Here is a 57,671-nt window from a genome sequence, read left to right as displayed (position 1 = left end):
ACGCACTACGTGTACACGGCATCTCATAAGTTGACCCGTTTGAGGCAGCTCTTGCTGAAATGGAGAATAGGCTTGGTGTTTCCTTCTCTGATTACTTGGTTTTTTCAAGAGGATCCTGAAGAAACAAATAAGGTCGAAGAACGGAACATGAACCGTGAGACTTTTAAAATTCTCACGAATATAAGCTATAATCGACAATTAATTAGCCATAACCTTATGAATTGTGGCTTATTGATTTGTCAGGAGTGAAATTAACCTATGAATATGGCAAAGATGTATTCAATGTTTATGTCTACCATATCGCCAATTCACTTCTGTAACTTCGATTAATGAGGCTGGATCTTACATATAAATGAGTCGAATCTCTTTGACCCGATCCCCATCTTTTTATCCGAATATCCCCATGCTCAGATAACGCTCTCCGGTATCCGGGGCAATACAGAGTACCCGTTTGCCTGCTCCCAAACGCCGAGCTTCCTGAATGGCCGTCCATATTGTAGCTCCGCTGGAGGGCCCGACGAGAATCCCTTCCTGAGCAGCAATTGCTCGTGTCACAGCAATCGCATCCTCATCGGAAACCTGGATGATTTCGTCATACACCTCCGTATTCAGCACGGTAGGAACAAAGCCCGGACTCGTTCCCACCAGCTTATGTGGACCGGGCTTTCCCCCGGACAGTACGGGCGAACCCTTAGGCTCGACCACAACAATCCGCAGATCCGGCAAATGCTGGCGCAGCACTTCACCTGTTCCCGTAATGGTCCCACCCGTTCCCGAAGAAGCGACGAACACATCCAACTTTCCTTCCGTCTGCTCTAAAATTTCAAGTGCTGTGGTTGTACGGTGGATATCGGGGTTGGCCTCATTTTCAAACTGATGTGGGATAAAACTCCCTTCAATTTCTGTCCCCAGTTCAAGAGCTTTGCGAATCGCTCCTGGCATCCGTTCTTCCGCTGGTGTCAGTACGACCTCAGCCCCGTAGGCTTTTAAAATATTGATCCGTTCCTTCGTCATATTCGAAGGCATCACCAAAATTGCGCGGTAACCTCGGGCTGCCGCATTCATCGCAAGACCAATTCCCGTGTTGCCACTGGTCGGTTCAATAATGGTGCCTCCGGGCTTTAGATGCCCCGCCTTTTCCGCCTCGGCAATTAGATTGCCCGCAGCCCGATCTTTAACACTACCGCTTGGATTAAAATACTCCAGCTTCACATATACTTCCGCATCCTGCGGTCCTGTAAGCCGTTGCAGCCGCACACAAGGCGTATCCCCGATTAAGTCCGTAATCCTATGTACCACTTTAAGTGTCATCGTTATATCCTCCCCGGATTATTCCTTACAACGTCATTCCCTATCTTCATATCATACTACCAAAATAACATAATTGGCTCCTTCCAACCTGTCGCTTTTGTAAATTACACAAACCTTATCAACTTAGTATGTAAAATTCTTGCAAAATGGGTCGCCAGATGTCGGCTGGAATGATATACTCGCATTACTATTTTTTCAGGAGGATACAAGAAGCTTATGAGTACTCAAGAAAATATGACAGCTAATCGCTTTCCCCCCTCCTTGCTATGGTTAACCCTTGGTGCCTTCGCCATCGGCATGACCGAATTCGTCATTATGGGACTTCTGCCCAATGTAGCCCATGATCTTCATGTTACGATTCCGCAAGCCGGGCAATTAATCACCAGTTACGCGCTTGGTGTAGCCATTGGCGCACCTGTGCTTACTGTATTAACCCATAAGGTTCCACAAAAGAAGCTACTGTGTCTGCTGATGTCCATATTCATTCTAGGGAATCTTTTTTCCGTCATTGCTCCTAACTACGAGCTTCTGATTGCGGCCCGTATGGCTACTGCGTTATCGCACGGAACCTTCCTGGGTGCCGGTTCCCTGATCGCTGCCCGGCTGGTCCGTCCTGATAAGCGGGCAGGGGCCATCTCTATGGTGCTAACCGGATTGACGGTAGCGAACATTATTGGCGTGCCCTTCGGCACCTTTATCGGACAGCAGCTCGGCTGGCGCGCTTCCTTTGGAGCCATTGTTGTGATCGGCTTGATTTCTCTCTTCGGTATTATTCGTTACATTCCGGTGATTCAGCAGGACAAGCCTTCCAGTCTCAAACAAGAAGTCAAAAGCTTATTTAATCCAAAAGTGCTGCTGATGCTGCTGACAGGTGCAGTTGGCTGTGGTAGCTTGTTCACTGTCTTTACGTACATTACGCCCATGCTTACGGATATTAGTGGCTTTGCCGAACACAGCATTACCTGGATTCTCGTCCTGTTCGGCCTAGGCGTCACGATTGGCAACATTGTTGGCGGCAAGCTCGCAGATTGGAAGCTGCTTCCGTCCTTGGTTGCAAACTATGCTGTACTGGCCATTATTCTGGCCATTCTGACGTTTACGCTTCAAAACAAGGTACTGGCCGTGATCACTGTCTTTATCTGGGGGATTGCCGCATTCGGCATCATGCCGGGGATTCAGGTTCGTATCATGAATCTGGCCTATGAGGCTCCTTTGCTAGCCTCTACCTCCAGCCATTCCGCATTGAATCTAGGCAACGCAGGCGGTGCTTTTATCGGAGGAGTCGTGATTAACCAAATGGGGCTACCCGCCATTCCATGGGTTGCATCACTCATTACTGCCGGCGGTCTGCTACTGATGCTGGTCAGCTACATGATGGATCGCAAGACCGCTCATACTGAAGCGATAGCAGAGATACAGTCATAAGAAAAAGGACTTTCGTTCATTAGAGCGAAAGTCCCTTTTTTATGGTCTACATCCACGCATCCTGCCTCGTCGTTCAGCTTAACCAATCATCAAAAAAGTCTCGGTATCCCTGCTTCATCACCTGACTCGAAAACTGTTCCATGGCGTATGCCTGATTCTCCGCAGAAACCCGGCGAGGTGAAGCCGCAGCCATATTGACCAGCTCGAACCAGTTTTTCTCATTTCCTGAAAAAGAATGCGTAGAGCTGATGTGCCCATAGCAAGGGTGCTCGGGTTTCACCACGATCTTCCCCATCGCGAGCGCTTCGGTCAGCGGCATTGCGAACGTATCGAATTTGGAGCAGCTCCAATACACCTTCGCCGTGTTCATCAGTGCAAACACCTCGTCTTGCGTCAATGCAAATTGAAGTTTTACATTGTCCGGGATGTCGTACTTCTTCATGCTCTCCTTGTAGCGTTCACCACCAAACACCATATAGACATCCTTGTCAGGATTATGCCGCGCATACTCCAGCACCAGATCTGGACGCCGATTTTCTTCATCTCTACCAATCCACATCACCCGGTTCTCCACCACTTGTGAGGGATCAAAATGCTTTTCCACCAGCCGCTCATTAAATCCGATCGGGATGACTGTCACATCGGTTACGCCAAACTTCGAGGCCATCTCCTGCTTGAGAAAGGCAGTCTGTACGATAGCCTTGTCCACAATCTGATAAAAAGGCTTCATCATCTCATAGCCTGTCAGTGCCGGATCTGGAAAACTATGTGGAAAGAGTACGCTGTTTTTAAAAAACATGTTCAAATAAGTAAAGCCAGATACCGTATAAATAACGTGCTCAATCTGCTGCTCATGCAGTTGATCCAGTACGATGTCATAATTGACCAGGTCACTCTTTTCATGCTCATAGCCTGGAAGCCAGTCATGGCTACTTACGTGGCGCTCCGGCGATACAAATACGATATCTACCCCCAGTTCCAATCCGATCTGCTTCAGACGTTCTGCAAAAATACGAGGCCCTTGCGCTTCAGCAAATTGTATTTTTCTCATGACCAAACCGACTTTTTTCATGGATTTATTTCCCTACCTTCTTTGGCTGACTATATAGAATCTGTGCCTTAAGCCACTACTTGCATGGTTGGACTTGTACCCAATCCATCATCGCTGTACATTGGTTTAAACAAGCTAACGTTGCATCCAATTGGGACTCTAATTGCTCTTTTGACCATTTGCCGCTATTTCTATGCAGTTCCGTTCCAATCCTTTGCAAATCATTTGTGATTAATAATAGCATCCAGAGCGAAAATACCACAGCAAACATACCATACTCCTGTATAAATGCCGTTCGATCACCCTTTATCCCCAACAGCTCCAGCTGTTCCAGATAGGTGTCCAGCATACGAATACGCAATTCAGACGTCATACGTCGAGGGAACAACGGATGCGACATGTCGATTAGGTGATATACATCCCACAGCGGTGTGTTTAGATGAGCATGCTCCCAATCCAGCACCCTTAGCCTCTCCCCACTCAACGCATAGTTACCCGGATGAAGATCACCATGAGACAGTACAAGCTGGTGTGAAAAAGATAGATGCTCCAGCTGTGCATAAATACGCTGCATCTGCTGCTTCGAAAAACCGAGTGAGCTGCAAAGCTCTAACATATCTGGCTTGCGTGTGTGCAGCTCGGAAACCATCTCCTGGATGAGCGGCTTCGGTCCACGCAATGGCATCCCGGCAAAACGACCCGGCGGCAAAGCATGCCACCTTGCGACAAGTCCAACAGCTTGCAATAGGGTTTCATCTGCATGTAGATGATGTAACGGACCAAGATCCTCAAACACCATCCATTCTCCTCCGCCATCTGCGTCTGTATCGGAACAAGCTAGCAATTGGGGATAGATGGGTGATAATGCTGGAAGCACATGCTCATACACCCATCTCTCCCGTCCCTTCTGATCATCATTGGTCAGGGGTTTAAATATATAACTTTCAGAGGAGGACACGTAAAAACGTTCCACATGTCGGCCATTCGTACCTGTATATAAAATTTCACGACTGTGCACCAGCGTATCATTTAAAGTACCGTCATGATTCACATATTGATGAAATAGATTCATAGCCACCCAACTTTTTTGTATAAAATGTAATAGCACGATCATAACATAGTCCTCGTTCTGAACGAAGCCCAGATCATCTTAGGGTTAACTTAACATACCAAAAAAGGGGCATGTCCTATCAGATCATACGACCTGTTGGACAGCCCCTTTCCTATCCGTACTCCTATCCTACGCTAACGATTAGTATTTAGTATTGCCGGACTCGCTCGTATTGCCAGATTTAAAACCTTTGAACAATTGTTTTACATTATGATAACGAGTATTCGTAATTTTAGCTTTGCTGTTAGGACCGTCCGATCTCAGGATCGAATCCTTGACGTTGGAAATATCCGAGTTATCCAAAGTCATATTCACTCTAAACGTAGAGCCCCCAAGTTGGCGAACCAGCTTACCGATATCATCGGCTCTAAAGTTTTTAATGTTAATCGTGCCTTCGGCATTGATTTGGAATACTTTATCATATGCATGGAACGCTCCACCACCTGTAATGTTCACCGTGCCTGGTTCTTTAAGCGTCAATGCATCTTCACCGACATCCTCCCACGTTACGTTGGAAATGGTGCCATTGCCATATACATGCACACCATCCGCAGCAGGCGCAGCGATGATCACATTTTTCAGCGTTGCATTATTTTCTAGCTTAAAGATAGGCTTTTGAGCCTCTTTCTGGCTTCCATCTCCCAAGGTATCGGGGTCAGCCACTACGGTCTTGCCTTTACCATCGTATACTTCTCCAGCTTTAACAAGTATGGTCTTGTGAACGACCTCTGGAGCTGCATGGGCAGAGTAATTGCCGACAAATAACGCGATTAACATACCGGATAAAGCGATACTCATGCCCTTTTTCAATACTTTAGCTGTGTTTGTTTTCATTTCAATTCATCCCTCTCCTAGATCGTTTTTTATTCTTATCTCCAATTCTTCGTTGACTAGAGCGCAAGCGCGTAGACCGTATCACCACCTTCGTACAATGAACCCATTGACCGATACATGTCCGTAAAGTGATATTTAACTATTTGCATATGTATACTTGGTTTTTGGTTCAAAGTAGCTTCATTTTTATAAATTAAATCAATCACAAATTGTAAATAGAGCGATTACATTTACAATTTGCATAACTCTATTATATTCCTACTTCCAATAATTTCAATACGTTTTTCGGCAAAATATGTCCTTTTTTTCAATTAAGTACACAATATTGCCTCTTTTATACTTGTACAAGTTTGTTTTTCTTCCATTTACGCATTAAATAACACTTGAATACCTCATCTCGTTTACATGCTGTTTATCACTCCATTGGTAATCAGAGTCTCTTTTATCGTATACCTCATTGCTGATGTGCTCTATACTATTGAATGACACGGTTGATGAACGTATAATGTATTTAGTGCTTTGAAGCGTTACATCTCAACATTACTGGTGAGAAAAGAGTGGTTATGTGCAAAACAATAGTGAGATTCCATTAAAAGAACAAAATATTGTGCTCATCGGCTTTATGGGCGTGGGCAAAACAACGATCGGTTCCCATCTAGCGCGCAAGCTGTATCGCGATTTCGTGGATATTGATCAGGAGATTGAACAAGAGTACAACATGCCTACAACAGAAATTTTCAAAACTTACGGAGAGAAGCGTTTCCGTGAGATTGAAAAAGAGCATATTTTGAAGTTGTGCAGCAATACGCGTCTTAAAATCATTTCTGTTGGCGGTGGCGCGTTTCTACAGGAAGAGGTGAAGCAGGCTTGTTTGGCTTCCTCCATTGTGTTCTTCTTGGATTTAAATTGGGATTCCTGGAAAGATCGGCTCAAGATGCTGATTGACACCCGCCCTAATCTGCAAAACAAGACGTTAGAGGAAATTGAAGATCTTTTCCGTTCCAGACAGGACATTTACGCGGTGAATCACTCCAAGATCGATACCGATCAGTTGGATGCGGAAGAAGTCGCAGACTATATTATTCAAACACTGAATCTGGGTTGGGAATTGTATGAACCTACTCGGGGATTGAATTAAGCATTACAAAAAGGAGGACCCCAGCATGCTTATCGCATGGGGTCCTCCTTTTGTGTTCACTATGAATTCCTTGCTCGCTAGTGGGTAGTAATTGCATCTTTTAAGAGTGGCTATGCAGCACCTGCAATATTTCTCTCAGTTCAGTGACAGGAATCTGTCCCGGTGCAGAAGCCTTCTTGGCAGCACCAAAAGTCAACGCTGAACCAAATAGCTCTCCGGTCAGACGGCTCACGACACCTTTTCCCGCCATCGACATCGTGATAATCGGCCGATCCGCATACTCTTCTGCCATGGTGCGTGTGGCGTCCAACAAGGTTAGGACATCGGCCGTATTGGTTGGCATCACCGCTATTTTAGGCAGATCGCCGCCCAATTCCTGTGCCTTACGCAACCGGGACACAATTTCCTCCTTCGGCGGTGTCTTTTGAAAATCATGGTTAGAAATAATCACATACACGTTATGCTTATGTGCCGCTTCTATCAGCATCTTCACATCAGCTTCCTCATTAAAAAGCTCTACATCAATCATATCTACTTGTCCCGTTTCGGCTATTGTACGATTCAATTCTACATAGCTTGCCGCACTGATTTCCTTTTCTCCACCTTCTCGGGCGCTACGGAACGTAAATACGAGTGGAATATTGGCTAAAATAGACCGAATCTCATGTAAGGCAGCCTTTACCTTTTCCAGCTCCTCCACATGCTCGAAAAAATCGACTCTCCACTCTACGATATCCAGGTCGAGTGTTCGTAAATGGGCAGCCTCTTCCTTCAACTGCTCCAACGTTTCTCCCACCATGGGAACACATATTTTAGGCGCTCCTTCACCGATCCGTACATCATTTATCTTTACGATTTTTCCCATATCTATCTCACTCCCCAATTACAGTTTCAAGTCGAACATTCACAATAATTCATAGTATAACGCATTCTGAATAAGCATGCAGATGATTAGGTTCAGTCGCTAGTTATTTCGTATCCAGTACAATTTGAGGAGACAATTCTCGTTTTGCAGGAAAAACGGCACTGTAACGAAAGTTAACAAATACCGCCAGTGCGATTCCAAGTACATTCACGATAATAGCCAGCATAAACACACTGGAAATCTGAGAATGCTTCAAAAGAAAGCCTGTAAACACGGGAATGAGCGTATAGGACAGCGAAGTTGCGGTATAAATAAACCCGGTAATCTGTCCTTTTCGTTGACTAAAAAATTCACTCATTACGGTTAACGTCAGCTGAAGTACACCCGATATGGAAAACCCGATGACACTCGCACAGATAATGGCGGCAGCCCCAGATTTGAAAAGAAGAAGCGCTCCAAAAGCCAACAAGGAAATGCAAGGATAAATAAGGATGATATGAACAGGTTTAACCCATTTTCTCAATACAATGACCAATACAAACACGGAAACCAGCGAACCCATATTGTAATAAACTAATAGCCTCAGAGACTCTGATTCCGTCATGCCGATAAACTGTTGCCCAAAAGTAGGCAGCCATAACTGCACAATATACAGCAAGGTAGGTCCTGTAAATCCAAGCAAGATAAGACACACACCTTCCTGCCAAAACCGCGGTTTACTCGGATCATTTGCCTTTAAATTCCCCGTCTGCTTGGCGCTAGATACAGAAGTACCGCCACTTTGCCCCTTGGCGGGCTGTACGCGCATGTCTGGAAACTTCATTCTGAACAAGTAGATCGCATTCAATGCAAATATCAGTGCTGGTATAAAGAAAGAGAACCCGTAAAAAATATCGTGATTCATAAAAAAGATAATCATTAGCGGTAAAAATGCCGCCCCAATGGATATAAAACCTCTCACCAACACTGTAGCCGAACCAGAGGATTGGGGAAAAGCCTCGATCAGAGCTGGATAAGTACCTGAATCAAGAAAAGAATTCGCTACACCTGCCAGCACAGCCAGTACCATCGCCATCTCAAAGGTGGGACTCAGCGGTATACCGACCAAGAATACGGTCATCAGCAGCCCTGCGGCCACAATAAACGGTTTGCGACCATAGCGGTCGGAGAGCACTCCGGATATATACAGCGTAAACATTCTGCCAAACCCCATCGCGGAAACCAAGAGACTGATGCCTGCCTGATCTGTATGCAAATGCTCTGTTAAAAAGGACATGTGTGACGCCAGCATAATATTAAACATGCCGAACAAAAGATAGTTCACATAAAGACCTGTCGCCACTGGAATAGAAGAACGTTTCATCATGAATTCACCTGCTTTTGTAAGTAAGTCTTGTAGTATCAAAACGTGAATCATTTCACATTGCTTGTGTCGATGATGAAGTATAGAACACAATTTAAAATTTATCAAGTTTAAAAATTGCGAGACTCCGGCTTAGACACGCTGATGCGTTTTCAGATAAAACTCCTTGCCATAACTTAGGGCAAAGTTCCGAAACTCTACTACTGCCGGGGATAAGTATCTATTTTTAATGCTGGCTAGGTAGATAAAACGCTCGTATTCTGGATTTACAATAGGCAATGTTTTGACGTTAAAATAATCTAACGATGAAATGCGGGGCATAACTCCGATCCCGTAATTGATAGACACCAGTCCTGCCATTGCCGTATCTTCTTCAATCTCGCAAATAATCTGTGGCGTAACGCCTGCCTTGGCGAACAAATTTTCAATAATGGGCCGAACCCCACTCTTTTTGTTGAAGAAGATCACCGGGTAATCCGCTGTATCCTTAAGATCAATTTGATCCAGAGAAGCCAGCGGATGATCAGGGGAAACAATGACCACCAGTTCCTGCTGAGCCAGCGGAATAAACTCCACTTCTGGTTCATTTTCCATGTGAGAGCAGAACGCCACGTCATAGTGTTCCTGCTTCAGACCTTGAATAATATCGTTCGTATTCCCTTGGTGAAACGAAAAGGAAATGTCTTTATGGGCATCTTGAGCTGAAAAAGCTTGGATTATCGCTGGAATGAAGTGTGAACCTAACGTGTAAATGAACGCCAAATCTATATTCCCATGGCTTGGACTCACTAATTCCCGTAAGTTATGCTCCCCCTTTTCCAATTCATCCATCGCGTGCTCCACATATTTCAGAAAAAATCGCCCGTATTTGTTTAGTCGAATATTTCTCCCCTGCTTTTCAAACAGATGAACACCCAAATCCTTTTCTAATTCTGAAATCGCATGACTTAAACTGGGTTGAGTGATACATAGCCGCGCAGCTGCCTGGGTAAAATGCTCCATCTCTGCAAGTACACGAAAATATTGTAAGTGCTTCAGATTCATAAGAATGTACGCTCCCTCTTTAATTCATATTTTAAATTATAGATTCAAACTATGAAAAACGATAAAAATATGCATTGGATTTATAATAACACCCCTTATATAATTAAAACATAGACATTATGTGAATATTTTCACTTGTTTGTGGGCGTACTTTAATAGACCTGGACGATGCCTATCTAGGCCATTGATCTAAAATTTAAGTTGGGAGTTACACTTATGAAAAATCCTTATATCAGAATGGCAACAGGGCTTTATATCAACTATTTTCTTCTGGGTATGATTAATGTTATTCTCTCGTCGAATATGAGCTTTCTGACCGTGCAATTGAACACGGATAAAGCAGCCATCGGCTATCTGGTGTCAGCGATTGGAATCGGTAAACTGCTCGCTCTCGGAGTAGCCGGAAAAATGTCAGATAAATACGGAAGGAAACCACTCATTGTTATTGCATCATTTGCTTATTTAATCTTCCTAATCGGTATTCCGCTTGCACCTAACTACACGTTGGCATTCGTGTTTGCCATTATCGCAGGGCTCTGCAACTCTATGATGGATGCGGGGACTTATCCCGCACTCATTGAAGGGTTCGGAAAAAAAGCCGGGTCTGCAACCGTCCTGGTCAAAGCATCCATCTCGATCGGTGCCATTGTTATTCCGTTCATGATTGCATTTTTTATTAACCACGATATGTTCTATGGATATTCCTTCTTTATTCCTGCGGGAATTTATCTGCTGAACGGGATCTTCTTGTCGATGACCGGTTTCCCCAACCACAAAGCAGAGGAACAAAAGGCTCTAACCGAGACTGGTCAATCAACGGATTCGTTCCACAGCGAGCCCAAGTTTTGGCAAGAAGGTTTGTCTCTGATTATTATCGGTTTTACTTCCACTGTATTGTTCATGATCGTGCAGCTATGGCTTCCTACCTTTGGACAAGAGGCTCTGGGCATGGACAAAGCCAGCGCCATTAAGCTGCTTAGCTACTACAGTATAGGTTCACTAGTTTCCGTTATTTTGTTGGCTGTGGTACTTGGTAGATTCATTAAGCCCATTACCGTCATGATTGTGTACCCGCTTATTGCCCTGCTTTCTTTGCTGGCTTTAATTGTATGGCACAATCCTGTCGCTACTTTGATCAGTTCATTCTTAATCGGCTTGTCCACCGCAGGCATATTCCAAATTGCCCTCACGATTATGACGGAATTTTTCCGCAAGAACAAAGGAACTACGACTTCTCTCGTGAACATAGCAGCCAGCCTATCGTTCATCCTGATGCCTTTGGCTACCGGGAGCATGTCCAAAAGTCTGGGAATTACCTCGGTATTCATTCTGGATATTGCGATTGCCGTAGTCAGCATTTTGCTGGCCGTGTTTGTTGCTTATCGATATAAAAAAGTGTTTCATTAAACTACACAGATCACTTGGAGGCTTATTATGAAAAATGCTGGACGTATTGACGGAAGAACACAATTAATCGGACTGCTTGCTACACCGATCGGACATTCTTTGTCCCCGGCTATGCATAATCTTGCGTTTGAAAAACTGGGGCTGAACAACGCATATATGGCCTTTGAAGTAGGCAATGAACAACTCGAAGAAGTAGTACGGGGAATGCGCGCTCTAAACATACGCGGCTACAACGTGTCCATGCCTAACAAAACAGCGATCTTACAGTACCTTGACGAGCTGGACGACAGCGCTAAATTTACAGGTGCTGTCAATACCGTCGTGAATACGGATGGTAAGCTGAAGGGCTACAGTACAGATGGATCTGGTTATGTTCGTAACTTGCAGGAGCACGGCATTGATCTGAAAGGTAAGAAAATGACACTCGTCGGCTCAGGCGGTGCTGCAACGCCAATTGCTATTGAAGCCGCTCGAGCTGGTCTTGCTGAAATTTCGATTTTTGCTCGTAATGACCAATTCTTTGCCCGGGCGGAAGAGAATGTTCGTATTATTAATGAAGAGATGAAACATGCCCAGGTCAAGGCGAATATCTATGCATTAGAGAATCAAGAGAAGCTGCGTGAAGAGATTCTTACAAGTCATATTTTCGCTAACGGAACAGGTGTGGGTATGAAACCGCTGGAAGGTAAAAGTGTCATTGAAGATGTGTCCATGCTTCGTTCCGATCTGATCGTGACCGATGTAGTATACAGCCCAGCCAAATCCAAGCTGATGGAACAAGCTGAGTCTGTAGGTGCAACCGCCATTAACGGTCTGGGCATGATGCTGTGGCAGGGCGCACTTGCCTTCGAATTATGGACAGGACAAGATATGCCTGTCGCTTATATTAAAGAACAGCTTTTTGCTGATCAACTGTAAGATTGAGAGGCACCACATAACTCAGAAGGACTACGCCCGACGAATGATCATTCCTGTCGGGTATAGTCCCTTTTTATTGTTAAATCATTTCATTAATCCTTATAAGGGTCAACCTCATTGGCCCCAGCCATGCATACCCCGATCGGCTTCAGCACATGCATAACTTCCACGGTCTCGGAATGAGCGTCCAGCACCTCACGCAGTTTACGGTAGACGAACGGGCTTTCATCAGTACCTGCTCCGCGCAGCTCGACACCGTAGTTTCGAACGGCCTCCTTCATCTGTAGGTCCGTAATCTGCCCACCGCTACGCGTACGGGTTTTCCAATTCATTTTACCAGCTGCCTGGGTACGACTCATAATACGCCCTGCGCCATGAACTGTACTATAGTAGGAATCCCGATTTTCTATCGAATCTTTTCCACGTACAATCACCGAGATATCGCCCATGCTTCCTCCAATGAAGCCCATTTGACCAGGGGCCGAGGGGGTTGCACCTTTGCGGACCACAATGGTGTCGCGTCCATCATGCTGTTCTTTCCACGCGTAATTATGGTGGTTATGCACCGTAAAGTCCGCTTCAGTCCCCATAATACCAAGCACTTGTTCTATCACATAGTCACGTCCGGCATACGCATAACGTCCGGCAAGGCGCATCGCACGGTAGTACATGTCCCCCAGCTCACTGTTCATATCCAGCAGCACAGGCGGCTGATCCATATGTTCTCCTGGCGCCTTTCCGAGGAACTCCCGTCCTGCGGCCAAATTTAGAAACCCGCTTGCTGTTTTGTGTCCAAAGCCACGGCTACCGAAATGATTGGCAACCCAGACCTGTCCTGTCGCTTCCTCCACAAATACATCAACAAAATGATTACCACTTCCTACTGTACCCAGTTGTTCTCTCGCCAAGGTCTTCAGTTTATTATGCTCTTGTTTTCCAATCGCTGCATATACCGCCCAATCCGGGTCATCGAACAGCTCATGGTCTACCTGAACCTCATTCACACGACCTACGCCAAACGAAATCTGATGTGCAATCTCATTCATCACGGTTGAAATACGCGGCATAATATCTGCTGCAGACAGCTTGGTTCTTACCGCCTTATTTCCACAGCCGATATCATACCCCACACCTGAAGGTGAAATTTGTCCGTCATATACCACCACACCACCAATCGGCTGACTGTAGCCTTTATGATGATCTGCCATCAGCAGCGCCTGAATCACATTGCCATTTTCGGCACATGTGCGGGCTTGAGATAGTGCCCCCGGATCAGGTGCTCCCCATACGCGTACTCCATTCATTTCTTGATAAGCCATCGTTGTATCCTCCCTTATTTTGCAAAAAAATTATCTATGTAAAATTGAATACTCTACTTTTAAACTTTGGATCTGTTAATAGCATTATGTACGATGTACCCGCTTCCGAACAGGGCGTAAGTATTACAAGCACCACTTCAGATGTCTCTCTATAAGAAAGTCCCGGCCCTATAAGGAAATGAAAAAGGATATCCTTGCAGCCAAACAGACTGTAGGATATCCTTGTATGATCATTTAGAGACCATTTGGAAACCATTGAATCAAAATATACTAATAATTTTTGATAATCCCGAACTGATCCACAATAAAAGGTTTGGCATCATTTTTGTTTTGATCAATTTCATACGTTACGGCTGTAAGTTTATTTTCGTCTACGGTGATGCCCACAAAATTTTGTACCTGTCCTCGTACAGGTCTACGATTGTCACTCGGATCTGGGCCATAAACTGCCGCATGATTCTCTTCAGCTAGTTCAAAAAGATTATAATACTTATCTCCAAGTTTTTCACTTGGGTTTTTGTAGTAGACCTTGGGGCCAGCGGTTGCCGGAATGACATAGATACTTCCATCCGGATTCACACTATATTCAATCGTCTTTTCATTTAATCTATCTTTTAATTTGGTTGGCGTTGTTGCTTTACCCTCTTGGTTGATTGGTTTCGTCCGAGCATAAATATGATCATGCCCCTGCACGACAAAGTCGATATCAAGTTTGTCCATGAGTGGAGCGATTTGGTTACGAACTCCATTGTTATCCATGATGTCAGCATCTGTTGCATGGTTAGAGGTAGTGTAAGGACCTTTATGAATATTCACAATGATCCACTTTGCACCTGCCTTTTTGGCTGCCGCAGCATCTTTCTTTAACCATTCGACTTGGTCTTCAGAAAAATTGGCATATTTCTCTGAGTCCTCATTGGAGTTCAGTACGATAAAGTGAGCATTGCTGTAATCAAAGGAGTAGTACGCTCCTGTTTTAGTAGCTGAACCAGCTGGTTGGTTAATATTAAAGTGATCATAAAAAGCATAGTTCTCATCCTCATGATTACCTGCTGAAGGAACAATGGTTGTATTCAAAAGGCTTTTTTGTGAATGCCCCAACAACCAGTTCCACTGCTCTTCTTTGGTACCGGTATCTACGATATCCCCGTTGTGGACTACAAACTGAGCATGATTTACGGTTTGAAGTGCTTTTTCGAGCGTCTGTGAAGACAATATGGCTTCATCTTCGCTTTTTGCTTGTGTATCAGCTAGATCAATGAAGGTAAATTCACCGCTCTTAGGAGCTGTTTGAAACGTACCTGTTTCGCTCCATATCCCACGCGCTGCATCACCCACACGATAATAATAAGCTGTGTCCGCTTGAAGACCTGTAGCTACGGCTTTATGGACAAGCTCTTCTGCAGAATTGGTCGATGGAGAGGAAGTACCTTCAAATGTAAGAGCACTCGTAAAATCAGCTTCAGAAGCGGTTTTCTTGGTTACTTGAACCGTGCTCTTCGTGAAAAGTTTTGAGGTATACCAGGTAAATCCTTTGGAGGCTTTGGTGTCTCCATAAAATGTAGCTGTAACTTTACTAATACCTTGATCTGTGTTCACTGGTGACTCAGCATGAACAGGCAAAGCTGACATGCCAGTAATCAAACCTAGTGCAAGAGCAACAGACATAGATGTTGCTGACCATTTTTGAAACTTCTTAAACATGTGTACACTCCTCTGTGCAGTTAATATGTAAAAGTTATAAACATGATCATAACAATCAATTGTTAATACGTTGTCTTTGGAAATATAGTACTTTGTAAAAAATGAGAATAGGTATATAAACTAAAAAAGGCCCCGGATGTTTGCAAAATTTGCTAAACCGGGAGCCCTTATTCCTGTTCTAGGTGCTATTTACATATAGTATTAGACTCACCCCATATAAGAAACAGTGGCGAGTCTTCGAAAATCATTAAGGTTTTATTAAATCACTAGCCAACTAATGCGCAGAAGTATTTTTCAAATCCGCTTCATAACGAAGGCCAAATTGTTGTCTTGCCTCCTCCATCACTTCAGCGACTGCCAGTGAACACTCCAAAGAGTTAATAGAACTGTTGCGTTCCCCACTCTTGATCAGATCCATAAATTCCCGAATTTCATAATACATGGGCTCACGCGTCTGAGCCTTGGTCAAATCCTCAATCGTGCCGTCCCGATAATGAATTTTCACCTCATAGGGCTGGCTGATTTTGTCGATTACCATCGTTCCATACTCACCCTGAATTTCGGCAGGCAAATAGGAATCTGTAATTTTGGAATGCATGACGATCGCATCCATATCCGGATACTTCATCACGATGCTGCCCTCGCCGTCCACACCAGAGGATAACAGCACACCCACCGCTCGGATCTCATCCGGTTTGCCGAACAATGCCACCATCGGATACAAACAATACACTCCCAGATCCATCAAGGAACCATTTGAAAAAGCCGGATTAAAGGCATTCAGCACCTTACCCTGCTTAAAAGCATCAAAGCGTGAAGAGTATTGACAGTAACTTGCAAAATAACGCCGAACCCGGCCTATTTTATACATATGATCCTTTATAATTTTAAAGTTGGGCATAAGCGTGGATTTAACAGCCTCCATCAACAGAACATCGTTGTTGCGCGCGGCTTCGATCATGCTCTGCACCTCTGCTGCATTAGAAGCAAAAGGCTTCTCACACAGCACATGCTTTCCATGGTTCATACATAAGATCGCTTGCTCTGCATGTAAGGAATTAGGACTGGCAATGTATACGGCATCAACCTGATCACTTGCAGCCATTTGCGCCAGATCTGTAAAAACCTCCGGCTGGCTGCTATATTTATCAGCAAAGGCTTGGCCTTTCTCCTCTGTTCGTGAGTACACCGCAGTCAGGGAAAATTCGTCTGTCTCTATCGCAGCTTGAATAAATCTTTCCGTTATCCAGTTCGTTCCAACGATACCAAAACGCATCACAGTATCCCATCCTTTCCCGTGAGTCATTACAATTAATATATGTTCCTATTCTCGCATTCCAGCCAAGACTTGTCCACTATACTGCCTGTCATCCCTCATACTTCCACATATTAAAAAAGACTGCGGTCTATCAGCTTAATTTATACTGATTGTACCACAGTCCTTGTATGCTTTTTGGGGTTATATCTCTACTTTGTGGAGATTACCTTGCCCACTTCTGTCAAAATGGCATCCATGGAGGCAGGGTCATGTACATCGTACTCATCAATGTTTAGACGCAGTACAGGACAGGCATCAAATTCGTTGATCCAATTGGAATATCTGCGATGCATTTGCTCCCAATAGGATCGCTCGGTCTGAATCTCCATTTCGCGACCGCGTTCTTCGATCCGACTCAGTATGGAGGGCAAGCTGCCTTCCAGATAGATCAGCACATCAGGGTGCGGAAAGAACGGGGTCATGACCATCGCCTCAAACAGGCTAGTATATGTTTCGTAATCGGTAGGGTTCATTGTTCCCTGATCAGCATGCATTTTCGCAAAAATGCCTGTATCCTCATAAATGGAACGATCCTGCACAAAACCTCCACCAGACAAGAAAATGTTCTTTTGCTCCTTGAAGCGTTCCGCGAGAAAATAGATTTGCAGATGAAAGCTCCATCGTTCGAAGTCGTGATAAAATTTCTCCAGATACGGATTATGATCGACTTGCTCTAACGAGGTTTTAAAACCAAGACGACTGGCCAAAGCACCTGTTAACGTGGATTTACCTACACCTACCGTACCCGCTACCGTAATCAGGGCATTTGCAGGAATGTTGTAATTATTCACTATATAAGCTCCTTTACATCGGAAACAATTTGTTCAAATTGTGCCTGGTTTTCTACAAAATCAATTTCATTCCCGTTCACGGTCAATATACGCGGGGCAGGTGACTGTTCGGCGAGAAACTGAATGCCTTTATCATAATCCGTAATTAATTGCTCCAGATAGGCAGGGTCCATCTCCTGTTCAAAGGAGCGTCCGCGCTTACGGATTCTGCTCAGCAACGTATCCAAATCTGCTCTAATATAAACGATAATGTCCGGCTTAGGCATATCATCGGTGAGCAAATGATAGATTTGGCGATATTTTTCGAGTTTTACACCTTTAAGTGTACGTTCAGCAAAAATCAGATTTTTATAGATATGGTAATCTGAAATCACAGGCTGAGCTTTCTCGATATATTGCAGGCCAGTATCCTCTAGCTGCTTATACCGATTGCAGAGAAAGAACATTTCCAGCTGAAAGCTCCACTCATCTATATTTTGATAGAATTTATCGAGAAACGGGTTTTCCTCGACAATCTCTTTGATCATCGGCAAATGTAGCTCGGTTGAAAGCATCGAAGCCAACGTCGTCTTGCCGGCTCCAATCGGCCCTTCAACGGCTATAAACGGGGCTTGTTTCATGCGGTTCTGCTCCTCCTTGTACTCCAGGTCCATCCTGTGGACAACTATCCTATTGTATCACAAGGAAGTACGCTAGAGGCATAACAAATCTATGGATAAAACAAAAAAACAGAGCAGCTATGTTTGGTTTCATAGCGCCCTGTCCTGCTTAATATTTTGTCTGTCTCTCATTTAAACCAACCTTTTTCATTAAAACGTGTAATGGCCTCAATCCGGTTGCTGACACCCAGCTTATCGAGAATGACTGAAATATAATTCCGCACTGTCCCTGTTGTTAAATACAGTTCACCAGCAATTTCTTTGGTGTTCTTTCCGTCAGCAATAAGCGCCAAAACGGTCTTTTCACGCTCAGTCAGCGGGTTGACCTCGGCATAAGCATCATCAACCAGTTCTGGAGCGTAAATACGCCGACCTGCCATAATACTGCGAATGGAGGAAGCCAGTTCTTCACTGGGACTATCCTTGAGTAAATAACCGTGTGTGCCCGCCTTAATCGCTCGTTCAAAATACCCGGGGCGAGCAAACGTTGTTAAAATAAGCACCTTGCAATTCAAGCCTTTGAGTTCCTCTGCCGCATCCAATCCGCTCTTGATCGGCATTTCGATGTCCATAATGCATATGTCTGGCTGATGCAGCTTCACCAGTTCTATAGCTTCTTCCCCGTTGCTTGCTTTTCCGACTACTTTCATGTCTTCTTCCAAGTCCAACAGGGAGGCTAGAGCACCCAGCAGCATACGCTGGTCTTCTGCGATGACGATTCGAATCATGGCCCCACCTCCTCATTCGGCTTTTCAGTGATGTTAGGCACTTTAATGACCAGGGTCGTTCCCTGATCTGAACGCAGTTCCATACATCCGTTCACGAATTCGAGCCTTTCCTTCATGCCTTGCAGACCATGTCCCCGAAAGACTGCATTTTCTCCCATAATACCAACTCCATTATCCTGAATCCGCAGGGTCAATTCCTTACGAGACGGCTCAATGGTGATGGAGCAAGCGGTAGCTCCACTGTGTTTCACTACATTGGTTACGGCTTCCTTCATACACATACTCAGCACATTTTCATTCATTAATGACGTATGCTCCAGCTTCGGGTCGCCCTCCAAGGTCAGTTCGATGTGAGCAGCCTTTAAAATTTGCCGAATACGCAGCAGTTCATCCTCTAGTCTCATGCCGCGCATTTGAGTAACCATTTCTCGTACTTCTTTTAACGCACTTCTCGCCGTAAGACGAACATCGTTAATTTCGGCATGAGCCCGTTCCGGGTACTGGTCCAGCAGCTTGCCCGCCAAATCGCTCTTCAGTCCAATGAGTGACAGCTTCTGACCCAAGGTATCGTGCAGGTCACGCGCGATTCTTTGCCGTTCCTCCAACTTAATCAATTCCGATATTTTTTTATTGGCATCCTCCAATTGGACCTGAAGCCGATCACTTTTGTTGCGATTAAAGTTCGTAATCGGCAGGAGGATCACACCAATCAGATTGAGCAGGATAAAAGGAATCTGCTTAATGAATACAGGATTTTGAGAAACAAACCCATAATTAATTAATCCAATCGTAATCACCATTAAAATAATATACAGCGTCGTAAATGCAGCCTTACTTTTCATATTACCAATCAGATAAGCGATAAATATGGAAAAGTACATATAGCTAAATAGCAGCGTCATCGTAATCGATATAGCAATCTGCACACTGGTCCAAAAGTATATGAGCCAGCCTTGAGAGACAAAAGCCAGTACATAACAAGCAAAAAACACCAAAATAATAGCAGTTCCCAGAATAATATGACTTGTAGATGAAGAACTAAAATAATAAAAGGGCAGGATATAAAAGACAACCCACACATAAGGGCTAAGTCCCGTATTTCTTTGGAAAATCTGATACCACTTTTGCATCCTGCCACCCTTTTCTACTTTAGATACCCCTTATTTTATCATACCAATTTCCGTACAACGTTATTTTCGTTCCGTGCCTACAACAGGCGTAGGGATTGGCTTTGAAGTGCCAACACGTTTGCTAAGCAGCGGCTTTACTTGTTTAAAGGTCAGAAAGGTCTTTGTACTTTCATCCCATAGTCGGAACTTCAAAGATTCCAGACTGCTACTCACCGTAATCGTGGTCGCCTTTTGCAGCAACGGTGTCGCTTCATGCGCTTTCTCCAAATTGTAATTTGGTACTTTCGGGCTCAAATGGTGAACATGATGAAAACCAATATTACCTGTAATCCATTGCAATACTTTAGGAAGCTTGTAGTAAGAACTACCCTCGACGGCCGCATTAATATAACTCCACTCTTCATCATGCTCAAAATACGAATCCTCAAACTGGTGTTGCACATAGAACAGCCAGATTCCCAACATACCAGAGACAAAAAAGATAGGCGTCTGTACCAGAAGGAATGCCTGCCAACCAATAGCCCAGCACAACAGTGCATACAATGCAACAATGGATATATTCGTCACATAGGTGTTTATTTTTTCCTTACGTTTGGCTGTCTTGATATTAAACCGATAGGAAATCAAAAAAGTATAGATTGGACCTAGGCCGAACATAACCCAAGGATTTCGATATATACGATAGGCCAGCCGTGTCCATGTGGAAGCTGCTGTGTACTCTTCTACCGTGAGCACCCACATATCACCTGTGCCTCTTTTATCCAGATTACTGCTGGTTGCATGGTGGATCGCGTGACTATTTTTCCATTGGTGATAAGGGCAGAGCGTAATAATACCTGTAATCGTTCCCACAATATCGTTCAGCTTGCGACTTTTGAAAAAAGATTGATGACCACAATCGTGAAAAATAATAAACGTCCGTACCACAAACCCTGCCGCAATAATGGTAATGGGAAGCGTCAGCCAGTAAGAAACCGCCAGGCTAAGATAAGCGGCATACCACAATAAGATCAGCGGTCCCAAGGTATTGAACAGTTGCAGAACGCTGGATTTCGTGTTTATTTTCTCGTAGGGAGCCATATTTTTTTTCAATTGAGCTAACGGGAGTTGTGTCATACCCATTATGATCCTCCTTTAAAATGCAGCCCATACCTTAATCCTGTCAGGCGTACATGTTGATCTAAGCTCAGTATAAGGAGACCGCTGTATCTGCTGTAGTCATAAACGTCAGTTCGGGTATATGACATTTGTCATATAGACAACTAACCAAACCTGTTTGGCAAATGTTCACGGGTTTCTTTTTTGCTGTTATTTTGTTAAAATATAAGATATATAACGCTGTATGTGACTGGCGAAGTCAGTGGAATGAACCACGAGGGAGCATACAATCAAGCGTACCGTTCGCCTGGGAGAAGTATTTGCAGAGGATTCGTCTGTCTTGACGACCTTGTGCAAATACTTTTTTTCGTTTTCTAAGACCATGACACCCTGTTGATTCCATTATGCGATAAATTCAGAGGAGGCTCGGACTATGGCTATTATCATGAAATCCAAAGAAGCAGCTGAGCAAGTGTATGCAACGATCCGTTCCCAAGTAGAGCAAATGAAACAGCAAGGACACCGTCCCCATCTGGCAACCCTGTTGGTAGAGGGTGATCCGGCATCTGCATACTATGCACGGACCAAGCAAAAAATAGCAGAGAAGCTGGGCATCTCATTTCATCTCCATACTTTTAATCGTCATGTAAGCGAAGCCGAGCTTTTGCACCTGATCGGCACCCTAAATGATGCATCCCATGTACATGGCATTATGCTGGAACTCCCGCTTCCTCAACATCTTTCCGCCTCCGTTATTAAACAATCCATCGCCCCCTACAAGGATATTGATGGAATTACGCCTGATAACAAGCTGGCTACCGTTACGGGTGACGCAGGGCTATACCCCGCTACACCTCAAGCCTGTATTGAACTGCTCAAGCATTACGGCCACTCCTTGGCAGGCAAAAATGTCACGCTCGTCGGCATCGGACAGACGGTGGGACTTCCCCTTTTCCACATGCTGCAAAGAGAAAATGCCACCGTCACCGCCTGCCATGCAGGTACGCGTGATATTGCAGAGCATCTGAGCCATGCAGACATTGCCTTCGTCGCAGTCGGATGCCCTGATGTGATTACGCAGGATATGGTTCATCCAGGTCTGATTCTCGTGGATGCAGGAATTAATGAGACGCTGGAGGGTAAAATTGTGGGGGACGCTGCTCAGGACGTTGTAGAAAAGGTACATGCCATTTCTCCCGTTCCCGGTGGTGTGGGCACCCTAACGACCGCAATTTTGTACAAAAACTTGCTCAAAGCGATACATCTGCAACATTACTCCAGAGAGGTGGTTTATTCATGAGTGAACTGTCGTGGAACCAGTCCATCGGACATTTTCTGAAAGAAGCTGCAAGTGCAGCGCCTACCCCTGGTGGAGGAAGTGTATCCGCGCTGGCTGCGGCACTAGGCGCAGCGATGACCTCCATGACCGCCAACCTTTCTCAAGGAGAAAAATACACGCAATTCCGTGAACAAATGGTGCAAGTCATTAGCAGTATGGAAAGATTGTCTACGCATTGTGAGGAACTGATGGCCGCAGATATCCAATCCTTTGAACAGTACATGACCGCGCTGCGTTTGCCCAAAGAAACAGACGAAGAAAAGCGCTATCGTACCCATTCCTTACAAACAGCTGTGATTGCTGCCATTGAAGTACCTATGCGCCTGCTGGAAGTATGCCGGGACGGACTATCACAAGCCTACAATATTGTGGAAATATCCAATAAAAATGTGATCTCTGATCTGGGCATCGGTGCGATTCTGTTTGAAGCAGCCGCTCAATCCGCCCTGCTCACCATTGATATTAACCTTGCCTCGCTAAAAGACTTGGATGTCAAACAATCCTACGAAGCCAAAACAGCCACACTCCTCCGTGAAATCGGACAAATTAAAGAGCAAACCTTGTTGACCGTACGCAGTCGAATCGCAAGTAGTTAGCTCATACTACGCACTAGCTGTGCTAACCCATATATTCTACCTACTTGCTAACAGAAATAACCTCCAAATCCATCTCTATTCGTTGGGTTTGGAGGTTATTTTATTGCAATTCATTGTATTTGGGAAACTTTTCTATACTTTCTTCGTCTATGGATTAGGGATATTCTTTAAGATTACTTTTTCTCTTATACACATTGATCAAGAAATGAGGAAAATCGTATGAAAAGACGTGGTCTATTACTCAGTATAATTACGATATTACTGATCAGTCCCAGGGTGTGGGCGGCCGGAAATGATTCTACATCGCATATTCGCTCCTATGATTCCGGAAGTCTGATCCAATCCGATGGAAGCTTGTGGCTGTGGGGCTATAATCAATCCGTACCGACTTGTGTAGAGGGTAAGCCAAACGCAATAAAAACATTCTCTAATATCATCAACGAAGGTGATCTGCTATTTACCTTGCAAGACCACTCTGCTTGGTATGTGCCTAGAAACAACATTTCTGAATCTGTGAAGTTTGTTCCTCTGGAAGGACTACAGAACCTCGCTGCTGTAAGTAGTTTGAATGATCATGTACTCGCTCTGACCAACGAAGGCAGCATATTTCTCGCTGATCAACTCGAAGATAAAAATACCTTTAGTCCTTTTCAAATTCTGTCTGGCATCGACGAGGTTGCCGATATAGTCAGTTACTATGAAGAAAGACCGGATTATGAGGAACGCTGGATATTTCTTAAGAAAGACGGCAGTGTATGGAAAAACACAACAGCCTTACAGGGCTTCGAACCTATTTCACCATTAAAAGACATTACGGCAATTACTAAAAATATAGCCTTAAAAAAGGATGGTACCGTGTGGACGTGGCCCAAAGAATTTGATAAAAATGCAGCTCCGTCCGAAACGCTATCCGTATCGCAAATTCAAGCCTTATCAGGCATCAAGACAATCAAGGCTAATAGGTATTCCAATCTCGCCATTGATCAGCAAGGTCGGCTATGGTTCTGGGGGGCTACAGTTACAGGTGCCTTAGACAATACGACCTATCACAACACGAATACCCCTGTACTGCTAACAGGAGTAAAGGACGTTAAAGACGCCTTTTTCGTTGAGCGCTCCCTTCTTGCTCTAACCACTGCTGGTAATGTATATGTTGCATCTCTAGATGGCGAAAAATTATCTTCCAATGCCCCTTTTACATTACTTGCTCAAAATATTCAAAGCATCAAGGCAGGCCCACGGCACGTCATCATGCAAAAGGCAAACGACGCACTGTGGGGCTGGGGTGTTAACAAACACGCGCAACTCGGCATAGGCGATTATGAATTTCTTTATAGTACGCCAGTTCCTGTACAAAAGCCGATTCTCGTCCGTCTCAACAGTACACCTGTCCCTCTAAGCAACGGTGTGATTACCCGCAATGGGCAGGCGTTTATTCCCCTGCGTTCTGTTTTTGATCAACTGGGGGCCGACATCACTTATGATTTCAACAGCAAAATAGCGAAAATGAATCAGTCCAAGGCGGGAGACCATCCCGTCTCTCTAGAAATTAATTTTAAAACCAGCCAAACAAAAGTGAACGGTAAATCTGTAGAACGCACCAATCCGCCCTTCATGGTGAACGGTATTGGTTATCTTCCACTGAGGCTCATCAGCGAGACACTGGGAGCCAAGGTAGATTGGCTACAAAAAGAAGATACTATCGTAATTACGACGAAATAATATATAAAAGACCAGTCCAAACATGATTTATGTTGGACTGGTCTTTTATTGCTATATACTGCGTGTAGTATGCAACTTCCTATCTGCCTTCGACATTTCGTTACAACACAAAATTCACCTATTTTTTAGCTTTATTCTCTTTCTCTCTTTCAACCAGCATATCCACAATCATATCAATCTGTCCGGTAATAGCGATCGGATCATAGCGATAGTACGTATCAAAATCATTAAAGAACACTCTATTATTCTTCACCGCAGGCAGATTGCCCCACACAGCGGACGATTTCAGTTGCTTAAGCGCGGTTCCCTTTTTGTCTGGATCATAGGTTGTCAGGAACATGTAATCTGCGTCATACTGCGGCAGTACCTCCATTGAAAGCTGTACAGTTTGTTCCTTGGAATTAGCTGTCTTCTTCGGCATGTTCAGTTTGAGCGCATTGTATACGGCTTGTCCGCCTCGTCCTGCATTGTCGCCAAAAATCCAAAGTGCGTTCTTGTCCGTCAGCTCATACAACCCGAAAGTTGCCTTTTCGTCAATAACACCTTTCAGACGAGCGCGGCCTTCAGCAGCCTTTTTGTCAAAGGTGGCAATAAATTGCTCAGCCTTCTCCTTTTCCCCAGTGATATCGCCGAACAGCTTGACCGTATCATAGATATTAGTCGTGGTGCCGTACGGAATATACAGGGTAGGTGCAATTTTAGACAAAGCTTCATAATTCGTATCCTTCATAACCACGATCAGATCGGGTTTGAGTTCCAGCGTCTTTTCCAAATTGGTAGGATCACCCACCTCTTTGGTTCCTTTTTCCTTTAGCAAATCAGTCAGAAAAGGATTTTGAAACGCAGTCGGCTCCACACCCACCACGTTAGCACCAACAGACAGCAGTTCTCCGCCGTAAAAATCCGTTACAATACGCTGTGGCTTAGCGGGAATCTCAATATCCCCTTTAACCGTTTTAAAGCTTCTCGTCTCTCCAGTAGAAGCCGATTCTTGCTTATCTCCAGAAGATGAAACGGGATTACTTCCAGTGTTATTTCCGCCGCATGCGCTGATAAATACAGCCAATACAAGCATCAAAGTAGCCAGCATAAATATCGATTTTTTCCTCAACCTATTAGCCCCCTATGTAATATGGTAATAGCCTTATACCATTATGATAATGATTATCAATATCGTAAGAAATATATCAAGCGTCATCCTTGCTGTCAACTGCAAAGCGAACTTTTTATTATTTCACTTTTAAAATAAAAAGACCTGCCAAAATGATGGCCAGGTCTTTTGGATGCGGCTGCTTCTTAAACCTACAAATTGGGGCTAGGTTGCTGAAGGGCTGCTTTCCGGTGATCGCTGTTTTGTTTTATATTCTTCTCCCCAATTCTTCATCAGATTAATAATCGGGATGAGTGTTTCTCCAAACTCGGTGAGAGAGTATTCAACCTTAGGCGGAACCTGCTGGTAGACTTCACGATGAACGACACCGTCCTCTTCCAGCTCGCGCAATTGGAGTGTCAGCATACGCTGGGTAATTCCCGGGCAGATCCGCCGAAAATCACTAAATCGCTTAGTCCCATACATGAGATGGTATAAAATAATCCCTTTCCACTTGCCCCCAATCACATCCAACGTGTACTCAACAGGACACGCCTGATCATTCCCAGCGGTACATTCACCAAAACCGCCTTTCCGATTGCGCATTGGCCCTTCTCCTCCTTGGTATCATTTTATATACTACAGCACATTAATGTGCGTACTTCAAAAATGGTCATGTATATTCTAATATTAGTCATGCACTTAGTAAGCGTCAATTTCAATCACAACCATAAGGAGTGGAATCACGATGGAAACCTTAACAACCACTAAAGATCAAATCTTGGCTGCATACAAGTTCAGACATGCTACAAAAGAATTTGATAGTCATAAGAAAATTAGCGATTCCGATTTTGAGTTTATTCTTGAAACCGGTCGTTTATCCCCAAGCTCGTTTGGCTTTGAACCCTGGAAATTTGTTGTCGTCCAAAGTAAAGATATGCGTGAGAAGCTGCTGCCCTATTCCTGGGGGGCCACAAAACAGTTGCCAACAGCAAGCCATTTCGTACTTATTCTCTCCAGATTGCCTAAAGATATGGTAGCTTCATCCGATTATATCAAGAATATGATGGTAAACGTGCAGCAATTACCTGCTGAAGTGATGCAAGGCAAAGAGAAGGTATATGACGCCTTCCTAAAATCAGATTTTGCGCTTGAGGAAAATGAAAGAGCTATGTTCGAGTGGGCATGCCGACAAACCTATATCGCACTGGGCAATATGATGACTGCCGCAGCTCAAATCGGCATTGATTCCTGCCCTATCGAAGGTTTTAATAAACAAGAAATTGAACGCATCCTCTCCGAAGAAGGCATTATGGATGCCGAGCATTTCGGTATTTCTTGTATGGTGGCTTTTGGATACCGCCTGAACGAGCCGCGCGACAAAACTCGGCGACCTGTAGATCAGATTGTGGAGTGGGTATAAAGCGCGGAATATCCTTATTAAAAACAAAGGGCGCTCCATGCCATTTCCATGGCTAGGGGCGCCCTCTTTACATAAAACTATAGTTCCTAAAAGTGTTGTCACTTCATAACGCCTACTGATAATTCACTTCTTCCACGAAATAGATTTCCTTCAAACGAGCTTTCACACGCTGAATTTCATCTGCTGTTAAAGGAGCCGTTGGACATAGCTTGAAGTTCCTTCCGGTGACATAGCTTACGTCCGTGTGACTATTTTCCGGGCTGTAAGCAAGCTTCGGAACCGGTTTTCGGGTATAATCGGTAAAGTCAATAATGGACCATACCGCATCTCCATCCTCTTTGGTTAAAATAATCCGCTGTGAGGCATTTTCAGTCCACAAATAGCGCAGATTTGCCGGTGAATTATTGGAATCCATAGCTGTCTTTATTCCTGAACCTCTAAACATGAGCGTAAACTCGGTATGATCATTATTGGCTCCTGCTACCGATTCATAAATCTGTTTCAGCCCGTCTACACCCACAATCTCGACCTTGCGATCAAGCGGGAAATGATTCACAAAGTTCTCCCATATTGGAGCCATGTTATGGGTGTTGGCAAGTGCGTTGATGTCCAAAATAATGGACAAGTAGTTTACCGTATTTATACGTTGATAAGGGTTATCCAAATATTGCTGTACTATATACAGTTGTGGTGCCGCATCCGTCTCCGTCACATAGGGATCACCCGGATGAAGAGTCCAGCGTGAGGAATCTTTCGTATAGCGTGATCCAATTGGATCAATCGTAACCGAGTTCATGAATACGGTACCGCTATTATCAGCAATTCCTTGTGCGGGAACAATCGGATTGTCCTTATGGGACCAGTAAGGCATCAAAGGTGAGCCCTCACCATACATACCGTTGACATTATATTGTGTAGCCGACCATCCCATCGCCGATGTAATTCTATAGTGATCCTTAAGCCATTGAGTCTGTTCGGGATTCACCGTAAAGCTGGTCAATGATTTCGGCAGATACTTCCGATATTGGTCTGTATCCATGCTTTCAAACACGGATGGTGATCCCATCGAACCAGATTGGTGCAGCTCATTAAATGCATTATAACGATACATATACAGCCACTCATCCATCTTTGCTTCCCAAACAGGAAGCCCGGGCTCGGACTGGTTCGGGTACCCCGCCAGAATCCCAACTTCATCTCCATACTGATCGACAAATGCCAGAACCTGTTCAAGCTGCGGCCGATTCGCTTCTACAAAAACAAATCCGTTTTGCATCGCCCATGTCACTTTAATGTTGGGACCAAAGTGATCCATCAGCAATTGACGAGATTGCTTGATTTGATCTACGGTAGTCGCGCTTCCCTGCAGCATGATGGAGACAGCAAAGTATTGTTTTTTACGTTCCCCGGGTTCTACCGTTAATTCCGCATCGGATGTGAAGAGAATCCCTTGGGATGGAGACTCGACTGTGATTTTTAATGGAATAACCGAGTTCACTGCTGGAATCAAATGCAGGTTGGCAATCTTTCCATCCTCTTCAAATATTCCTCTGGAATCCTTTATCCGAAGTATCAAGTCTGATGGCAGCATTTCAGGAGCTATAATCTCTCCTTTAGCATTACGAAATACGTAGGACATTTTCCAAGCAGCCGGATCTAAAGTAGCCGCCTCTGAAATGGTATACGTGGCCAAGTATACAGACCTTATTACGTTCGGTGGTTCTGCCGGCGGAGTCTTCCCTTTTACGATCAGCTTGGTCTGAGCTGTAAGAACCCGATAAGGTTTGGCAATGGTGACCTTCATTTCTACCGGAATGAAGCTGTCCACAGCTGGTATTTTCTCGGGATGTGTGATTTTCCCTTGTACATCAAAAACACCTAACCCATCACTAAATGTGTACGTAACATTTGTGACACTGGCAGCAGGAATGCTTACTGGTCGTCCTTCATTGTATAGCTGAAAGGATAGCTGATACGAAGGGTACGTTTCCAGTTGATTTACTAGCTCCTGCGCCTTGATTACGACTTCATCGACCAAAAAATCCGAAGAGTGATCCGGTGGAATCACCGATGGGTCAACCGGAATTATTGGTGGTTTGGGATTAGGCACCGGTGGTGTGATTGGCGGTTCCGGTTTCGGCTCCGGTGGTGTCACCGGAGATACTGGTGAATCAGGCCTTGGGCGATGCCTTTTAGGCTCCTCAATTTCCGAATTCACAGGTTGTTGCCTAATTTCCGGTGTCAAATCGACCGCAATCTTCTTCGATTCTTGTTGGCTGGTCGTCTGAGGCAGCGTCGCAGCTCCATTTCCTAATGACTCCAGCAAACGCTTGGCACGTTCTTTCAGAACGTCACCGCCTAACCATATCCGATAAGCAACCAGCGTGGCGTCCTGCCGACTCACAGACTCTTTAGGGTGGAAATAATGATTTGTATCCCCCTCAATCAGTTCCAACCGTTCCATCATCCATACGCTCGTTTGTGCATAATTTGATATATTAGGTTGATCCACAAAACTGGATATACCAGTTGATCGGGTATCATCAGTAACACCAAAATACCGGGCATACCAAACGGCCATATCCTGACGAGTCATATTGTGCTTGGCACCGAATAATTGATCACTAATCCCTTTCGTAATGCTTTCTTCCTGCAAGGCCTGTACATAAGGTAAAGCCCATGGTGACACATCCTGAAAAGAAGTTACGCCTCTGTTATTCGATGTTCGCTTTAAGGTTTTAGCGAAAATGCTTGCCCATTCCTGACGCGAGATAAAATGTAAAGGTCGAAAGCTCCCATCCTGATAACCCGTAACATAACCTTGAGCAGCCATGGCCTCAATCGCATCAGCTGCATAGGAATGTTCGATATCGTTAAAGGCTCTGTCCGCAAAAACAGGCGCACTATGTATACAGAACATCCAGACAGCCAGTAAACCAGCCATGTAATGCCTAATTTGTTTTAACTTTTTTTCATAATTCATTATTTGAGATCATTACACCTCCTTTACGAGATAGCACTGGGCCACTTTCACCTGTACCTTCATATCAATTTTGAAAATCATCCTCTTTTGTTTTCAAACGGTTTTTCATTACTGTTAACACCAAACTGTATATACTTGAATTATCGGAATAATCTCCCTAGGATTGAATAAAGCCAGCAAAAAAAGTGGTTTGAGCAATCTGCTACCCTGCTCTTTCACCATATTTTTTAAGCCTTAATTCCCTATCACTAAACAATGGTTTTCATTGGCAATTAAATACTTATCACCTTTTGGACCTATCATTTTAATCATGTACACCATAAATAAAAAAAGAGATGACATCTGTATCCGCATTCGTCTGAATACAAAATGTTATCTCATTTTTTGTGTAAGATACACTTATTAAGTCCTGGCTGCTCGTTAATCCTTTTTCAACTCAGAACCCTTATAAATATAAAAGTAGCCCTTTAGAGTTCCGTTTTGCGGATAAGCAGCAGGATCTTTGTCTTTTATTTGACTTACCCACTCTCGATTTATAAGCGTAGAGGGTCCTTCCTCAACTAGTGCTTCAGCAGACATTCCCGTGATTGATTGTGCTGTGCTGGACCATAATGTAACTAAGTAGACATCGTTAGCATTAAAATGATAGCGTCCTTCACTTGGAGTTCCCTCATAAAACAGCTCAGCCAAAGAAGCAGCCTCAGATCCTCTCATAAAAATTCGAATCTCATCAGTTCCGTTCCATGTATGAGGAATTCCGCCTTTTGGATTCACGTATTCTACAATTGCTGGCTCCTTATCGGTATTAAAATCAACAATCGCATAATGATAAACCTCATCCGTTACACTTTTGGTTGCAAATTCAGTTATTTTATCTGTTTGATAGCCACTGAACTTTCCATACACATTTGGAGTTTTGCCAATAGCAGCAAGGGCCTTTTCCTGATCCATAGATCCGGCTCTACCAGCTACTGGTGTCAGCCTGTAGGTCTTGATTTCAGTCCCCTTGTACTGATCCCAAGTGTATTCGTAATAATATTTTGCATAAGATATTCCACTGTTCCAGCCTACAGATACCAGCATGATAATACCTAGCATGAATACTACTGGCCATTTTTTCAACTTCATACCCACAACCTCTTTTCTTCATATACACTCAAATCATCATTAGAATTATAGCTTTTCAATAATTCTACTAACAGTTAAATATTAGAAGGAAGTGTGGATAAATTATGTCTTTTCTGTTAGTTAGTCATGTGACTCCCTATATTATTGTTTTTATGAACATTTTCCGTTCCGGCATCCAATGCAGTTTTGTAATATAAGCATTTATGTTCAATAACCTCCATTGTTTTTTTTAGTTCCTCCATTTGTGCTTCTACAGTCGCTTTTCGTTCGATAAACATGTCATATCTTTGTTGTAGTGTGGAATCTCCCCCAGAACACCAATCTATGAAATTTTTAATTTCTTTGATCGGCATTCCGGTGGATTTTAGACATTCAATTATTTTTAAAGCGTCAATATCGGATTCTTTAAATAATCTTGTTCCGCTAGATGTCCGTTCTACAAAAGGCATAAGTCCCTCCTTGTCGTAGTAACGCAAGGCATATGCTGTAAGATTCAATTCTTTAGCAACTTCGCTGATCGAATATGTCTTCATCATGTATCTCCTATCCTTAATGATATAGACTTCGAGTTAACTCTAGGTATAAAGGGATTCTATCAAGCTATTGGTTGAGTGTCAAAGTCTCCTAGCATAATTTTTTAAAAGGAATATAGGTAGTTGCTTGACTTAGAGTTAACTATAAGGATTAACATTGATCTGCAAGAGGAAAACTTCAATCGACTTCACTTAGTTTTCACTTTGTATTCAATACAATTACTTTCTCTTGAAAAATATAAGTAATTAGGAGGCTATTTATGATTACTGCTAAAGCACGAGCTGTCGACGGCCCAGACAAACCGTTTCGAGCGGCTGAAATTAAACGACGGGATCTTGATTCACATGATGTATTAATTGAAATTAAATATGCTGGCATATGCCATTCTGACATCCACACTGCTCACGGCGAATGGGGACCCGTGAACTACCCACTCGTACCTGGACATGAAATTGCAGGGATTGTTACGGAAGTAGGAGCTAAAGTTACAAAGTACACAGTTGGTGACCGGGTAGGAGTTGGCTGTATGGTTGATTCCTGTGGCGAATGCGAGAACTGTCGTAAAGGAGAGGAACAATACTGCCTTAAAGGAAATGTCCCTACCTACGCTGGTGTTGACAAATACGGCGAGCCTACACAAGGCGGGTATTCTACCCACATTGTCGTAACTGAGGATTTTGTAGTAAGAATTCCAGATAATATTGAGCTTGAAGTGGCTGCTCCATTACTTTGCGCAGGTATTACGACTTATTCGCCGTTAAACCACTGGGGAGCTGGCCCAGATAAGAAAGTGGCAGTTGTGGGTATGGGAGGCCTTGGCCATATGGCTATCAAGATCGCACATGCTATGGGTGCTGAGGTAACCGTTCTATCACAAACATTAAAGAAAAAAGAAGATGGCTTGCAATTTGGCGCGGATCACTATTATGCCACAAGCGAACCAGAAACATTTGAAGAACTGGCTGGACGCTTTGACTTGATTATTAATACGGTAAGTGCCAACATAGATCTGAACGCTTATTTTGCACTACTCACTCTTGACGGAACTTTGGTGAATGTCGGTGCCCCCGGGGAGCCGATGTCACTCAATGTGATGTCCCTTATCGGACATCGCCGTTCATTTGCAGGATCAATGATAGGAGGTATCCGCGAGACACAGGAAATGCTGGATTTCTGTGCGAAACACAATATTGTTCCTAAAATTGAAGTGGTATCAGCTGACCAGATTGACGAAGCTTACAAACGAGTATTAGCATCTGATGTGAAGTACAGATTCGTGATTGACATTAGCACAATGTAAGCTAGGTAAATCAATAAGTTGTAAAAGCAGTTTTAATTGAAGGTGTCTCCAAGTATAGCTTGGGGGTACCTTCGCTTTATTTTGCAATGATCACACCCTTCTGTAGCTCACTCACAGCCTTTCCATTGCTCTATTCCTCTCCATAAAAAAAAGCCGAGTGCAACTCAGGACATCTGAATTACGCTCGGCAAATACTACATCTTGAGCAGCCTATTCGTGTTTCTCTAATTCTTCAATTCTCTGCCGCTTTCCTATACCAAAGACAAAATATCCAACAACGACGATCGCCATGAAGGTTGCCCCGACAATTAACGACAAGCGTGTATCCGGATTAAACCACATTCCAACGATTACGAGCAACAAAAAGATAATAGTGATGTAATTACTGATCGGGAAAAAACGAGACTTAAAATTATGATCTTCCATTTCGTTTTTCCACTTTTTCCGGAATTTAAATTGACTGATGGCTAATGCAAACCACGGTACCATACCCGGGAGAACACTAGCGCTGTAAATATACAAAAACAGTTTGGAATCAGGCATTAGGTAGTTAAATAACACGCCTACCAGTAGCAAGGAAATGGTCGTTATTATACTATTTCTAGGGACACCGCTTGCGGAAACCTTCCCGAAGAACTTAGGAGCTTGTCCGTTCTTAGCCAATGTATATAACATTCTGCCCGCACTATAAATACCACTGTTGCAACCTGACATCGCAGCTGTAAGTACGACAAAGTTAATAATACCCGCAGCAGCTACAATTCCTACCTTGGCAAAAGTCAGAACAAACGGGCTGCCAATCTCGCCAATTTGGTCCCAAGGATAAATCGTAACAATGACAAAGATTGCCCCTACGTAAAAAATCAGAATACGCCAGATGATGTTTTTAATAGCTTTTCGCAGGGTCATTTTCGGATTTTCTGCTTCACCCGCTGTAATGCCTACCATCTCAATCCCCTGGTAAGCCGCCGTTACAATACATAGTGCAAATAGGAACCCTTTTAACCCTCCTGCAAAAAAACCACCATGGCTGACTAGATTGGATAGACCTATCGGTTGTCCGCCGTTACCGAGGCCAAAGAAGATCATCCCCGTACCAACTACTAGCATGAAGATAATAGCGATAATCTTAATCATCGCAAACCAAAACTCAAATTCTCCATAGAATTTCACAGCCGCTAAATTGGCCAGCGCAATAATAATTACACCTGCCAAAGCCGGCAACCATTGCGGGATATCCGGGAACCAGTAGCCCACATATACCCCAATCGCAGTGACCTCCGCCATTCCTACAGTAACCCATAAGAACCAATAGCTCCAAGCGGTCAAGAAACCGGCCAAAGGGCTGATGTATTTATGAGCAAAGGTAGCAAATGAGCCCGTCACCGGTTCAAGAATCAGCATTTCCCCCATGATCCGCATGACAAAAAACATAATAATCCCAGCTAAGAGATAAGCCAACAGCACCGAAGGACCTGCCCATTTTATCGTACTTGCCGATCCCATAAACAAGCCAACGCCAATCGTGCCTCCAAGCGCAATCAACTCAACGTGTCGTGGCTTCAGCCCTCTCGTTAATTGTTTCGATTCCAAAAGAACGCTCCCCTTCGTATATGTTCGTCATCAAATGCTAATGATCCGGAAAACTGCCCCCAAACATTATTAATTTTCAGACTGACGTGGTTGATCGAACGACTACACAGTAGCTCCACGATTCATAAATATACAAAGTCAACCACGTCCTATTTGCCGTCCAAACCTTACTGTTTCTAAGACCGAGTCCGTAGCATTAGATGCATTGTATGACAAAAAACGTCTAAATACAACTGCTAATTAGCAGACATTTTTAGACATGAAATGGAAAGGAAGGAGATTCATTTTACTGAACATTGGTCAATTCAATGTAATGCATTAGAGCGTTGAAGATACGTGTTTTTTCAATGATAAATATCACGATATTAAGCTTGTTTAAAGCCTATATCCATACAGTGTAAAACATAAGCTCCGAATGAAAGAGCAACATTTCAAACATACCCTTGTGATATAACTATGCATGAATTCCAAACAAGGAGATGAAGACATGAGTAAGTTAAAAGGTCAAATCGCTTTAGTAACTGGTGCAAGTCGAGGAATCGGTCGTGGCATTGCATTACGTCTGGCTCGGGAGGGGGCCATTGTCGCAGTACACTACGGAAAAAGGCATAGAGAAGCAGATGAGGTGGTTCATCAAATTGAGCAACTTGGAGGGGCTGCATTTACGATTGGTGCTGACTTCAGTGCCCTGAACGGCATTCATGATTTATATGCGAAATTGGATGAAGCGCTTCGGGAATGTACAGGCGATAATCGGTTTGATATTCTCGTCAATAACGCTGGAATAGGTCAAATTGTCCCTCTGGAAGAGGCAACAGAAGAATCTTTTGACGAAGTCATGAACATGAATGTCAAAGCACCTCTTTTTGTTACCCAGCAAGCTTTGCCGCGTCTAAAAGATGGAGGCCGCATTATCAATCTCTCATCGTTTGTTACACGCGTGGCCTCCCCTAGTGTTTTCGCATATAGCATGTCAAAGGGGGCCATCGACACACTAACGCACGTTTTGGCTCATCAACTTGGGAGCCGTCATATTACCGTCAACGCCATCCAACCAGGCATTATCAATACAGAGATGAATAGCGGAACCTTACAAGATCCTGACGGACAGAAATTTGCCGCTGGCCTATCAACCTTTAAACGCTGGGGAGAGCCTGAAGATGTTGCAGATATAGCTGCCTTTCTTGCCTCAACGGATAGCCGCTGGATAACGGGTCAATTGATTGATGCAAGTGGTGGATCTCATCTGTAAATGAACAGATTCAAAATAAAAACAAAATGCGTTGGTGAGAGAAAGTTGTTCTTCTCCACCAACGCATGAAATACGTTATCAGCCAATTGTTCAGCATGACTACTACAGATCAGGTACCGCAAAATGTTCGGTAAGGACAAGTGGATTCCTCAGGCAATGTAGAGTAAATTTCCTGTTCGGTAGAATAAGCATAAGGGTTCGAAAGAACTTCAAGAAGCTGCTCCATCACTCGGTAATCTTCTCGTTCCACCGCAGCCTCCAGTGCTTCTTCTACCCGATGGTTGCGCGGGATAATTGCGGGATTGCTGCTGCGCATCAGCTGATACGAGGTGGCTTCGGATTCCTGCTGTCTGTCCAGCCTCGCCTGCCACTCCTCGTGCCACTGGGTAAAATCCGCCGTGCTGAACAAAACCGCATCCTCCAGCTTTTTTAAAGTGAGAGCACGGAAGGTATTGGTGTAGTCCGCGCGATGCTTCTGCATGATTTTAAGAAGATCCTCAATAAGGGACTCATCCTGCGGCTCTTCGTTAAAGATCCCCAATTTGGCCCGCATTCCCGCAAGCCAATGATGGCGAAACATGTTTGCAAAATCTGAAATTGCATCCTCGGCCATTTTGACAGCCTGCTCTCTGTTGTCATGCAGCAGTGGCAAGAGGGTCTCTGCCAATCTCGCGAGATTCCACGCAGCGATATGCGGCTGATTGACATAAGCATAGCGGCCCTGCATGTCGATGGAACTGAACACCGTCTCAGGATTATAGGTATCCATAAAGGCGCAAGGACCATAATCAATAGTTTCTCCGCTAAGAGTCATATTGTCAGTGTTCATCACTCCGTGAATAAAACCCACCAGCTGCCATTGGGCGATCAGCTTCGCCTGACGCTTAATCACTTCCTGAAGCAGTGAAAGGTAACGGTTTTCGTCATTGGCAACTTCCGGATAGTGTCGTTCCAATGTGTAATCAGCCAGAGTACGCAGATCTTGGGAAGTGCCCCATGCTGAGACATATTGAAAGGTGCCGACGCGAAGATGACTGGCAGCCACACGAGTCAGAATGGCACCGGGCTGCTCAGTTTCCCGGACGATCGCCTCACCCGTGATTACCACCGCCAAGCTGCGGGTGGTAGCGATACCTAGCGCATGCATCGCTTCGCTGATGATGTATTCGCGGAGCATCGGCCCAAGTGCCGCACGGCCATCACCACGACGGGAGTACGGCGTTCTGCCTGAGCCCTTGAGCTGAACATCAACTCGTTTGCCCGAGGGAGTGATCTGTTCGCCGAGCAGTAGAGCACGGCCGTCTCCTAGCATGTTAAAATGCCCAAATTGATGTCCTGCGTAAGCTTGAGCAAGAGGCGTAGCACCCTCGGGAACCTGATTGCCGGCCAATATCGCTACGGCATCATCTTTTTGCAGCGCATTTTCGTTCAAACCCAGTGAGACTGCCAACGGATGATTTAAAATGATCAGCTTTGGTGAGCGAACAGGATTTGGATTGAGCTTCGTAAACATGGATTCCGGCAGACGAGAATAACTGTTGTCGAAGTTCCACCCTATTTTATCAGCTATTTCTTTTTTCTCCGTCATAGTGTCTCCTTTTCTGCTGTGGTATCTTGGATTTGCCCATTTTAGTTTTTACTTCTATCCATTTATTATCCACTTTTCACCATGCTGTTGTGCTTTTTTTAACCTACTTTTTTATTGTAACCGCTGGTCAAACATGAATTGTATTTGGATACCGAACGGGTCTTCAATAATACCATAGGCTTGGCTAAACACATTGCCAGATAAAGGTACAATGATTTTCACTCGCTCATCTGTTATGAGACTATGATAAAATTGTTCAATTTCTTCTCTGTCAGCACTTTGAATACATAATGAAATGTTATTCCCTACGGTATATTCCTCATTGGGATTCATTGGTTCTTCTGCTATCATAACCTTTGTTCTTCCGATCAATAAGACAGAATGAGAAATATAATCTTTATTTTCATCAGTAAGCTGTATTGAGCTGTCACGTTTGGCCATGTCCTGATAAGTAACAAGAAATCGTTCCTCTGCGTTAAAATGTTTTTTGTAAAAAGCTATAGCTTCCTTTGCTTTTCCGTTCATGGATAAGAAAATAGCTATTTCCAGTGTTGTACTCATGGGTTCAATCTCCTTTTTTATCATGCTTTTAGGTAGATATCTTATAGATTTGATATATCCCCTTGAACCTATTATCATTTGTAAAGGTATCAAAACATGACACCTTTTATAAGGAGATTTATGTATGAAGAAATCCGAAAGATTAAATGACATGATCAGATACTTAAACAGTCGAGAGTACTTTAATTTAAATGATCTCATGGATAAATACCACATTTCAAAAAGTACAGCCCTACGTGATATTAGTTCATTAGAACAATTAGGTATGCCTATTTATTCGGAACATGGCCGACATGGACGATATGGTATCTTAAAAAATAGACTGTTATCCCCTATTATTTTTACGATGGATGAAGTGTATGCTCTATACTTTGCAATGTTGACCTTAGAAGCTTATCAATCTACACCCTTTCATTTGAGTGTTAATAAACTCAATGAAAAGTTTGAACACTGTCTTTCTAAAATACAAATAAACCAGATTCATAAAATGAAAAAGGTTCTACAATTTGAAATATATCAGCATAATCATGTTAGTCGTTATTTAGATAAAATTCTAACCAGCGTTCTTAATGAGACGTACTGTAAGATTCAATATTCAAAAAATAACCAGAACAAAAGTTATCATGTTCAATTTTTCAAGATTTCCGCTAAGTTTGGCCAATGGTACGCTACTGGAATAGAGTTAAATACGAACAAATATAGGGTTTTCAGATGTGATCGAATCACCTCAATAGAAGAAGAGGAAATCAATTCTCACTTTTCTATAGATGAACTCATTATTCGTTCATTAGAAATGTATCAATCTGAGAAGAGCATTGATTTTGAAGTAGAAATTGTAGAACAAGCCAAGGATATCTTTTATAAAGAACATTATCCTTCTATGAAAATAGAACAGGGTCATAAAACAGTCATAAAAGGATTTTATAATCCTGGAGAAGAAGAGTTTATCGCTAATTACTTTATGAGATATGGTCATTATGTACGATCCGTGAAGCCTGAATCTTTAAAACAGATTATTAAAGAAAGAGTTGAGCACCTCTTAAACCATTATCAAAAATTATAAGATCATCGAAGGTTTGTTCAAAATGCTCTCTACATTTTAGCAGGGAAAAGAAGCCTCAAGCTCCTTTTCCCTGCTAACGATGACATTGGTATTATGGCTTCCGTTTGGCGATAACAGCATAAGATACCGTTCTTGTGGTTCCCGTTGGATTCCATGCAGTAAAGAACCATCTGTCTTCCGCCGCAGAATAGTTATCGAGCAGAAACCCTTGCTGATTTCCCGAGAAAATCCATGAACCGCTAATCAGATTGTAGTCGTTACCGTTAATCGTAGTGCTTCTAAAGCTATTAGGAGAAATAGTGACCGGAGCGAAAGTGAAGCGTGCAAACCCATCTCCAAGTTGAGTTACACGAATGGCTTTTTTAACATTCATAACCACATGGCTTCTTTTTTTCAGTTTTTTCCCCAATTTTGCTTCCGCTTTTCTAATTTTCACTAAAGTTGCCTTTCGCAAAGAAATCATCTCCTTCATTGTTATACTTATAGTTAATGAAGGACTAAATGCTTTTGAATGGACAAAATCCCCGGTAAATTGGCTGGATTTTCTGGAGGTGCTGAAACAAAAAGCCCTTTCTTAAAATAAAGGAGGGCTTGATACCGCTACTTCTTATGTCCTATACCGATTTTGTTAAGCCGATATGGGTGATCATGGTGTCATAGGGCTCTAATTCCATGATTTGTTTGCCATAGTCCGTTTCAATCGTTGTTTTTTGCAGTTGATCGCTATTGTTAATAACAACCAACATTTTACTTTCTGGATAATAAGCACACTCTGTATATAAGTTATCCGTAATATACTTCGTTTCATTGAGCTCATTGCCCGCAAAGCGGATTATATTCAGCAGCAATCTTGTATTTTCCCAGCTGAATTCGAAGGAAGGAAGGTAAATTCCCTTACCTTTACCGAAGGCATGAGTGGATAGTGTTATCATTCCATTCGTTTCACCCGCTATCGCAGCTGACCCATCCGTAAGATAAATCCTATTCTTCGGCGTTATACTTGCCCCTTCAGGCACCAAACCATGCTCATCCCTAACCTCATATGTCCATCTTCCATGAGCTACTCTGGAGCCTGTATCCTCATCCAGACCGAGGACATGTGCCATTCTGAAAAAGCTGTCATGACCTTCAACCGCTGAAGGCTGATTGATGCCAATAAAGGTGCCGCCCTCATAAACCCATTGGGTCAGTAAGTCTACACATTTGTTGTCATCCCAGTGCTTTCCGCCACTCCATGCTGTACCAGCAGAGCCCGCATTAATCACTACATCACAATCCTGTAGTATTCCCTGACGGATATCGTCAAAATCAATGAACTGAACTTCAACCGGCAATCCGGACAAAGCCTCATTGATATGAATCAAATCATGCGTATATGTTTCGTGGAAATGACCAGACAAGGTCCACGATCTCAATTTTCCCCAGCTGTGCAGAATAGCTACCTTCGTCTTCATGTGATAGGGTTTGCCTTCATGATGCAGTTCTTTGATTTCTCTGAACTCGTTGGCAATCTTTTCGATGTAATCACAAAAATCCGGGTAAGGCTCTACAAGATGCAAATATCCACCCAGTCCAATCCGGTCAATAGGCTCCCTCAACAGGGCGCGCCGGATATTAATCCAATACTTTTTGGCATCCAGCGTGGGGTCGCCCCCTTCCATAAAGGTAGGAAGCCCGCCTAAGCCAACCGGAAATAAGTAGGGATGCAGCCGAATCTCATGCGTATTCACTTTTACACCTGAACACAGCCTCGCCTCATAACCTGAGAACACACATTTGATCAATCCGTCAAATCCAAACTCTTGAAAACGTTCATTATAAGGCTCCATGCCAACCCAACTGTCATCATAAAACACATAGGCCAGCTTGCCGTGCTGATGCACGATATCAATTAATTTCTTGCCAAATTCGATTACAAAATCATTGATAAATGCCATCCAGTCCAGCTTGCGCTGCTCAGCCGGGATATGTGTGACGCGATACTTTCCACCATTCACAAAATCCTCGGCAGTCATCGAATACCCATATCTCTTGGCAAATAGATTAAGCGCTCTTGAGCTTACCGTAAAATCGTATGACCCCCAATCAGAGAACAGATGGCGATTGCGCTCATTGCTGCCCCAAATCCAGGCGAAGTTATAAAATAAGGAGGTAAACCGGACAACCGTGGTTTCCTTATGATGAAGACACCAATCTTCCATCCAATCCAGCAGATACTGTTGCGTTTCTGTATAAATAGGATCAATCTGCATCAAATGCTCTTTGTCCCAATGGTTCGTGGTGTGATTGTACATGGAAATCTCTTCCCAGATCCGGTAGACCATGAAGCTTACCGTGTATTTATGCCAAGGAGCAATTCCGGTAATGACCACATTTCCGGATTCCCTTTCATAATTCCATTGTTCTCTTGGAACTTCTTCCCCGGTCGTTCTGTCAAAAACCTGCCAGTAGTTAAGCGCCTCTTTGGAATCATTCACTTTGAATTGTTCTGCAAAAAAATCCTCCATCAGATAGATGGATACATAATCCTGTACAGCTACCTTCGGATTCGTAATTAAAAAACACTGCTGCAGCTTATCCAGATTGCGGGACGCCCACTCGTTATGATCTCTGATGATACAGATTGTAGAATAAATGCCGTATCCAGCGTTTATAATCTCATCGGACAATTGCGTGCCATCACTGTCACGGATGACATCGGCACCCCATCGTTCAGCTAATTTCAGGGTCAGCGCCTCATAACCAGATTCCCCCGGTAGTGTAAAGGCCCCCGTTGCTTGTTTAGACAACTTCGATCCCTCCTAATTCAACATATCGGATAGAAAAGCCAACGCCAAGCCTTGTCCCCAGCCCTGAATCCAGTCTTTTGGAATATTGCGATACCCTTCCCGATCTTTCATAACCGCTGTGCCGCCCGATACACCCAGTACCCGTCCGTCTTCGCTAATATGGTTCAAGATGCCCTTCAGTGCCTTTTGCACGTATTTGGTATGCAGCGGATTGCCGTTATTGATCATGGCCGCCGCAATACCGCAAGATGCAGATACTTCTTCATAGGACTCCTCGTCATCCAGTACCGTCCGCCATAAGCCGTTCTCTGTTTGGATACCTTTCAGTGCCGCCAGTTGATCCCGAAGGGAACATTCCACGTCCATACACGGCGGATACAAATACCAGTCTTTCAAATGAATTTTGACTTGCGACATGGTATATGCTCCCCAAGCATTCGCTCTTCCCCAGAAAAATCCGGACATGTGATCCTGTTTGACATTGTTGTAGCCATGGTACCAGAGACCACTGCTAGGGTCTTGCAGGTATTTGATATGCCAGTAATATTGATTTAAGGCATCCTGGATCATTTTCTCGTCCTTTAATTTGGTTCCTACTCGAAGCAGAAAAAATGCCGCCATAAACAACGTATCTGCCCATGCCTGTTCTGGAAAGTCATTAGCAACGGATACTGTATGCTGCAGAACATGGTCTCCAAACCTGAGAGCATTGTTTTGGATGTAATCCACCTTGCTCATCACAATATCCCAATATTTCTGGTCCCCTGTTTCTTCATACAATGTGATCAGCATATGGCCCATGGCACATGTGTTTACCGTCCAGTGCGGCAGACCCAGCTCGATGTATTCATCTGCCCACTGGGCAAGCATATTTAAATAATCCTTATTTCCTGTTTGGGTATAGGCTCTGGATACACCATAATAAGCCACACCGCAGGGCCAATCCCATGTTAAATCCATCGCCATCGTTTTCCTGACGACTTTATCAATAACTCTTAATATTTCTTCCTTGTCATAAGTTGATTGAAGCATTGTTATTCCCCTCTCTTAGTGCACACGCCCCCAAAGGCGCTTGAGAGCGGTTCGTCACTGTTTTGGAAACGCTTTACTTATTCCATTGTACGCAGTAAAATAGTCTCAATCTAAGCACATTCGCAACAAAACTGCGCAATTTCAATCATTTATGTGAGAATTTTGCAAAAATCCAATAAGCGACTTCCGATAAACAATATATAGATCGACATGGTCTAGTTCGTCTATATATTGCACCTTGCAGCGATTGGAATCGAATTTTGCAAAATCCTGATGTATACCTGCTGGCTAAGCTTGATGTAACGTTGACCTAGAATCAACTCAAATCCAAGTTATGGGAGTATCGAATATGCCCAGAAAAAAGAAGCCCGTTATAGAATACCGACATTACAGCTTGCCCATCAACTTTCCTGTGTTGCTATTAAGTGGTGAACGTTGGAAGATTTCAGATATTAAAAGTGAGCACCTTCATTTTCATAACCATTTGGAGATTGGTATTTGCTATTCGGATGGCGGCTTCATGGAGATCAAAGGAGAAACTGTCCCCTTCAAAGCCGGGGATGTAACTTTCATTCCCAGGTATCTTCCTCACACCACGTACAGTTCGCCAAATACAGCCAGCCTTTGGTCTTATATCTTTTTTTCGCCAGAGGACCTTTTCCAACATTCTTTTAAAAGCGCTTACAGAAACTTTGAGCCCAATTTGTGGGTGATGAAGGGAACGAACTGTATATTAAACAAGGAGCAGCATCCCAAGGTGTATACACTTGCGACTTCGGTCGTAGAGGAATTACAACAACAGAACCCTTACTACCAGGAAAGCGCCTACGGCTTATTGCTATCCCTTTATATAGAGCTCCTTAGAATTCATTCTAGGAATGAACCAATGGCAAATCAAGAAACAGAGCATAGCTTGAAAAGCGAATTTGTCATTTCTCCGGCTTTGGAGTACATCACTAAACATTACATGAAGCCCGTTACCATAGATTTTTTGGCTGATCTATGCCATTTAAGTACAACCCATTTCCGCAGAAAATTTCATGAGATTATGGGAACGTCGCCCCTCGATTTCCTAAACAGCACCCGAATCGAAGAGGCCTGCAAGCAGTTAAAAAGCACAGAAGACTCCATTCTTTCGATCTCCGAGCAAGTCGGTTATCGCTCCATTTCCAGCTTCAACCGATGCTTCTCCAAGCTTATGGGAGAGCCCCCCAAAGAATGGCGTAAAGGAGCGCAATCCGAAGCACAATCCGCGAAAGCGTCTATACTGGAGTTTACGGGGTGGGTCTAATTTTGCCAAACTGAATCCAGCAGCTCGTCCACTTCCTGAATTCGGGTCACTGATGGTGTTGGTATAAGATTGCCCTTCACCATAACCATAGCTACATTTGACAAAGCTTTTATGTTGTCCAAAGGGTTGTGCTCCAGCACGATTAAATCTGCCTGTTTTCCGATATCAATGCTCCCTGTAAGGTGATCAATGCCTAGGATTTCCGCATTAGACTTTGTTGCCCATTCGATGACCTGACCCGCATTCAGTTTCGTTTGTCTCATATAGTGGTCTAGTTCCCGCCACATATCATAGTGAGTGACGTAAGACATTGCGGCATCCGTTCCAATCCCAATTTTGATCTCATGTTCTACAGCCTGACGCAGCCCCTTTAGCATGGAGTCGTACACAAGCCGCGAATTTTCCTTAACCGTTTCATTCACCTTCGTTAGGCTTGTGCCCAATTTTGCAATGGGATACCCAGCCTGCAAAGTAGGAATTAAGGCGGTATAGCCCTTTAATGCTCTAGGATTGTTTTGGTACAGTCTTATGATCTCCTCATCCTTCTCCGCACCATGTTCAATGGTATCCACCCCGCCCTTTAGCCCGATTCTTACGCCTTCGGTACTTTCCACATGGGCTGCTACACGCATGCCATTTTTATGGGCTTCCTCGCAGACGGCGGCTACTTCTTCCTCCGTCATTTGCAAGCGGCCCGCTTCGCCGACCATGGTGGCATCGGTAACCCCGCCAGTCACGCATATTTTAATTAGGTCTACTCCGTTTTTCACATTAATTCTTACATTTCTTCTCGCTTCCCATGGCGAATCGCCAGTCAAGGCCAAATAAGGTGCCCCATGACCGCCCGTTACGCTCAGGAAATACCCGGACGCCAAAAGGTTGGGACCGACAAACTGGTTTGCATTAATTTCATTTCGGAGCTGTGCATCAGTGTAAAAAAATTCACCGACGCTGCGCATCGTGGTTACACCGGAATGTAGTGCCGTCAGAGCATTTTTCTTCACCCGTTTTTTTAACACACTTCGCCCTAGTCTCGTATCCAAAATATGATGGAATGCAAAATTCAGCAGCCCTTCGCTTACAGACAGCGTAAACGGCTTTCCATCTGCGAATAGATGGACGTGCGCGTTGATGAGACCAGGCATCACATATTTCCCCGATAAATCAATCGTTTGATAATGGCTGGGAATAGCCAAATTGTTTGCCTTCCCGATTTCCTGAATCAGCCCGTCTTCATGAATTAAAATCGTCATCATTTTTTCAACGTCTTTTTTCGTATCTCCATAAATCACATTGCAGTTCTTAAGTGCATAACCTGTCCCCATCGTTTCTCCCTCCTGTTGCGCTCATGGTGTTTAATAATGAATTACCCATTCATTTTTGAAACAAAAAAAATAGGGACTATCTTGATGTCAAAAAAATGATAGACTGTCCCGAGAATATTTCCCTACGTGTAGACATTATTCATTCAAGCCTTCTAGTCCATGCAGTCTGTACAGGTTAAGCGCCTCAAAAATCCGTTTCCGGCGATCAGCGCTCATATCCCTCTTTAACAAATCCAAAATCATATTGATAACACTATTGGCAATGATACTGAGCAAAATCATATTTTCATCAGTTTCGATTTCATATCTTTTATAAGTATTTTTCAAATAGGGCTTCTTGGTTTCGATCATCAGATCAATTAGTTCTTTTTTTGCATTGCTGTAGATTGTCCCTTTACTTTTTTCAAAAATAATGACAATCTGCATGCTATATTGAGTTAATAGGTTGATTTGCTCCTGAACAATCGCCGATTTTTTTTCGTTATGGGTTTCTCCAAAAAAAGTCTGGTTATCGATATGAATGCTTTCCACTAACACATTCTTCAAATAATCCACTAAAGATGGCGGAACAACCGAATAAAATAACTCCTTTTTATTCTTAAAATAAGTATAAATATTTCCGACAGAAATTTGTATCTCATCCGCAATATCGCTCATTTTGGCATCTACAAAGCCTTTTCGAAAAAACACCTTTAAAGCGGCTGATTCAATTTCCTTTTTCACTTCATCTTTTTTGGCCTGTATGATGAGCACCCTCATTCAATAATGAATAATTCATTCATTTTTAGTGTAGTTCGGTGGTTTTGATTGTCAAACCGGAGGAAGATAACAGAAACTTTGACATTTACGATAGGTAATAATTCCGTTGTATGGCCGCACCTGTATAGATAGACTTATGCTACCAAGCAGGGAATTCTAGAATATAGCCGAGACAAAAAAACAGGGAAAAGTCATGGTAGAAGCCGGTTTGCCCCGTTCTCCACTCAACCTTTCCCAAATTTCTTTCACATCCTATATTCATATCTTCAGTGAGAACAACCCTGACACGATGGGCCTCCACCAATAAAAGTTATTTATTTTCATAACGTACTATGCCGTAACTCATAAAAATACTGAACAATCGGATGCTTTAACTTCATCTTCTCGGTCATGTTTAAAATTCGCTTTTTCCCTACTCGTCTGTCCACTAAAGCTAGAATATTCAATAAGATATCATTACTCTCTAAGCTGTCCTCTATAGAAGTAGTTAAAAAGTTATTAGCTACAACATTAAAATTAGACTTGCTTAATGAGGCCTGTGCTGACAAAAGCTCCTTTGCATGTTCTGATATTTTTCTACCTCTTGCAATTACTTGTAGACGATCCTCCGGAACGTTCCCATTAGTATCTTTTCTGACCGCTTCAATTTCCTCATTGCTGATAGGAACTTGGATATCTGGATCATTCTTGATTTCCAACTCCGTCTGATACCATTTGATTGGACTAGTGATATCATTCATATTGAGTATGTTCTTCTTATCTACAGTTATATAACAAATTCCAGACTTATCAGATAAATAACGGTAACTGGTAGCTCGGTATTCGACCCTTCCGTCTAAAGCAGGAGAGAGGAAGCTCTCCAGTTGTTGCTTCAATTTACTCCAGGACATATATCCTCCTATGTTTTCAATGCCTACTAACAGCCCGTCCTCCAACTTGGCAATTTAAATTCCACGTTCCTCTACCTCATCATGATCCTTGCTTCCAAACTCATCAAGCAATGTACGCACTTCACTTGTTGATTTGGCGTTCATTAAGCTGTTTCTGAGTTCACTTGCCCCTCGGAATCCACGGACATATATTTTGAAGAAGCGAGCGAGAGGGCTGAACGAACGTGGCTCCTGCGCTGAATAATGATCATGGAGATCTAGATGAAGCCGCAGCAGTCCAAGCAATCCCTCACTGCTGTGTTCCTTCGGCTCCTTCTCAAACGCAAATGGATTCTGGAAAATACCACGCCCAATCATAATGCCATCCACTCCATATTGCTCAGCGAGCTTCAAGCCGGTCTGACGGTCCGGAATATCTCCGTTAATGGTCAGCAGTGTATCTGGTGCCACCTCATCACGAAGTTTCTTAATCTCCGGAATCAGCTCCCAGTGGGCGTCTACTTTGCTCATTTCCTCTCTTGTCCGCAGATGAATGGACAAATTCACAATGTCTTGTTTCAAAATATGGGTCAACCAGTCGCGCCATTCGTCTACGGCAGTGAAACCAAGCCTTGTTTTCACACTGACGGGCAGTCCCCCGGCTTTGGCGGCCTGAATGATATCCGCTGCGATTTCGGGACGGCAGATCAGGCCGCTTCCCTTCCCATTCTCGGCTACATTCGCTACAGGGCAACCCATATTAATATCGATGCCTTTGAAGCCTTCTTTCGCCATACCGATGCTCATTTCACGGAAATATTCCGGCTTATCTCCCCAGATATGGGCCACCATGGGCTGTTCATCCTCTGTAAAAGTCAAACGCCCGCGTACACTTTTGTTCCCCTCCGGGTGACAATAACTCTCTGTATTCGCAAACTCCGTAAAAAACACATCCGGTCTGGCTGCTTCACTTACGACATGGCGAAACACAACATCCGTCACATCTTCCATCGGTGCCAGTATAAAAAAAGGTCGCGGCAAATCACGCCAAAAATTATTCGTCATATCAAAAACTCCTCTATAAATACCAGGACAAATCTGTGGTCCCAAAATGATAAAGCTAACCTGCTCATGTCCTTGCTTCTTCTTCACATATCACATGTTTAAGCAACGTAGTTCAAACGGCAGTATATGTTAAGCATAGACATCTAAATGAGTATATCATACTCAATAGAGGAGCGTACTCCCCAAAAGCTCACAAAAAAAGGAAGAGCGCCGCCCCTCCTTGTCATCTTCTATAAACGTACTGCGCCACAGTTCATAGAAAACTGCACGGCATAACTTTCCCCAGCCTATGCCGTTCCCAAGCGAATGGCTTAAAAAAAGAGCCGAGGAATAATATCCTTGACCCTTTTCGTCAATTTCTACACATGAATACCCAAAATTTTCAGCTGCATGCCACATGAGCATATTTATCAACATCTACACGATTTCGGTACGTTTCGATAATCTTATTGATGTTTTTATCAGTAAGTTTGTTTTGATTTTCACCTTTTTCAAACGCCAATGCACCTCAACAATTAGTCTTTTCTGACCAACAGCGCAACACTCTCCACATGCACTGTATGCGGGAACATATCTACAGGCTGTACTTCCACTGTTTTATACCCGCCGTCCTCCAATATCCTTAAATCCCGCGCCAGTGTGCTTGGGTTACAGGATACATACACCACGCGTTCTGGCTTCATCTCCAGAATGGTGTCGAGCAGGCGTGGATCGCAGCCCTTGCGGGGTGGATCGACGACGATAACGTCGGCGGTGATGCCTTGTTCTTTCCAAGCAGGAATGACATCTTCGGATGCGCCTACCTCAAACTTCACATTACGCATTTCGTTCAATAGCGCATTACTTCGTGCATCGTCGATGGCTTCTTTGACGATCTCCACCCCATACACCTGGTCGGCATGCTGAGCGAGGAACAGAGAAATCGTACCGATGCCGCAATAGGCATCAATCACCGTTTCTTTGCCTGTGAGCCCGGCATATTCGACGGTTTTGCTATACAGCACTTCCGTTTGTACGGGATTCACCTGATAAAAGGATCTTGGGGAAATCGCAAACTGTACGTTTCCAATGTAGTCGTAGATCACGTCACGACCCCACAGTACACGAGTCTCGTCGCCAAAAATAACGTTCGTTCGCTTCGTGTTCACGTTCTGGCATATGCTTGCCACGTGTGGGATGTGCTCACGAATACTGCCGATCCACGCATCTGCGTGCGGAATATCTCGCCCATTTGTGACGAGGACCAGCATCATTTCACCTGTGCGAAAAGCGGTCTTCACAACGACATGGCGTAACAGCCCGCGTCCGGTTTCTTCATTATATGCACTGATGCCCAGCATTCGGCCAATCTCTTTCACACGTGCGACAACTTCGTCATTGCGCTCGTCTTGAATGAGACAAGTGTTCATATCCACGATGCGATGGCTGCCGCGTGCGTAGAAGCCGCCGACAAGCCCACCTTCGGTGACACCAATCGGCACCTGGGCTTTGTTGCGATACCGCCAAGGCTCACTCATACCGAGTGTAGGATGCACGACTACGCCTTGTACACGCGACATGTGGTCTGCACTTCCATCCGCAGAGTCAGCCAAAACCTCTGCAATATGCTCACTGGACTCCGTAGCCACACTCAGCTTTCCGATACGTTCCAGCACATCCACTACATGTTGTCGCTTCCAGCTGAGCTGCGCTTCATAGCTCATATGCTGGATCTGACAACCGCCACATTGATCATAGATGGCGCACGGAGCTGCAATCCGGTCAGGGCTAGATTGCGCGATATCCAGAAGCTTGGCATAGCCATATTGCTTTTTTGTTTTCAGCACCTTGACCCGTACCTTTTCACCCGGTAACGCCCCCGGAACGAACAGCGTAAAACCCTCGACACGCCCTACGCCCTCGCCATCATGGTTCATGCCGATGATGTCTATCACGGCCTCATCATTCTTTTGCACAGGCAGATCGCTACGCTCTGCATTAGACCTGCTACGATTGGAAGCTTCCTGATTCCGTCTATCGTTACTCCGTTCATCATCGGAAAATGGACGAGATTTCCGTTCATCCTCCCGCATTTTTCGATCCGAATTATCCATATTTCCACTTTTGCTTTCGGTTCCAGCCCGAAGCATTCTATTCCCAGCTCCAACTCGTGACTGTTCCAGTTCTCTCTCTTTTTTCGCCTGTATGGTCTTGTGGTGCTGCTTTCCTTGAACTGGAGTTGCTGTTGCTGTATTCCGGCGGCTTTTTCCACGTCCGCTACGGTTATTCGTCATGATGGTCACTTCTTTCTGTTCTTCTTTTCATGCTTATCTTCATTCAGCCACATCATTCAAATCGTCATCTAGACGATGTTTAAACATCAACTCGAAAATGCCGTTACTCCCCACGGAGAACGGCAAGGACCGATATGTTCCCTACATAAACAATTATCTACTCTGCGTTCTGTATATCGCACTGCTCAACCAACTGGGAACCAATTCATTCCCGTTCATTTCCTTACCGAAAAACATTCAAATGATGCGGAAGATTTCGGAAGGTCGCTGGCAGTGTGCCTCCTAATTCGCCATCCAGATTAAGCTGGACATAGCCAGGTGAGGTCACTTCCATGTAATCTGTTCTGAAATAAACGATTTTTTTGTCCTGCAAGTGCTCTCCGCGCAGCGCAAGTGTAACCAAGCGGATCATTTCCGCCAAATTGCATTTGCGCACAGCGATGACATCGAGCAGTCCATCATCTATTGTCGCCCCAGGAGCAAGCTTTTCAAACCCGCCCACCGAATTTGTATTCGCGATCAGGAAAAGCATAAATTCGTCGTGGATCACTTCCTGACCCGTTGCCTTGATGATCAGCTCCTGTGGAGCAAGGCTGACCATTTTCTCCATACCTTTAAAATAATACGCCAATTGGCCAATCATCGTTTTGAGCTTGCTTGGAACTTCATACGTAAGCTCGGTTAAAGTTCCGCCGCCTGCGATGTTGATAAAGTAGCGGTCATTGGCTTTTCCGATATCCAGTGGCTTCGGATTTTGACGAATAACAAGGTCACAATAATCCTCCCAGTGCTTGGGAATGCCCAGTGCTCTGGCAAAATCATTCGTCGTTCCCAGAGGAAACACACCCAGAGGCGGGCGGTTTTCCCGTTCAGCCATCCCGTTAATGACCTCATACAATGTACCATCGCCACCAGCGGCAATAATCATATCATAGCCACGCTCAACGGCCTCTGTTGCGGCACGCGTTGCGTCCCCTTCTCCTGTAGTTGCATGGCAAGAGGCCTCAATACCACCTTCATCCAGGCGCTGCAAGACATCCGCAAGGCGACGTTTCATTTCCTCACGCCCAGAGGTCGGGTTATAGATTAATCTAGCTCTTTTCATTCCGTTACGCCACCCGTATATTTAATGATATTTATATTCACATCGCAGTTCATCACATTCAGTCTGTACAAAATATCATCATACTGGAAAAAGACCTCTTTTACAATAAAAGAAGCCAGTCACTATCCAAATAAGGGAATTTCAGGTTAGAAACGCTATCACCGAATTCAGACCATCTTATCTATTGTCAGTCCTTGCTTGTTTCTGCATACTCTGTAACAGTTCACAAACTTGTCTGTCCATCCAGCTTGTAAGCAAAGGATGCGGCAATAAAGGATCTCCTGAATAACGGTATTCGAGTCCCTGTAAGCGTTTGGGAATCATATGACTTGTAAAATAACCCGAACTCAAAAACAGCGGTGCCACAATAACATCATGACCCCGCTCCTGATTCCAATACGCTGCCTTGTCATGCACACCCTCAGGATTTAGCAAAGCGTAATCCGTGATGATACCACTCACGTTTTGCACCGTACGGGCCAACGAGGAAATCCCTTGCTCCCAGCGCTGAAGAAAGCCGTTGTGCGCGCTCCCGTGTCCTACGAGTAAAATGACCTCGCGCGCAGGATCGACTGACAACGAGCGAACCTTGTCCCACACCATGCGGGCAACATCTTCGCCATCATCCAATGGACTACCAAAATGCACACGTGCCTTCAATCGAAAGGGTTCCAAATCTGTTTCTTTGTCTGGCGCAGCTTTGACTCCCAGCGCATAGCTAATTTCATCTATATGCGTACTGCCTGACGACACAAACAAAGGAATAACCAGTAAATCTGTTACCCCCAAGGCTTCCAGACGGTCAATCCCATTTTGAATCAATCTTCCTTTAACCGTTTCCAAAAATGAAACCTCTATCGGCATTTCTTCCAGCAATTGAAGCTTTGCAACTGCCTGATCCACCTGTTCCACCCAATATGGCTCTCTAGAGCCATGGCTGATGACTAGTATCCCAGGGCTCTGCATTAGCGGCCCAGACGTTCCAAAGTCATTTTATACCCGTCATTCCCATAGTTCAGACAACGTTTCACACGTGAAATGGTGGCTGTACTGGCGCCTGTCTCAGCTTCAATCTGATTATATGTGCTGCCTTTGCCAAGCATACGGGCAACCTCCAGACGTTGGGAGAGGGATTGAATTTCATTAATTGTGCACAGATCATCAAAAAATACATAGCACTCTTCCAAATTTTTAAGAGTTAAAATAGCTTCGAACAATTGATCAATACTTTTATCATTAAGCTTTTTAAGCTGCATAGATTATCATCTCCCAAAGGTTACAATCTCTCCTCATTGTACTCGACAAATAGTTAGTTTTTCAAGCATTAACGGTTTCACGCATTACAGAACAACATTACATGACTACAGAAACTTCCTGTACGAATGCCCAAATCCGCTTTTATACCTCATTTCAGGACACGTGCCTAAACCCACTGTGCGTTTGTAACATACAGTAGAGTATCAATCTGCAAAGGAATGTGATCTCATGCCTGGACATTACTATCATCGGAGGGCGCAAACGCGTTCCATTTCCGATCCGTATAGTTCAACTCCTTACCCTGGACTCGATCCCTACAGCGAGGTTCCGCAAGTCGATTCCTCCGCCGTGGTGCCTTATGAGGCACCAGCGAGCATAACAGATGCCGCCGTGGTCACGCCAGACCCCGCCCCAGCCAAAGGAGGCCTGCTTGGCGGTCTTGGCAATCTTGGTAATCTCAACGATATTAAAGGTATTATTGACCGTATGGGCGGTATTGACGGGATTGTTGCTACGGTCGGCAAGGTACAAAAGATCATGTCTAGCGTGCAGCAATTTGCTCCGATGGCAAAACTGATTATGGGCTCGCTCCCAGCATTCAACAAAAACGCAAGCAAAAAAACGACAACACCAATTACTGAGGAACTGGATGAATATACCCCACCACGCCGACGCCGGAAAAAGACACAGCGCAAAAGTACCACAACCCCGCGCAGACGTCCGCGCAAACGCACAAGAAAGTAGGCTATTTTATTTAAACCAACCTCGGCGCATAAACCACACCACCATCGCAACACTCAATAAGAACATAAAGAACAGTACGCCAAAATATCCATATTTCCAGCCCAACTCGGGCATATTCGAAAAATTCATACCATAAATTCCTGCAATCAGCGTCAAGGGCATAAAAACGGTCGTAATTACGGTCAGCGTCTTCATAATTGAATTCATGCGATTGGAATTAAGCGATATGTAACTGTCTCTCAGGTCGGCTGTCATCTCGCGGTCGGCCTCCAGCATGTCCGTCAGCTTCAATAAATGATCATAGATATCCGTAAAATAAGCCATATGATCCCCTTGACCCTGCACATGCTGCGAATTCAAAACTCGGTACATCAGATCACGCATCGGTACGATCGTACGGCGCAGCTTGAGCAACCTGCCACGCAGGTCAAATACCTGCTTCATTAATTCCTCTACCGATTCGTGTGCGCCCAAACCTTCCAGTTCGGCTAATTCATCCTCAATGATGAAAAGGCTTGGAAAATAGTTGTCTACCAGCTTGTCCATCACCGTATAAGCTGCAGCCAGCGGTCCGCGAGACCATATTTTACGTTCGTTCGCATGCTCGACAATCCGCTCCCAAGCCTGATCCAGCTCCTCTAGTTCATGATGGTGATATGTAACCAAAAAACGGCTGCTAATAAACATATCTACCTCTTCCGCCTCTAATGTATCTACATCAAGCGCATGTACCACCAGAAACTGTACATTCTCGTAATAATCCAACTTGGGACGTTGCAGAACATGCATACAATCCTCTACAGCCAGCGGGTGAAAATGAAAATAACTCGTCAGCAGCTCTGACTCTTGATCTGTAGGCTCGTTAAAGTCAGCCCAGATCCATATGTAATCTTCCATGACAATCTGCTCTAACGGTTGTCCCACCGTCACCTGATGATCGTGCCCTATAGTCAATGTACGTATCACCGTACGTCCCCCTCGCATATACTGCCGTCTTATGTGTTATTTATATTTTATATAAGCCATTCCACATTATACAAATCTCAAGTTCTAGGTTTCATATGCTCTAATGAAGAAAAGGATATCTCCGGGCCAGCACGCTCCCGAAGATATCCTTAAAATAATTCATTCGTTACCCCTTAAATCTTTTTTCATTTCTTATACAGTTGTGGGATGCCCGGTTCCACCATTCAAATCGAATGATGCTTACTCGCTATATCCCCCTCGGCGCAACAAGCAAAGCGCTGCGCCAATTCCCTCTGCCTATCCCCACCTATTTAAAAGTGGCGCAGGTTTTGCGACAAAGGAGCAGATTCAGCGGGCAGTAGCGTAGTGGTCCATTTGAATCTGGAGAAGCGAAGCGCTCGCCTTTGCCCCTGAATTCTAGCCTTTTCATGTGTCATACAATCCAAAAAAATTCAGGGGCAACAGCGATCGGAAGATCAAATGGAACGCGGAGCGGTCTCCTATGTCTTCGCCTGCACTCCCGGCAAACCCTGTCCCACTTACAATACTTTCTCCAAGAAACTAATGGTCCGCTCGTTTTTCGGATTACCAAATACCTCTTGCGGTGTTCCTTCTTCCACGATGTAACCACCGTCCATAAATACGACACGGTCACTTACTTCACGCGCAAAGCCCATCTCATGCGTTACGATCATCATCGTCATGCCTTCGCGAGCCAGATCTTTCATTACGCCGAGCACTTCGCCCACCATTTCAGGATCAAGCGCCGAGGTTGGCTCGTCGAACAGCATAATGTCTGGGTTCATTGCAAGCGCACGTGCAATCGCCACACGCTGCTTCTGGCCGCCGGAAAGCTGTCCTGGCAATGCATCTGCCTTATCGGCCAAACCTACGCGATCCAGCAACTTCATAGCTGTCTCACGTGCCTCTGTCTTCGTCTGTTTGCCCAGCTCAGTCGGCGCGAACATAATGTTCTTGAGCACCGTCATATGCGGGAACAGATTGAAATGCTGAAACACCATCCCTATATTTTCACGGACCTTGTTAATGTCCACGTTTTTGTCACCCAATTTGTAATCATCGACGATGACCTCACCAGCTGTAATTTCCTCCAGCATATTCATACAACGTAAAAACGTACTTTTCCCTGAACCCGAAGGTCCAATGACGCATACAACTTCGCCTTCCCGTACTTGCATGTCAATGCCTTTTAGCACCTGGTTACTGCCATAGCTTTTTTTCAGGTTTTTAACGATAATCTTACCCACGGCGAACTCTCCCTTCAAGACGGTTGGAAATTTTGGTCAGGACTGTAATGACGATAAGATACATCACCGCAACGACCAGCCAAATATCAAAGGATTGGAACGTCCGTGCAATAATGATTTTGCCCGATTGGGTCAATTCAACCAGACCGATAACCGACAAAATCGACGTATCCTTCAACGTAATAACCAACTGATTGATAAACGACGGGATCATGATTTTCACAGCTTGTGGCAAAATGATTTTCAGCATGGCTGTCCGGTATGGCAAACCAAGCGAACGAGCTGCTTCCATTTGTCCCGGATCAATGGACTGAATACCCCCGCGGATAATTTCGGTCACATAAGCACCAGCGTTTAGGGATAACGTCAACACCGCCGCGACAAAAAGCGGCATTTTAAAATCGAGTGCCTGTGGGATACCGAAGTAAATAAAGAATGCAAGTACGATCAGTGGAATACCACGGAATACATCAACGAAAACAGTTGCAATACCGCGGAACACCTTGTTATGGCTCACTTTCATAAAGCCAAACACCAGTCCCAGCAAAAAGGCTACGAGCAAGGATACCAGGGTGTACAACAGCGTATTTCCCATCCCTTTAATCAACGCAGGCAGCGAAGCGGAAATGAGTTCCCAGCGGCTGCGTTCTACAGGAGCCACACCTTTGCCGGATTCTCCCAGGTATTTGGACATAATTTTGTCATATTCCCCGCTGTTACGAAGATTCACAAGCCCTGCATTGAATTTTTCTAGCAGCTCCGCATTTTTGCCTTGGTTGACAGCGAAACCGTAAGAGCCACCTTTTTCCTTATCAGTCACCAGCTTAAGACCATTATTCTGAGTCACACCGTATGCCAGTACCGGATAATCATCAAAGCAGGCAACCGAGTTACCTGTTTTAACTTCATCATACATTTGAGAAGAATCGTCGAACGGAACGGTAGTAAATCCATATTTTGCCTTAATGGATTCCGCGAATGTGTAGCCTTGTGTTCCTGTTTTGACAGCGACACGCTGTCCTTTCAAGTCCTCATAGCGTTTAATCGTATCATTATCCTTACGGACCGCCATGACAACACCTGAGTCGAAATAGGGCTCAGAAAAATCAAATTTTTGCTTGCGTTCATCTGTAATACTCATCCCGGCAATGACACCATCCACTTGATTCGTTTCAAGGGCCTGCACTGCCGCGTTAAAGCCAAGTGGCTTAACGGTATACTCAAAATTCTGGTCCTTAGCAATAGCTGCCAGTAAATCCATATCAATTCCGACAAATTTACCATTTACATCTTCAAACTCAAAAGGCGCGAACGTTGTATCCGTGCCGATATCATACTTTGTTTTATTTTCTGCGTGGGCCACTACACCGAAATTACCGGCCAGGGCAACCACAGAAAACAAACAAATCATGAGTGCTATTAGTTTTCTTGGTTTTTGCATAAGATCCTCCAGTCAGTTGAACGGTTCAAAGTTTTCTGTTTATTCTACAGGAGTTATTAAAAATTGACTACTTTGATGTCAGGTATTTTTTAAAAAACATC

50 protein-coding genes, 2 pseudogenes and 1 riboswitch are annotated in these 57,671 nt (G+C 44.2%); of the genes and pseudogenes, 14 read left to right on the top strand and 38 right to left on the bottom strand.

What is annotated here, in order from left to right:
* Positions 1 to 387: 387 nt before the first annotated feature.
* Positions 388 to 1,311 carry a cysteine synthase A gene (cysK, locus tag ACH59B_RS04795; RefSeq protein WP_031462943.1) on the bottom strand — a complete coding sequence of 308 codons (924 nt, stop codon included), beginning with the start codon at positions 1,309 to 1,311 and terminating at the stop codon, positions 388 to 390.
* A 216-nt stretch (positions 1,312 to 1,527) separates the two neighbouring features.
* On the opposite strand from cysK, the gene ACH59B_RS04790 reads away from it, so the two are divergent.
* Complete coding sequence (locus tag ACH59B_RS04790) at positions 1,528 to 2,736, top strand: MFS transporter (RefSeq protein ID WP_404303418.1); 1,209 nt, start codon at positions 1,528 to 1,530, stop codon at positions 2,734 to 2,736.
* Between the two features lie 73 nt (positions 2,737 to 2,809).
* Here ACH59B_RS04790 and ACH59B_RS04785 read toward each other — a convergent pair whose 3' ends face one another.
* From ACH59B_RS04785 to ACH59B_RS04775, 3 genes are all read right to left on the bottom strand, one after another.
* Positions 2,810 to 3,808, bottom strand: a complete 999-nt coding sequence (locus tag ACH59B_RS04785) for a glycosyltransferase (RefSeq protein WP_107734989.1) — start codon at positions 3,806 to 3,808, stop codon at positions 2,810 to 2,812.
* 55 nt (positions 3,809 to 3,863) lie between these two features.
* A complete protein-coding gene (locus tag ACH59B_RS04780) occupies positions 3,864 to 4,901 on the bottom strand; it encodes a phosphotransferase family protein (protein WP_029514341.1) in 1,038 nt (345 codons plus the stop codon).
* 138 nt (positions 4,902 to 5,039) lie between these two features.
* Positions 5,040 to 5,732, bottom strand: a complete 693-nt coding sequence (locus tag ACH59B_RS04775; protein ID WP_016819868.1) for a pectate lyase — start codon at positions 5,730 to 5,732, stop codon at positions 5,040 to 5,042.
* A 565-nt stretch (positions 5,733 to 6,297) separates the two neighbouring features.
* Between ACH59B_RS04775 and ACH59B_RS04770 the strand changes: the two genes are divergently transcribed.
* Positions 6,298 to 6,870, top strand: coding sequence for a shikimate kinase (locus ACH59B_RS04770; RefSeq protein ID WP_016819867.1), 573 nt, complete (start codon positions 6,298 to 6,300; stop codon positions 6,868 to 6,870).
* A gap of 100 nt (positions 6,871 to 6,970) precedes the next feature.
* On the opposite strand, the gene aroD is transcribed toward ACH59B_RS04770, so the two are convergent.
* From aroD to ACH59B_RS04755, 3 genes are all read right to left on the bottom strand, one after another.
* The gene (aroD, locus tag ACH59B_RS04765) at positions 6,971 to 7,735 is read right to left on the bottom strand and encodes a type I 3-dehydroquinate dehydratase (RefSeq protein ID WP_404303415.1); all 765 of its coding nucleotides are present in this window, start codon (positions 7,733 to 7,735) and stop codon (positions 6,971 to 6,973) included.
* 103 nt (positions 7,736 to 7,838) lie between these two features.
* Complete coding sequence (locus ACH59B_RS04760) at positions 7,839 to 9,101, bottom strand: MFS transporter (protein WP_153794510.1); 1,263 nt, start codon at positions 9,099 to 9,101, stop codon at positions 7,839 to 7,841.
* Positions 9,102 to 9,230: 129 nt separating this feature from the next.
* Positions 9,231 to 10,142: a LysR family transcriptional regulator gene (locus tag ACH59B_RS04755; RefSeq protein WP_153794509.1), complete on the bottom strand. Its 912-nt coding sequence runs from the start codon at positions 10,140 to 10,142 to the stop codon at positions 9,231 to 9,233.
* A 216-nt stretch (positions 10,143 to 10,358) separates the two neighbouring features.
* On the opposite strand from ACH59B_RS04755, the gene ACH59B_RS04750 reads away from it, so the two are divergent.
* Entirely contained in the window at positions 10,359 to 11,549 is a 1,191-nt protein-coding gene (locus ACH59B_RS04750; protein ID WP_153794508.1) for an MFS transporter, read from the top strand.
* A gap of 27 nt (positions 11,550 to 11,576) precedes the next feature.
* A complete protein-coding gene (locus ACH59B_RS04745) occupies positions 11,577 to 12,467 on the top strand; it encodes a shikimate dehydrogenase (RefSeq protein WP_117288398.1) in 891 nt (296 codons plus the stop codon).
* 92 nt (positions 12,468 to 12,559) lie between these two features.
* Here ACH59B_RS04745 and ACH59B_RS04740 read toward each other — a convergent pair whose 3' ends face one another.
* The 8 genes from ACH59B_RS04740 to ACH59B_RS04705 all read right to left on the bottom strand — a co-directional run bounded on the left by ACH59B_RS04740 (position 12,560) and on the right by ACH59B_RS04705 (position 21,238).
* Positions 12,560 to 13,786, bottom strand: coding sequence for an RtcB family protein (locus ACH59B_RS04740; RefSeq protein ID WP_117288396.1), 1,227 nt, complete (start codon positions 13,784 to 13,786; stop codon positions 12,560 to 12,562).
* Positions 13,787 to 14,056: 270 nt separating this feature from the next.
* Complete coding sequence (locus ACH59B_RS04735) at positions 14,057 to 15,490, bottom strand: metallophosphoesterase (protein ID WP_404303413.1); 1,434 nt, start codon at positions 15,488 to 15,490, stop codon at positions 14,057 to 14,059.
* A 274-nt stretch (positions 15,491 to 15,764) separates the two neighbouring features.
* Positions 15,765 to 16,766 carry a Gfo/Idh/MocA family protein gene (locus tag ACH59B_RS04730; RefSeq protein ID WP_031462935.1) on the bottom strand — a complete coding sequence of 334 codons (1,002 nt, stop codon included), beginning with the start codon at positions 16,764 to 16,766 and terminating at the stop codon, positions 15,765 to 15,767.
* A gap of 191 nt (positions 16,767 to 16,957) precedes the next feature.
* Entirely contained in the window at positions 16,958 to 17,599 is a 642-nt protein-coding gene (locus tag ACH59B_RS04725; protein WP_017426248.1) for a deoxynucleoside kinase, read from the bottom strand.
* Positions 17,599 to 18,219, bottom strand: coding sequence for a deoxynucleoside kinase (locus tag ACH59B_RS04720; protein ID WP_016819853.1), 621 nt, complete (start codon positions 18,217 to 18,219; stop codon positions 17,599 to 17,601). Before ACH59B_RS04720 ends, ACH59B_RS04725 begins: the two co-directional genes overlap by 1 nt.
* 167 nt (positions 18,220 to 18,386) lie before the next feature.
* Positions 18,387 to 18,986 (bottom strand): response regulator transcription factor, encoded by a 600-nt coding sequence (locus tag ACH59B_RS04715; protein WP_017426246.1) that lies wholly within the window; start codon positions 18,984 to 18,986, stop codon positions 18,387 to 18,389.
* Positions 18,983 to 20,116, bottom strand: coding sequence for a sensor histidine kinase (locus ACH59B_RS04710; RefSeq protein WP_016819851.1), 1,134 nt, complete (start codon positions 20,114 to 20,116; stop codon positions 18,983 to 18,985). The genes ACH59B_RS04715 and ACH59B_RS04710 overlap by 4 nt, the downstream gene beginning before the upstream one ends.
* Positions 20,117 to 20,176: 60 nt before the next feature.
* Positions 20,177 to 21,238, bottom strand: a complete 1,062-nt coding sequence (locus tag ACH59B_RS04705) for a fatty acid desaturase (RefSeq protein WP_117288388.1) — start codon at positions 21,236 to 21,238, stop codon at positions 20,177 to 20,179.
* 212 nt (positions 21,239 to 21,450) lie between these two features.
* Positions 21,451 to 21,534, top strand: a riboswitch (ZMP/ZTP riboswitch).
* A 113-nt stretch (positions 21,535 to 21,647) separates the two neighbouring features.
* Here ACH59B_RS04705 and ACH59B_RS04700 point away from each other — a divergent pair.
* From ACH59B_RS04700 to ACH59B_RS04690, 3 genes are all read left to right on the top strand, one after another.
* Entirely contained in the window at positions 21,648 to 22,514 is an 867-nt protein-coding gene (locus ACH59B_RS04700; RefSeq protein WP_019686224.1) for a bifunctional 5,10-methylenetetrahydrofolate dehydrogenase/5,10-methenyltetrahydrofolate cyclohydrolase, read from the top strand.
* Positions 22,511 to 23,149 carry a cyclodeaminase/cyclohydrolase family protein gene (locus ACH59B_RS04695; protein ID WP_102998739.1) on the top strand — a complete coding sequence of 213 codons (639 nt, stop codon included), beginning with the start codon at positions 22,511 to 22,513 and terminating at the stop codon, positions 23,147 to 23,149. The genes ACH59B_RS04700 and ACH59B_RS04695 overlap by 4 nt, the downstream gene beginning before the upstream one ends.
* A gap of 219 nt (positions 23,150 to 23,368) precedes the next feature.
* Positions 23,369 to 24,871 (top strand): stalk domain-containing protein, encoded by a 1,503-nt coding sequence (locus ACH59B_RS04690; RefSeq protein ID WP_404303410.1) that lies wholly within the window; start codon positions 23,369 to 23,371, stop codon positions 24,869 to 24,871.
* A gap of 118 nt (positions 24,872 to 24,989) precedes the next feature.
* Here ACH59B_RS04690 and ACH59B_RS04685 read toward each other — a convergent pair whose 3' ends face one another.
* Positions 24,990 to 25,982, bottom strand: coding sequence for an ABC transporter substrate-binding protein (locus ACH59B_RS04685; protein ID WP_016819846.1), 993 nt, complete (start codon positions 25,980 to 25,982; stop codon positions 24,990 to 24,992).
* A gap of 204 nt (positions 25,983 to 26,186) precedes the next feature.
* Positions 26,187 to 26,567, bottom strand: a complete 381-nt coding sequence (locus ACH59B_RS04680; protein WP_029514340.1) for a helix-turn-helix domain-containing protein — start codon at positions 26,565 to 26,567, stop codon at positions 26,187 to 26,189.
* 142 nt (positions 26,568 to 26,709) lie between these two features.
* On the opposite strand from ACH59B_RS04680, the gene ACH59B_RS04675 reads away from it, so the two are divergent.
* Positions 26,710 to 27,384, top strand: a complete 675-nt coding sequence (locus ACH59B_RS04675) for an NAD(P)H-dependent oxidoreductase (protein ID WP_016819845.1) — start codon at positions 26,710 to 26,712, stop codon at positions 27,382 to 27,384.
* A gap of 112 nt (positions 27,385 to 27,496) precedes the next feature.
* Here ACH59B_RS04675 and ACH59B_RS04670 read toward each other — a convergent pair whose 3' ends face one another.
* The 3 genes from ACH59B_RS04670 to ACH59B_RS04660 all read right to left on the bottom strand — a co-directional run bounded on the left by ACH59B_RS04670 (position 27,497) and on the right by ACH59B_RS04660 (position 32,028).
* Positions 27,497 to 30,367: an S-layer homology domain-containing protein gene (locus ACH59B_RS04670; RefSeq protein ID WP_016819844.1), complete on the bottom strand. Its 2,871-nt coding sequence runs from the start codon at positions 30,365 to 30,367 to the stop codon at positions 27,497 to 27,499.
* A gap of 420 nt (positions 30,368 to 30,787) precedes the next feature.
* Positions 30,788 to 31,495 (bottom strand): hypothetical protein, encoded by a 708-nt coding sequence (locus ACH59B_RS04665; RefSeq protein ID WP_016819843.1) that lies wholly within the window; start codon positions 31,493 to 31,495, stop codon positions 30,788 to 30,790.
* A gap of 116 nt (positions 31,496 to 31,611) precedes the next feature.
* The gene (locus ACH59B_RS04660; protein WP_016819842.1) at positions 31,612 to 32,028 is read right to left on the bottom strand and encodes a MerR family transcriptional regulator; all 417 of its coding nucleotides are present in this window, start codon (positions 32,026 to 32,028) and stop codon (positions 31,612 to 31,614) included.
* 260 nt (positions 32,029 to 32,288) lie between these two features.
* On the opposite strand from ACH59B_RS04660, the gene ACH59B_RS04655 reads away from it, so the two are divergent.
* Positions 32,289 to 33,329 (top strand): NAD(P)-dependent alcohol dehydrogenase, encoded by a 1,041-nt coding sequence (locus ACH59B_RS04655; protein ID WP_016819841.1) that lies wholly within the window; start codon positions 32,289 to 32,291, stop codon positions 33,327 to 33,329.
* Between the two features lie 210 nt (positions 33,330 to 33,539).
* Here the strand turns inward: ACH59B_RS04655 and ACH59B_RS04650 are convergent, their stop codons facing one another.
* Positions 33,540 to 34,922 (bottom strand): amino acid permease, encoded by a 1,383-nt coding sequence (locus ACH59B_RS04650; RefSeq protein WP_016819840.1) that lies wholly within the window; start codon positions 34,920 to 34,922, stop codon positions 33,540 to 33,542.
* Positions 34,923 to 35,409: 487 nt separating this feature from the next.
* Between ACH59B_RS04650 and ACH59B_RS04645 the strand changes: the two genes are divergently transcribed.
* Complete coding sequence (locus ACH59B_RS04645) at positions 35,410 to 36,174, top strand: SDR family oxidoreductase (protein ID WP_016819839.1); 765 nt, start codon at positions 35,410 to 35,412, stop codon at positions 36,172 to 36,174.
* 109 nt (positions 36,175 to 36,283) lie between these two features.
* Here ACH59B_RS04645 and ACH59B_RS04640 read toward each other — a convergent pair whose 3' ends face one another.
* Both ACH59B_RS04640 and ACH59B_RS04635 read right to left on the bottom strand, forming a co-directional pair.
* Positions 36,284 to 37,762 carry a YdiU family protein gene (locus ACH59B_RS04640; RefSeq protein ID WP_016819838.1) on the bottom strand — a complete coding sequence of 493 codons (1,479 nt, stop codon included), beginning with the start codon at positions 37,760 to 37,762 and terminating at the stop codon, positions 36,284 to 36,286.
* A 111-nt stretch (positions 37,763 to 37,873) separates the two neighbouring features.
* Positions 37,874 to 38,323 carry a VOC family protein gene (locus ACH59B_RS04635; RefSeq protein ID WP_016819837.1) on the bottom strand — a complete coding sequence of 150 codons (450 nt, stop codon included), beginning with the start codon at positions 38,321 to 38,323 and terminating at the stop codon, positions 37,874 to 37,876.
* A gap of 124 nt (positions 38,324 to 38,447) precedes the next feature.
* Here ACH59B_RS04635 and ACH59B_RS04630 point away from each other — a divergent pair, with 124 nt between their 5' ends.
* A complete protein-coding gene (locus tag ACH59B_RS04630) occupies positions 38,448 to 39,386 on the top strand; it encodes a YafY family protein (protein ID WP_016819836.1) in 939 nt (312 codons plus the stop codon).
* 91 nt (positions 39,387 to 39,477) lie between these two features.
* Here ACH59B_RS04630 and ACH59B_RS04625 read toward each other — a convergent pair whose 3' ends face one another.
* From ACH59B_RS04625 to ACH59B_RS04615, 3 genes are all read right to left on the bottom strand, one after another.
* Positions 39,478 to 39,849: a hypothetical protein gene (locus tag ACH59B_RS04625; protein ID WP_225164894.1), complete on the bottom strand. Its 372-nt coding sequence runs from the start codon at positions 39,847 to 39,849 to the stop codon at positions 39,478 to 39,480.
* A gap of 151 nt (positions 39,850 to 40,000) precedes the next feature.
* Positions 40,001 to 42,175 (bottom strand): 1,3-beta-galactosyl-N-acetylhexosamine phosphorylase, encoded by a 2,175-nt coding sequence (gnpA, locus tag ACH59B_RS04620; RefSeq protein WP_016819834.1) that lies wholly within the window; start codon positions 42,173 to 42,175, stop codon positions 40,001 to 40,003.
* 12 nt (positions 42,176 to 42,187) lie between these two features.
* Complete coding sequence (locus ACH59B_RS04615) at positions 42,188 to 43,207, bottom strand: glycoside hydrolase family 105 protein (protein ID WP_016819833.1); 1,020 nt, start codon at positions 43,205 to 43,207, stop codon at positions 42,188 to 42,190.
* Between the two features lie 334 nt (positions 43,208 to 43,541).
* Between ACH59B_RS04615 and ACH59B_RS04610 the strand changes: the two are divergent.
* Both ACH59B_RS04610 and ACH59B_RS04605 read left to right on the top strand, forming a co-directional pair.
* Positions 43,542 to 44,042, top strand: a pseudogene (locus ACH59B_RS04610) (AraC family ligand binding domain-containing protein); the annotation flags it as partial.
* A 51-nt stretch (positions 44,043 to 44,093) separates the two neighbouring features.
* Positions 44,094 to 44,498 carry an AraC family transcriptional regulator gene (locus tag ACH59B_RS04605; RefSeq protein ID WP_230681859.1) on the top strand — a complete coding sequence of 135 codons (405 nt, stop codon included), beginning with the start codon at positions 44,094 to 44,096 and terminating at the stop codon, positions 44,496 to 44,498.
* Here ACH59B_RS04605 and ACH59B_RS04600 read toward each other — a convergent pair.
* The 9 genes and pseudogenes from ACH59B_RS04600 to ACH59B_RS04560 all read right to left on the bottom strand — a co-directional run bounded on the left by ACH59B_RS04600 (position 44,495) and on the right by ACH59B_RS04560 (position 53,150).
* A complete protein-coding gene (locus ACH59B_RS04600; RefSeq protein ID WP_404303404.1) occupies positions 44,495 to 45,823 on the bottom strand; it encodes an amidohydrolase family protein in 1,329 nt (442 codons plus the stop codon). The two genes, ACH59B_RS04605 and ACH59B_RS04600, sit on opposite strands and share 4 nt — an antisense overlap.
* Before the next feature lie 135 nt (positions 45,824 to 45,958).
* Complete coding sequence (locus ACH59B_RS04595) at positions 45,959 to 46,546, bottom strand: TetR/AcrR family transcriptional regulator (RefSeq protein WP_225164844.1); 588 nt, start codon at positions 46,544 to 46,546, stop codon at positions 45,959 to 45,961.
* A 356-nt stretch (positions 46,547 to 46,902) separates the two neighbouring features.
* Positions 46,903 to 47,472, bottom strand: a complete 570-nt coding sequence (locus tag ACH59B_RS04590; RefSeq protein ID WP_090888486.1) for a hypothetical protein — start codon at positions 47,470 to 47,472, stop codon at positions 46,903 to 46,905.
* A gap of 54 nt (positions 47,473 to 47,526) precedes the next feature.
* Complete coding sequence (locus ACH59B_RS04585; RefSeq protein WP_025364069.1) at positions 47,527 to 48,516, bottom strand: tRNA-dihydrouridine synthase; 990 nt, start codon at positions 48,514 to 48,516, stop codon at positions 47,527 to 47,529.
* A 391-nt stretch (positions 48,517 to 48,907) separates the two neighbouring features.
* A pseudogene (locus tag ACH59B_RS04580) lies at positions 48,908 to 49,012 on the bottom strand (N-6 DNA methylase); the annotation flags it as partial.
* A 19-nt stretch (positions 49,013 to 49,031) separates the two neighbouring features.
* The gene (rlmD, locus tag ACH59B_RS04575; protein WP_404303401.1) at positions 49,032 to 50,789 is read right to left on the bottom strand and encodes a 23S rRNA (uracil(1939)-C(5))-methyltransferase RlmD; all 1,758 of its coding nucleotides are present in this window, start codon (positions 50,787 to 50,789) and stop codon (positions 49,032 to 49,034) included.
* A 223-nt stretch (positions 50,790 to 51,012) separates the two neighbouring features.
* Entirely contained in the window at positions 51,013 to 51,894 is an 882-nt protein-coding gene (locus tag ACH59B_RS04570) for a diacylglycerol kinase (protein WP_019686192.1), read from the bottom strand.
* A gap of 177 nt (positions 51,895 to 52,071) precedes the next feature.
* Positions 52,072 to 52,860 carry a sirohydrochlorin chelatase gene (locus tag ACH59B_RS04565; RefSeq protein WP_025364066.1) on the bottom strand — a complete coding sequence of 263 codons (789 nt, stop codon included), beginning with the start codon at positions 52,858 to 52,860 and terminating at the stop codon, positions 52,072 to 52,074.
* A complete protein-coding gene (locus ACH59B_RS04560) occupies positions 52,860 to 53,150 on the bottom strand; it encodes a YerC/YecD family TrpR-related protein (protein WP_007428885.1) in 291 nt (96 codons plus the stop codon). The genes ACH59B_RS04565 and ACH59B_RS04560 overlap by 1 nt, the downstream gene beginning before the upstream one ends.
* Positions 53,151 to 53,379: 229 nt before the next feature.
* On the opposite strand from ACH59B_RS04560, the gene ACH59B_RS04555 reads away from it, so the two are divergent.
* Complete coding sequence (locus tag ACH59B_RS04555) at positions 53,380 to 53,895, top strand: hypothetical protein (RefSeq protein ID WP_017426205.1); 516 nt, start codon at positions 53,380 to 53,382, stop codon at positions 53,893 to 53,895.
* A 6-nt stretch (positions 53,896 to 53,901) separates the two neighbouring features.
* Here ACH59B_RS04555 and corA read toward each other — a convergent pair whose 3' ends face one another.
* From corA to ACH59B_RS04540, 3 genes are all read right to left on the bottom strand, one after another.
* Complete coding sequence (gene corA / locus ACH59B_RS04550) at positions 53,902 to 54,861, bottom strand: magnesium/cobalt transporter CorA (RefSeq protein ID WP_025364065.1); 960 nt, start codon at positions 54,859 to 54,861, stop codon at positions 53,902 to 53,904.
* A 539-nt stretch (positions 54,862 to 55,400) separates the two neighbouring features.
* Positions 55,401 to 56,129 (bottom strand): amino acid ABC transporter ATP-binding protein, encoded by a 729-nt coding sequence (locus ACH59B_RS04545; RefSeq protein ID WP_013369518.1) that lies wholly within the window; start codon positions 56,127 to 56,129, stop codon positions 55,401 to 55,403.
* A complete protein-coding gene (locus tag ACH59B_RS04540) occupies positions 56,122 to 57,570 on the bottom strand; it encodes an amino acid ABC transporter substrate-binding protein/permease (RefSeq protein WP_016819806.1) in 1,449 nt (482 codons plus the stop codon). Before ACH59B_RS04540 ends, ACH59B_RS04545 begins: the two co-directional genes overlap by 8 nt.
* Positions 57,571 to 57,671: the final 101 nt, after the last annotated feature.

This window comes from Paenibacillus sp. DP01 (assembly GCF_044784315.1).
Taxonomy (GTDB): Bacteria; Bacillota; Bacilli; order Paenibacillales; family Paenibacillaceae; genus Paenibacillus; species Paenibacillus polymyxa.
Note: the sequence above shows the minus strand (reverse complement) of the source record. Positions and strands in the feature narration are given on the sequence as shown.

Excerpts from the sequence above, each read along its gene's own strand:
- ACH59B_RS04745 (WP_117288398.1), top strand. The coding sequence starts at position 11,577 with ATGAAAAATGCTGGACGTATTGACGGAAGAACACAATTAATCGGACTG.
- ACH59B_RS04590 (WP_090888486.1), bottom strand. The coding sequence starts at position 47,472 with ATGTCCTGGAGTAAATTGAAGCAACAACTGGAGAGCTTCCTCTCTCCT.
- ACH59B_RS04645 (WP_016819839.1), top strand. The coding sequence starts at position 35,410 with ATGAGTAAGTTAAAAGGTCAAATCGCTTTAGTAACTGGTGCAAGTCGA.
- ACH59B_RS04630 (WP_016819836.1), top strand. The coding sequence starts at position 38,448 with ATGAAGAAATCCGAAAGATTAAATGACATGATCAGATACTTAAACAGT.
- ACH59B_RS04540 (WP_016819806.1), bottom strand. The coding sequence starts at position 57,570 with ATGCAAAAACCAAGAAAACTAATAGCACTCATGATTTGTTTGTTTTCT.
- ACH59B_RS04655 (WP_016819841.1), top strand. The coding sequence starts at position 32,289 with ATGATTACTGCTAAAGCACGAGCTGTCGACGGCCCAGACAAACCGTTT.
- ACH59B_RS04700 (WP_019686224.1), top strand. The coding sequence starts at position 21,648 with ATGGCTATTATCATGAAATCCAAAGAAGCAGCTGAGCAAGTGTATGCA.
- ACH59B_RS04710 (WP_016819851.1), bottom strand. The coding sequence starts at position 20,116 with ATGCAAAAGTGGTATCAGATTTTCCAAAGAAATACGGGACTTAGCCCT.
- ACH59B_RS04570 (WP_019686192.1), bottom strand. The coding sequence starts at position 51,894 with ATGAAAAGAGCTAGATTAATCTATAACCCGACCTCTGGGCGTGAGGAA.
- ACH59B_RS04750 (WP_153794508.1), top strand. The coding sequence starts at position 10,359 with ATGAAAAATCCTTATATCAGAATGGCAACAGGGCTTTATATCAACTAT.
- cysK (WP_031462943.1), bottom strand. The coding sequence starts at position 1,311 with ATGACACTTAAAGTGGTACATAGGATTACGGACTTAATCGGGGATACG.
- ACH59B_RS04755 (WP_153794509.1), bottom strand. The coding sequence starts at position 10,142 with ATGAATCTGAAGCACTTACAATATTTTCGTGTACTTGCAGAGATGGAG.
- ACH59B_RS04605 (WP_230681859.1), top strand. The coding sequence starts at position 44,094 with ATGGCAAATCAAGAAACAGAGCATAGCTTGAAAAGCGAATTTGTCATT.
- ACH59B_RS04785 (WP_107734989.1), bottom strand. The coding sequence starts at position 3,808 with ATGAAAAAAGTCGGTTTGGTCATGAGAAAAATACAATTTGCTGAAGCG.
- ACH59B_RS04680 (WP_029514340.1), bottom strand. The coding sequence starts at position 26,567 with ATGCGCAATCGGAAAGGCGGTTTTGGTGAATGTACCGCTGGGAATGAT.
- ACH59B_RS04690 (WP_404303410.1), top strand. The coding sequence starts at position 23,369 with ATGAAAAGACGTGGTCTATTACTCAGTATAATTACGATATTACTGATC.
- ACH59B_RS04760 (WP_153794510.1), bottom strand. The coding sequence starts at position 9,101 with ATGATGAAACGTTCTTCTATTCCAGTGGCGACAGGTCTTTATGTGAAC.
- ACH59B_RS04695 (WP_102998739.1), top strand. The coding sequence starts at position 22,511 with ATGAGTGAACTGTCGTGGAACCAGTCCATCGGACATTTTCTGAAAGAA.
- ACH59B_RS04790 (WP_404303418.1), top strand. The coding sequence starts at position 1,528 with ATGAGTACTCAAGAAAATATGACAGCTAATCGCTTTCCCCCCTCCTTG.
- ACH59B_RS04665 (WP_016819843.1), bottom strand. The coding sequence starts at position 31,495 with ATGAAGTTGAAAAAATGGCCAGTAGTATTCATGCTAGGTATTATCATG.
- ACH59B_RS04640 (WP_016819838.1), bottom strand. The coding sequence starts at position 37,762 with ATGACGGAGAAAAAAGAAATAGCTGATAAAATAGGGTGGAACTTCGAC.
- ACH59B_RS04775 (WP_016819868.1), bottom strand. The coding sequence starts at position 5,732 with ATGAAAACAAACACAGCTAAAGTATTGAAAAAGGGCATGAGTATCGCT.
- ACH59B_RS04565 (WP_025364066.1), bottom strand. The coding sequence starts at position 52,860 with ATGCAGAGCCCTGGGATACTAGTCATCAGCCATGGCTCTAGAGAGCCA.
- rlmD (WP_404303401.1), bottom strand. The coding sequence starts at position 50,789 with ATGACGAATAACCGTAGCGGACGTGGAAAAAGCCGCCGGAATACAGCA.
- ACH59B_RS04735 (WP_404303413.1), bottom strand. The coding sequence starts at position 15,490 with ATGTTTAAGAAGTTTCAAAAATGGTCAGCAACATCTATGTCTGTTGCT.
- ACH59B_RS04600 (WP_404303404.1), bottom strand. The coding sequence starts at position 45,823 with ATGGGGACAGGTTATGCACTTAAGAACTGCAATGTGATTTATGGAGAT.
- ACH59B_RS04675 (WP_016819845.1), top strand. The coding sequence starts at position 26,710 with ATGGAAACCTTAACAACCACTAAAGATCAAATCTTGGCTGCATACAAG.
- ACH59B_RS04670 (WP_016819844.1), bottom strand. The coding sequence starts at position 30,367 with ATGAATTATGAAAAAAAGTTAAAACAAATTAGGCATTACATGGCTGGT.
- ACH59B_RS04555 (WP_017426205.1), top strand. The coding sequence starts at position 53,380 with ATGCCTGGACATTACTATCATCGGAGGGCGCAAACGCGTTCCATTTCC.
- ACH59B_RS04635 (WP_016819837.1), bottom strand. The coding sequence starts at position 38,323 with ATGAGTACAACACTGGAAATAGCTATTTTCTTATCCATGAACGGAAAA.
- ACH59B_RS04560 (WP_007428885.1), bottom strand. The coding sequence starts at position 53,150 with ATGCAGCTTAAAAAGCTTAATGATAAAAGTATTGATCAATTGTTCGAA.
- ACH59B_RS04715 (WP_017426246.1), bottom strand. The coding sequence starts at position 18,986 with ATGATTCGAATCGTCATCGCAGAAGACCAGCGTATGCTGCTGGGTGCT.
- ACH59B_RS04730 (WP_031462935.1), bottom strand. The coding sequence starts at position 16,766 with ATGCGTTTTGGTATCGTTGGAACGAACTGGATAACGGAAAGATTTATT.
- ACH59B_RS04585 (WP_025364069.1), bottom strand. The coding sequence starts at position 48,516 with ATGACGAATAATTTTTGGCGTGATTTGCCGCGACCTTTTTTTATACTG.
- ACH59B_RS04705 (WP_117288388.1), bottom strand. The coding sequence starts at position 21,238 with ATGGGTATGACACAACTCCCGTTAGCTCAATTGAAAAAAAATATGGCT.
- ACH59B_RS04660 (WP_016819842.1), bottom strand. The coding sequence starts at position 32,028 with ATGAAGACATATTCGATCAGCGAAGTTGCTAAAGAATTGAATCTTACA.
- aroD (WP_404303415.1), bottom strand. The coding sequence starts at position 7,735 with ATGGGAAAAATCGTAAAGATAAATGATGTACGGATCGGTGAAGGAGCG.
- ACH59B_RS04615 (WP_016819833.1), bottom strand. The coding sequence starts at position 43,207 with ATGCTTCAATCAACTTATGACAAGGAAGAAATATTAAGAGTTATTGAT.
- ACH59B_RS04625 (WP_225164894.1), bottom strand. The coding sequence starts at position 39,849 with ATGATTTCTTTGCGAAAGGCAACTTTAGTGAAAATTAGAAAAGCGGAA.
- ACH59B_RS04780 (WP_029514341.1), bottom strand. The coding sequence starts at position 4,901 with ATGATCGTGCTATTACATTTTATACAAAAAAGTTGGGTGGCTATGAAT.
- ACH59B_RS04740 (WP_117288396.1), bottom strand. The coding sequence starts at position 13,786 with ATGGCTTATCAAGAAATGAATGGAGTACGCGTATGGGGAGCACCTGAT.
- ACH59B_RS04720 (WP_016819853.1), bottom strand. The coding sequence starts at position 18,219 with ATGAAACAAGCCCCGTTTATAGCCGTTGAAGGGCCGATTGGAGCCGGC.